38 protein-coding genes are annotated in these 43,646 nt (G+C 58.5%); 21 read left to right on the plus strand and 17 right to left on the minus strand.

What is annotated here, in order from left to right; all coding sequences use genetic code 11:
- Positions 1-78: 78 nt before the first annotated feature.
- Positions 79-717 carry a glutathione S-transferase family protein gene (locus AC07W4_RS25175; RefSeq protein WP_495034378.1) on the minus strand — a complete coding sequence of 213 codons (639 nt, stop codon included), beginning with the start codon at positions 715-717 and terminating at the stop codon, positions 79-81.
- A gap of 167 nt (positions 718-884) precedes the next feature.
- Positions 885-1,391 carry a hypothetical protein gene (locus tag AC07W4_RS25180; protein ID WP_495034379.1) on the minus strand — a complete coding sequence of 169 codons (507 nt, stop codon included), beginning with the start codon at positions 1,389-1,391 and terminating at the stop codon, positions 885-887.
- Positions 1,392-1,832: 441 nt separating this feature from the next.
- Between AC07W4_RS25180 and AC07W4_RS25185 the strand changes: the two genes are divergently transcribed.
- The gene (locus AC07W4_RS25185) at positions 1,833-2,081 is read left to right on the plus strand and encodes a DUF6124 family protein (protein ID WP_007974480.1); all 249 of its coding nucleotides are present in this window, start codon (positions 1,833-1,835) and stop codon (positions 2,079-2,081) included.
- A 192-nt stretch (positions 2,082-2,273) separates the two neighbouring features.
- Here AC07W4_RS25185 and gntR read toward each other — a convergent pair whose 3' ends face one another.
- A complete protein-coding gene (gene gntR / locus AC07W4_RS25190; protein WP_495034380.1) occupies positions 2,274-3,305 on the minus strand; it encodes an HTH-type transcriptional regulator GntR in 1,032 nt (343 codons plus the stop codon).
- Positions 3,306-3,520: 215 nt separating this feature from the next.
- Here gntR and AC07W4_RS25195 point away from each other — a divergent pair, with 215 nt between their 5' ends.
- Entirely contained in the window at positions 3,521-4,054 is a 534-nt protein-coding gene (locus AC07W4_RS25195) for a gluconokinase (RefSeq protein WP_007985173.1), read from the plus strand.
- An 81-nt stretch (positions 4,055-4,135) separates the two neighbouring features.
- Entirely contained in the window at positions 4,136-5,488 is a 1,353-nt protein-coding gene (locus AC07W4_RS25200) for a GntP family permease (protein ID WP_007985175.1), read from the plus strand.
- 197 nt (positions 5,489-5,685) lie between these two features.
- On the opposite strand, the gene alaC is transcribed toward AC07W4_RS25200, so the two are convergent.
- The gene (gene alaC / locus AC07W4_RS25205; protein WP_495034381.1) at positions 5,686-6,900 is read right to left on the minus strand and encodes an alanine transaminase; all 1,215 of its coding nucleotides are present in this window, start codon (positions 6,898-6,900) and stop codon (positions 5,686-5,688) included.
- A 137-nt stretch (positions 6,901-7,037) separates the two neighbouring features.
- Between alaC and AC07W4_RS25210 the strand changes: the two genes are divergently transcribed.
- The 3 genes from AC07W4_RS25210 to AC07W4_RS25220 all read left to right on the plus strand — a co-directional run bounded on the left by AC07W4_RS25210 (position 7,038) and on the right by AC07W4_RS25220 (position 8,840).
- Positions 7,038-7,700, plus strand: coding sequence for a LysE family translocator (locus AC07W4_RS25210; RefSeq protein WP_495034382.1), 663 nt, complete (start codon positions 7,038-7,040; stop codon positions 7,698-7,700).
- A gap of 67 nt (positions 7,701-7,767) precedes the next feature.
- Positions 7,768-8,253, plus strand: coding sequence for a GyrI-like domain-containing protein (locus tag AC07W4_RS25215; RefSeq protein ID WP_495034383.1), 486 nt, complete (start codon positions 7,768-7,770; stop codon positions 8,251-8,253).
- 98 nt (positions 8,254-8,351) lie between these two features.
- Positions 8,352-8,840, plus strand: coding sequence for a GNAT family N-acetyltransferase (locus AC07W4_RS25220; protein ID WP_495034384.1), 489 nt, complete (start codon positions 8,352-8,354; stop codon positions 8,838-8,840).
- A 136-nt stretch (positions 8,841-8,976) separates the two neighbouring features.
- On the opposite strand, the gene AC07W4_RS25225 is transcribed toward AC07W4_RS25220, so the two are convergent.
- A complete protein-coding gene (locus tag AC07W4_RS25225) occupies positions 8,977-9,462 on the minus strand; it encodes a GNAT family N-acetyltransferase (protein WP_495034385.1) in 486 nt (161 codons plus the stop codon).
- Positions 9,463-9,603: 141 nt separating this feature from the next.
- On the opposite strand from AC07W4_RS25225, the gene AC07W4_RS25230 reads away from it, so the two are divergent.
- The 3 genes from AC07W4_RS25230 (at position 9,604) to AC07W4_RS25240 (ending at position 11,677) form a co-directional block, all read left to right on the plus strand.
- A complete protein-coding gene (locus AC07W4_RS25230; RefSeq protein WP_111279936.1) occupies positions 9,604-10,029 on the plus strand; it encodes a YybH family protein in 426 nt (141 codons plus the stop codon).
- A 66-nt stretch (positions 10,030-10,095) separates the two neighbouring features.
- Entirely contained in the window at positions 10,096-10,440 is a 345-nt protein-coding gene (locus tag AC07W4_RS25235) for a YciI family protein (protein ID WP_007985194.1), read from the plus strand.
- A gap of 1 nt (position 10,441) precedes the next feature.
- The gene (locus AC07W4_RS25240; protein WP_495034386.1) at positions 10,442-11,677 is read left to right on the plus strand and encodes an RNA polymerase sigma factor; all 1,236 of its coding nucleotides are present in this window, start codon (positions 10,442-10,444) and stop codon (positions 11,675-11,677) included.
- A 101-nt stretch (positions 11,678-11,778) separates the two neighbouring features.
- On the opposite strand, the gene AC07W4_RS25245 is transcribed toward AC07W4_RS25240, so the two are convergent.
- Positions 11,779-12,633 (minus strand): LysR family transcriptional regulator, encoded by an 855-nt coding sequence (locus tag AC07W4_RS25245; RefSeq protein WP_008052674.1) that lies wholly within the window; start codon positions 12,631-12,633, stop codon positions 11,779-11,781.
- A gap of 92 nt (positions 12,634-12,725) precedes the next feature.
- On the opposite strand from AC07W4_RS25245, the gene AC07W4_RS25250 reads away from it, so the two are divergent.
- On the plus strand, positions 12,726-13,160 hold the full coding sequence (locus AC07W4_RS25250) for a multidrug/biocide efflux PACE transporter (RefSeq protein ID WP_008052673.1): 435 nt from the start codon (positions 12,726-12,728) through the stop codon (positions 13,158-13,160).
- 54 nt (positions 13,161-13,214) lie between these two features.
- Here the strand turns inward: AC07W4_RS25250 and AC07W4_RS25255 are convergent, their stop codons facing one another.
- Positions 13,215-14,237, minus strand: coding sequence for a transporter (locus AC07W4_RS25255; RefSeq protein ID WP_008052672.1), 1,023 nt, complete (start codon positions 14,235-14,237; stop codon positions 13,215-13,217).
- A 422-nt stretch (positions 14,238-14,659) separates the two neighbouring features.
- Between AC07W4_RS25255 and AC07W4_RS25260 the strand changes: the two genes are divergently transcribed.
- Positions 14,660-16,285: a methyl-accepting chemotaxis protein gene (locus AC07W4_RS25260; RefSeq protein WP_495034387.1), complete on the plus strand. Its 1,626-nt coding sequence runs from the start codon at positions 14,660-14,662 to the stop codon at positions 16,283-16,285.
- 53 nt (positions 16,286-16,338) lie between these two features.
- Here the strand turns inward: AC07W4_RS25260 and AC07W4_RS25265 are convergent, their stop codons facing one another.
- Together AC07W4_RS25265 and AC07W4_RS25270 are read right to left on the minus strand one after the other, a co-directional pair.
- Positions 16,339-16,644: a PepSY domain-containing protein gene (locus tag AC07W4_RS25265; RefSeq protein ID WP_495034388.1), complete on the minus strand. Its 306-nt coding sequence runs from the start codon at positions 16,642-16,644 to the stop codon at positions 16,339-16,341.
- A 119-nt stretch (positions 16,645-16,763) separates the two neighbouring features.
- Positions 16,764-17,891 (minus strand): glycerophosphodiester phosphodiesterase, encoded by a 1,128-nt coding sequence (locus AC07W4_RS25270; protein WP_495034389.1) that lies wholly within the window; start codon positions 17,889-17,891, stop codon positions 16,764-16,766.
- Between the two features lie 211 nt (positions 17,892-18,102).
- Between AC07W4_RS25270 and AC07W4_RS25275 the strand changes: the two genes are divergently transcribed.
- A complete protein-coding gene (locus AC07W4_RS25275; protein ID WP_495034390.1) occupies positions 18,103-18,429 on the plus strand; it encodes a DUF2025 family protein in 327 nt (108 codons plus the stop codon).
- Between the two features lie 115 nt (positions 18,430-18,544).
- On the opposite strand, the gene AC07W4_RS25280 is transcribed toward AC07W4_RS25275, so the two are convergent.
- The gene (locus AC07W4_RS25280; RefSeq protein ID WP_429386255.1) at positions 18,545-18,868 is read right to left on the minus strand and encodes an antibiotic biosynthesis monooxygenase family protein; all 324 of its coding nucleotides are present in this window, start codon (positions 18,866-18,868) and stop codon (positions 18,545-18,547) included.
- Entirely contained in the window at positions 18,865-19,572 is a 708-nt protein-coding gene (locus AC07W4_RS25285; RefSeq protein ID WP_495034391.1) for a CTP synthase C-terminal region-related (seleno)protein, read from the minus strand. The genes AC07W4_RS25280 and AC07W4_RS25285 overlap by 4 nt, the downstream gene beginning before the upstream one ends.
- Positions 19,573-19,587: 15 nt before the next feature.
- On the opposite strand from AC07W4_RS25285, the gene AC07W4_RS25290 reads away from it, so the two are divergent.
- On the plus strand, positions 19,588-20,529 hold the full coding sequence (locus tag AC07W4_RS25290) for a LysR family transcriptional regulator (RefSeq protein WP_495034405.1): 942 nt from the start codon (positions 19,588-19,590) through the stop codon (positions 20,527-20,529).
- A gap of 91 nt (positions 20,530-20,620) precedes the next feature.
- On the opposite strand, the gene AC07W4_RS25295 is transcribed toward AC07W4_RS25290, so the two are convergent.
- Positions 20,621-21,229, minus strand: a complete 609-nt coding sequence (locus tag AC07W4_RS25295) for a TetR/AcrR family transcriptional regulator (protein ID WP_495034392.1) — start codon at positions 21,227-21,229, stop codon at positions 20,621-20,623.
- 216 nt (positions 21,230-21,445) lie between these two features.
- Here AC07W4_RS25295 and AC07W4_RS25300 point away from each other — a divergent pair, with 216 nt between their 5' ends.
- Positions 21,446-22,507 carry an MBL fold metallo-hydrolase gene (locus tag AC07W4_RS25300; RefSeq protein WP_495034393.1) on the plus strand — a complete coding sequence of 354 codons (1,062 nt, stop codon included), beginning with the start codon at positions 21,446-21,448 and terminating at the stop codon, positions 22,505-22,507.
- A 68-nt stretch (positions 22,508-22,575) separates the two neighbouring features.
- Here AC07W4_RS25300 and AC07W4_RS25305 read toward each other — a convergent pair whose 3' ends face one another.
- Together AC07W4_RS25305 and AC07W4_RS25310 are read right to left on the minus strand one after the other, a co-directional pair.
- Positions 22,576-22,893, minus strand: a complete 318-nt coding sequence (locus AC07W4_RS25305) for a helix-turn-helix domain-containing protein (RefSeq protein ID WP_007998876.1) — start codon at positions 22,891-22,893, stop codon at positions 22,576-22,578.
- Between the two features lie 119 nt (positions 22,894-23,012).
- Entirely contained in the window at positions 23,013-23,978 is a 966-nt protein-coding gene (locus AC07W4_RS25310) for a hypothetical protein (protein WP_495034394.1), read from the minus strand.
- Between the two features lie 118 nt (positions 23,979-24,096).
- Here AC07W4_RS25310 and AC07W4_RS25315 point away from each other — a divergent pair, with 118 nt between their 5' ends.
- Both AC07W4_RS25315 and AC07W4_RS25320 read left to right on the plus strand, forming a co-directional pair.
- Complete coding sequence (locus AC07W4_RS25315) at positions 24,097-25,863, plus strand: SulP family inorganic anion transporter (protein WP_495034395.1); 1,767 nt, start codon at positions 24,097-24,099, stop codon at positions 25,861-25,863.
- A gap of 172 nt (positions 25,864-26,035) precedes the next feature.
- The gene (locus tag AC07W4_RS25320; protein WP_495034396.1) at positions 26,036-29,539 is read left to right on the plus strand and encodes an alkaline phosphatase family protein; all 3,504 of its coding nucleotides are present in this window, start codon (positions 26,036-26,038) and stop codon (positions 29,537-29,539) included.
- A gap of 308 nt (positions 29,540-29,847) precedes the next feature.
- Here AC07W4_RS25320 and AC07W4_RS25325 read toward each other — a convergent pair whose 3' ends face one another.
- Positions 29,848-30,357 carry a BRO-N domain-containing protein gene (locus tag AC07W4_RS25325; RefSeq protein WP_495034397.1) on the minus strand — a complete coding sequence of 170 codons (510 nt, stop codon included), beginning with the start codon at positions 30,355-30,357 and terminating at the stop codon, positions 29,848-29,850.
- A gap of 389 nt (positions 30,358-30,746) precedes the next feature.
- Entirely contained in the window at positions 30,747-31,166 is a 420-nt protein-coding gene (locus tag AC07W4_RS25330; RefSeq protein ID WP_495034398.1) for a very short patch repair endonuclease, read from the minus strand.
- A 516-nt stretch (positions 31,167-31,682) separates the two neighbouring features.
- Between AC07W4_RS25330 and AC07W4_RS25335 the strand changes: the two genes are divergently transcribed.
- From AC07W4_RS25335 to AC07W4_RS25355, 5 genes are read left to right on the plus strand one after another with little or no spacing between them, the layout of a single operon-like run.
- A complete protein-coding gene (locus AC07W4_RS25335) occupies positions 31,683-34,301 on the plus strand; it encodes a sigma-70 family RNA polymerase sigma factor (protein WP_495034399.1) in 2,619 nt (872 codons plus the stop codon).
- A 38-nt stretch (positions 34,302-34,339) separates the two neighbouring features.
- Positions 34,340-35,833, plus strand: a complete 1,494-nt coding sequence (locus AC07W4_RS25340; RefSeq protein WP_495034400.1) for an ATP-binding protein — start codon at positions 34,340-34,342, stop codon at positions 35,831-35,833.
- Complete coding sequence (locus tag AC07W4_RS25345) at positions 35,830-38,706, plus strand: Z1 domain-containing protein (RefSeq protein ID WP_495034401.1); 2,877 nt, start codon at positions 35,830-35,832, stop codon at positions 38,704-38,706. The genes AC07W4_RS25340 and AC07W4_RS25345 overlap by 4 nt, the downstream gene beginning before the upstream one ends.
- Complete coding sequence (locus AC07W4_RS25350; RefSeq protein WP_495034402.1) at positions 38,690-39,700, plus strand: PD-(D/E)XK motif protein; 1,011 nt, start codon at positions 38,690-38,692, stop codon at positions 39,698-39,700. The genes AC07W4_RS25345 and AC07W4_RS25350 overlap by 17 nt, the downstream gene beginning before the upstream one ends.
- Positions 39,697-41,469, plus strand: a complete 1,773-nt coding sequence (locus AC07W4_RS25355) for an AIPR family protein (RefSeq protein WP_495034403.1) — start codon at positions 39,697-39,699, stop codon at positions 41,467-41,469. Before AC07W4_RS25350 ends, AC07W4_RS25355 begins: the two co-directional genes overlap by 4 nt.
- Positions 41,470-41,632: 163 nt before the next feature.
- On the opposite strand, the gene AC07W4_RS25360 is transcribed toward AC07W4_RS25355, so the two are convergent.
- Entirely contained in the window at positions 41,633-43,219 is a 1,587-nt protein-coding gene (locus AC07W4_RS25360; RefSeq protein ID WP_495034404.1) for a DNA cytosine methyltransferase, read from the minus strand.
- Between the last annotated feature and the right edge of the window lie 427 nt (positions 43,220-43,646).

The raw sequence follows: 43,646 nt of genomic DNA on the forward strand, positions 1-43,646 counted from the left end.
TTCGCAGCCGAACGCAGCCTCGCGGGCTCGGCAGCTGCTACAAAGGGTGTCGCGGCTGAAATTGCTTAACTGACTGGTTCAAGGCAAGCCGTTGCAGCAATGCTTCAGGAAACCGGGGTGTTGCGCCAGGCGTTTGAAATACTCATCGACGGCGGGGTAGTCCGGACGCTCGATCGGGGTCATCAGCCAGCGATTGACCGACAGGCCGATGACGATGTCGGCCAGGGTAAACCGCGGTCCGGTGACATAGGCCTTGGTGGTTGCGAGTTGATGTTCGAGGATGGCCATCTTCTGGTTCCAGCCGCGAATGCCGACCTCGAGGCTATGCGGATCCTGGAATTCCGGGTCCTTGCGCACCAGTGCCATGAACGGATATCTCCAGGACGGATTGAGCTCGGTGGCTTGCCAATCCATCCACTGCTCCACCCGAGCGCGGGCGGCAGGTTCAGTAGGCAGCAGCTCGGTATGATGGTGATGGTGTTTGCCCACCAGGTAGCGGCAGATGGTATTGGACTCCCATAACACCCCGGCTTCATCGATGATCACCGGCACCTGCGCGTTGGGATTGAACCGGAGGAACTCCGGGCTGTGGGTGGAGGCAAAGCCGCTGCCCCAGTCCTCGCGTTCGTAGGTGATGCCCAGTTCCTCGCAGGTCCACAGAACCTTGCGGACGTTGATCGACGAGGCTTTACCCAGAATCTTCAGTGTGTGTTCCATTGAGCTACTCCGTTAGCGAGTTGGTACGCTACGGGAATCTAACAGTGTGCCCGCCAGAGGGCGACATACGTTGCTCTAAAAGGTTAGTTGAAATCCGCTCGCCTGGACGCCTTGATCGTTCCCATGCTCCGCGCGGTAATGCCTCGACGGAGGCTCTTGATTGGGCTTCAGGCACTTGGCCGAGACTGGTTGGCCGGCAACAGGTCAGTCCAGATCGGGGTCGAACAGGCACTGGGGATGTGTGGATGGAGAACAGGTTGCTTGAGGATCCAGCCCTGAAGCCGTTGGTCGATGTACACCGGAGTTGATTCAATGCACTCACCCTTGGGCGCCACTTTGGCTTGATCCACTGACACAAATAGCGGTCCGGGCAGATCAAACACCGTCCGGGACTCGCTTACAACACCCGTGTCCTTGCGGGCGAAACAGCTGTTTCTGCGTCCGCTCAGGTCGGTTGTCATGACCCCGGCTTCTTCCCGGTTCGCATGCCAAACGTTCATGACAACGGCTGGCCCCTCGGCTTTGGGGTGAGCGACCAGGCAACTTTTGATTGCCGGCATGAAACGAGGATCGTTCAAAAACTGCGTCCAGTCGTTCGGCTCCGAGGCTTGTGCCTGAATCGTTTGGCCGAGCAAGAGGGTCAGCACGCCGGTCAGGAAAATCGCATTGCGCATAGGAATATCCGCGAGAAAAAGTCTGCGGATTCTGCACTCGACACTCGGGTCGCGGAGGGTAAAAGATGTTTCGAAATGCGGATAAACAGTCCCGGAATGCTGTGTAGGAATGGTCTGAAGGTAATTGGCTTCGGATGAGCTCCACAGATTACGGTTTCTTGCACCCTTGCCTACAACTACGCCAGAATCCGCCGACTTGTGCGCCTGGTATCCGGACTCTATCGTTCCGTGTCGCTGCAAATTCAGCGATCGGGTTTCGCAGCCCGGGTATCTCTAGACGCATAGCGTCCACCGTTCGTGATCAATTCACGTTATGGCGGCTGTGCGTGGGAGACCTTCGGGTCTACCGGGTTCTAGAGTCCCGGTCTGCGACCCGCGTACAGCTGCCACCCTTCGTATCGCAGCGAGACTTGGCAGCTCCATCACTCTAGGAGCATCACCATGTTCAAACCCACGCCCAACCCCCCACGCAATCCCAGCCCGATGTTCTCCATCTCACCCGGCATCAATAACGAAACGCTGTTGGCGCACGCCTGCGAATCACTGGCCTCGGCGAGTGTGATGACCAATGACTTTGCTACGTTTCTGGAAGGCAGCCAGCGCAACACGGCATTGGCGATTGCACAGATCATCATGCTGGCGGAACTGGCGGTGAATCGGGTACTGGATAACCTCGATCCGCAGGATTAATCGCCGAACCTGTAAAGAAACGCGGTCTGTAGCAGCTGGCGAAGCCTGCGTTCGGCTGCGAAGCAGTCGTAAAACCCGAGCACTCGATCTTCCTGAATGACCGCGTCGGCTGATTTTACGACTGCTTCGCAGCCGGACGCAGGCTTCGCCAGCTGCTACACAACAGTGTGTTCAGCGAGCCTGCTCGCTACATCAGGTACTCTCGCGCACCTTCAACTCAAACCCCATGTCCTGCACCGGCCTGGCCACGGTGTTGCCGGCCATCAGCGTCAGCATTTGCTCCGCCGCGCGGCGGCCGATGGCTTCGCGCGGGGTGTTGATGCTGCTCAGGCGCGGGACCATGTGTGCGGACATGGGCAAGTCGTTGAAACCCAGGATCGCCACCTGTTCGGGAATCCTGATCCCATTGCGCATGGCTTCGAGCAGGGCGCCCTGGGCCAGGTCGTCGTTGCCGAAGAAGATCGCGTCGACATCCGGATGACTGGCCAGCAGTTGCAGAAACAACTCGCCGCCGAGGCCGACGGAGGAGGAGCGGGGTGTCAGCACTTCCAGGTCCGGGTCATACCGACCGGCCTTTTGCAGGGCTTTGCGGAAGCCTTCGCCGCGCAGCAAGGTGCGTTGGTCCAGTTGCGCGCCGATGTAGGCCAGGCGCTTGCGGCCGCGAGACAGCAAGTGTTCGGCAGCCGTTTCTCCGGCGGCCAGTTGCGAAAAGCCAACGCAATTGAGCCCGGCGGCGCTGTCCAGTTCCATCATGTACACACAGGGAATGTTGCTGGCTTCGATCATCCGTCGCGAACTTTCGGTACGGTCGAAACCCGTCAGCAGCAAGCCGCGGGGTTGATAGGCCATGTAATTGCGCAGCAGGTTTTCTTCCTCATCGCGCGAATAATGGAAGTTGCCGATCAGCACTTCGAAGCCCTTGGGCCGCAGGACCTGATGAATGGCTTCCAGGGTGTCGATGAACAGCAGGTTGGACAGCGACGGCACCAGCACCACGACTGACTGGCTCTGGGCCGAGGCCAGGGCACGGGCGGCGGGGTTGACCACATAGTTGAGTTCAAGCGCCGCTTTCTGCACCTTTTCCACCAGTTCGGTGGCCACGGTGCTGACGCCGCGCAGGGCGCGGGACGCGGTAATCGGACTGACGCCGGCCAGGCGGGCCACTTCGTTCAGGGTAGGGCGGCCAGTAGTGCGGGTATTTTTATCGTTCTTGGTTAGGGTCATCGACGGCTTGCCAAACAAAATTCAAGGCACTAAGGTAGCGCTGTCTCGATGCAGCTGCAAATGCGTGAGCGAGGGTTCGCCTGATCCTTGCTTTTTGGTGTCGGGACCTAACCTGCTGCAACCCATAAAATGACAAGAAAGGCGTCGGCAATATCTGCTTTTGATCTGGTGTCATAACTGGCAAAGGTAGCGCTGTCTGCGCGCTGAGGTGTTACATGAATCATCCCATCACCGCCCTGGTCATCATGGGCGTTGCCGGTTGCGGCAAAACGTGCGTCAGCGAGGCCCTGTGCCAACTGAGCGGCGCCACTGCCATTGAAGGCGACTCTTTTCACCCTGCCGCCAACATCGAAAAGATGAGCGCGGGTATTCCCCTGAACGATGAAGACCGCGCCGGCTGGCTCGACAGCCTGTGCGATGAATTGCGCCGTGTCGACGCCAAGGGCCAGCGCCCGGTGCTGACCTGTTCGGCTCTCAAACACATCTACCGCGAACGCTTGCGCAGTGCCTTGCCGGGCCTGGGCTTCGTGTTCCTTGAGTTGACCCCCGAAGTGGCCGCCGACCGTGTGTCCCATCGGCCGGGCCACTTCATGCCGTCGACCCTGATCGCCAGCCAGTTCGCCACCCTCGAATCGCCCGTGGGCGAGCCGTTGACCCTGGCGCTGGATGCTTCGACCCATAGCGTCGAGCAACTGGCTGCACAGGCCCATGTCTGGTGGCAGGCGCACGGCCTGAAGCAGGCGGTATGACTGTGTTTACAAAGACAGCGCTGTCCTCACGAATTCTGATCAACCCGCTTCAATAACAACAACAACCAGGAGACACCCCTAATGTTCGGCATGTCCCACGAGACGTTCCTGCTGCTCGATGCAGTGGTCACGGTGATCGGGCTTATTGTCCTGATCACCAAGTTCAAGTTCCACCCGTTCATTGCCCTGACCATTGCCGCCGCTTTCCTAGGGCTCACCTCCGGCATGCCGATCGGCACCATCATCAAGGCGTTCCAGGACGGCTTCGGTGGCGTACTCGGTTTTGTCGGCATCATCCTCGCGCTGGGCACGATGCTCGGCAAAATGATGGCCGAATCGGGCGGTGCGGATCAGATTGCGCAGACGTTGATCCGCGCCTTCGGCAAGGACAAGGTGCAGTGGGCGATGATGTTCGCCGCGTTCCTGGTCGGTATCCCGCTGTTCTTCGAAATCGGCTTCGTGTTGCTGATTCCGCTGGTGTTCATCGTGGCCCGCCGCACCGGCGTGTCGATCATCAAGATCGGTATCCCGTTGCTGGCTGGTCTGTCCGCGGTACACGGCCTGGTGCCGCCGCACCCGGGGCCGTTGCTGGCCATCGGCGTGTTCGGTGCCGACATCGGCAAGACCATTCTGTACGGCCTGATCGTGGCGCTGCCGACCGCTATCATTGCCGGTCCGATCTTCGGTACGTTCATTGCCAAGCACATCCCCGGTCATCCGAATCAGGAGCTGGTGGATCAACTGGCGCGCGAGTCGGATTCCGCCGATTTGCCGAGTTTTGGCATCACCCTGGTCACCGTGCTGTCGCCGGTGTTCCTGATGTTGCTCAAGACCTTTGCCGACGTAGTGCTGCCGGACGGCAACTTCTTCCGCACCTTCATGGACCTGATCGGTCACCCGATCTCGGCGCTGCTGCTGGCGTTGCTGCTGTCGCTGTACACCTTCGGCCACAAGCAGGGCATCGGTTCCCAACAGATCCTGAAATGGCTGGATGCGAGCCTGGCGCCGACCGCCGCGATCATCCTGATCATCGGTGCCGGTGGTGGCTTCAAGCAGATGCTGGTGACCAGCGGTGTGGGTAACGTGATCGGCAACATGGCGGTGGCCGCGCAGATCTCGCCGATCCTGCTGGCCTGGCTGGTGGCGGCGGTGATTCGTATCGCGACCGGTTCGGCAACCGTGGCGACCATCACTGGCGCCGGCATCGTGGTGCCGGTGGTGGGGATGATTCCGGGTGTGAACCGTGAGCTGCTGGTGCTGGCCACTGGTGCAGGCTCCCTGATCCTGTCCCACGTCAACGACGCCGGTTTCTGGCTGGTCAAGCAGTACTTCAACATGACCGTGGCCGAAACCTTCAAGACCTGGACCGCGATGGAAACCATCCTCTCCGTGGTTGGTCTGGGCTTTATCCTGTTGTTGTCGCTGTTCGTTTAAGCGATTCGGCAGGTACAAAAAAACCGCAGCGATGCGGTTTTTTTGTGGGTGATCGATTTCAAGACTGAACATAGAACAAATGTGGGAGCGGGCTTGCTCGCGAAAGCGTCGTGTCAGTCAACCAAGATGTTGTTTGATATACCGCATTCGTCGGATCGCCGCCCGGAGCAAGCCCGCTCCCACAAGGTCATGTGTTGTCAGTTGGTTTTCTGTACTAGCCCATCCGCCCGAAACATCCCGCGAATCCCGCGCACGGCCTGTCGAATCCGGTCCTGGTTTTCGATCAGGGCAAAGCGCACGTGATCATCGCCATACTCGCCAAACCCGACGCCCGGCGAGACACACACCTTGGCTTCGGCCAGCAGCTTCTTGGCAAACTCCAGCGAACCCAGGTGCGCGTAAGCCTCAGGGATTTTGGCCCAGACGTACATTGAGGCTTTCGGGTTTTCCACCATCCAGCCCAGTTCATGCAGGCCCTTGACCAGCACGTTGCGCCGCTGCCGATACTGATCGGCGATGTCGCGCACGCATTGCTGGTCGCCTTCAAGCGCAGCGATCGCCGCCACTTGCAGCGGGGTGAAGGTTCCGTAGTCGTGGTAGCTCTTGATCCGCGCCAGGGCATTGACCAGTTCCGGGTTACCGACCATGAAGCCAATGCGCCAGCCGGCCATGTTGTAGCTCTTGGACAGGGTGAAGAACTCCACCGCAATGTCCTTGGCCCCCGGCACCTGCATGATCGACGGGGCTTTCCAGCCGTCGTAGACGATGTCGGCGTAGGCCAGGTCGTGTACCACCAGTACGTCGTATTGCTTGGCGAGGGCGATGACGCGCTCGAAGAAATCCAGTTCCACGCACTGGGCGGTGGGGTTGGACGGGAAGCCGAGGATCATCATCTTCGGCTTGGGGATCGAACCGCGAATCGCCCGTTCAAGTTCAGCGAAGAAATCCACGCCCGGTACCAGCGGCACCGACCGCACCTGGGCGCCGGCAATCACGGCACCGTAGATGTGAATCGGGTAGCTCGGGTTCGGCACCAGCACGGTGTCGCCCTGATCCAGGGTGGCCAGCATGAGGTGCGCCAGGCCTTCCTTGGAACCGATGGTGACAATGGCTTCGCTTTCCGGGTCGATGTCGACCTCGTAGCGGTCCTTGTACCAGTTGGAAATCGCCCGGCGCAGGCGCGGAATGCCCTTGGAGGTGGAGTAGCCGTGGGTGTCTTCGCGCTGGGCCACCGTGACGAGTTTTTCGACGATGTGCGGCGGCGTGGCGCCGTCGGGGTTGCCCATGCTCAAGTCGATGATGTCTTCGCCACGACGACGGGCGGCCATCTTCAGCTCGGCGGTGATGTTGAAAACGTAAGGGGGGAGTCGATCTATGCGCGCAAAGCGGCGCGGCGAACCTTGTTCGGCCATTGTTGCCTCGGATAACGTAAGCGCCCGGAACCGTCCGAGCGACGCAGGTCAGCGGTGACCTGTGGCGGAATGTAAGGGCAGCTGTGGCAGACTGTCCAGCCTCAATGTAAACAAATTTGTCCGAAGGAAAGGGTTCGATGGAATTTACCAGCGGCTTCTTGCTGAGCCTCTCGCTGTGCCTGGATATCGGCGTGGCCAATATCGCGATGATCACCCTGGCGATGCAGCGCGGCTATTTCCAGGGTTTTGCCCTGGGCCTCGGGACCTGCGTCGGCGACCTGATCTACGCGGTACTGGCGCTGGCCGGCATGACCGTGTTGCTGCAATACGAAACCGTGCGCTGGGTGTTGTGGATCGGTGGCTCGGCGCTGTTGGTGTACTTCGCGGCGAAGATGATTTATTCGGCGATTCACCACGAGGCGGTGCTAGCGCAATCGGCCGAGGTGGGGCACAACTCCCATCGCAAAGAGTTCTTTCGCGGGATTTTCCTGGCCATGTCGTCGCCCAGTGCGATTCTCTGGTTCGCTGCGGTGGGCGGTACGCTGATCGCTCGTTCCGGTGGCGGTGGCGCCCTCAGTTCAGCACTGTTTCTCGGCGGTTTTCTCTGCGCGGGGATTCTCTGGTGCGTCGGGCTGTGCTTTGCCGCGAGCCACGGCGGCAAGTTGCTGGGGGACAAGTTGCTACGTTATTCCTACATGGCATCGGCGGCGATCTTCTGCTATTTCGCGGTCTACGTGATCCTATCGGGTTACAACGAGTTCGTTGGCGCCGCTGCCGTCGAGCAGTTGCACGCACTGTAATTGGGCGAATCGGGTTTGGCTTCTATACTCCCAGCCGAACCCATTTTTATGCGTCAGGAGTCGAGTCATGGATGAGTTAGCACGCGTCGAACTGACGCAACCGCGCTTCGAACACGGGCACTTCCTGCTGATTGCAGGGCTGGGCGGACAATTTACCCAGCAAACCACCCAGGGTATTCCAGCACTCTGGGAGACATTCATGCCCCACATCGGCAATGTTCCGGGGCAAAAAGGCGAAGTCACCTACGGCGTCTGCTGCAATTTCGACGGCAAGGGCGGCTTCGATTACATCGCCGGGGTCGAGATCAGCAAGCTCGACGACTTGCCGGAAACCTATCGCTGGGTGGAAGTTCAGCCGCAGCTATACGCGGTGTTCGAGCACAAGGGGCCGCTGGACACCCTGCCGCAAACCTTCCAGTACATCCATGGCACGTGGCTGCCGCAATCCGGCCACGAACTATTGGCAGCGCCGGAGTTCGAGCGTTACAGCGAAGACTTCAACCCCAAGCTCAACACTGGCACGCTGGAACTCTGGCTACCGATCAAGGCATGACACCTGCAGCGAGAGGCGAATCAGCCGATTCGTCTCTCGATGTCCCACGGCGGCTGATTTATCATTCCCGGCCTTTCCCACGCTGACCCCGAGCTGCCATGAACACCGTCATTCGCAACGTCACCCCCGCCGATCTGGACCGCTGCTTTGCCATCGAAACCCTTGCCTATGAAGGTGACGAAGCCGCGACCCGCGAAAAGATCGCCATCCGTATCGCCACTTGGCCCGAGGGTTTTATCGTTGCGGAAGTGGACGGGGTCGTCGCCGGTTTCATCAATTCCGGTGCGGCGTTCCAGGTGGAAATGTCGGACGAGGCGTTCAAGGAGTTGATCGGCCACGACCCGGCCGGGCCGCACGTAGTGATCATGTCGGTGGTGGTGCACCCGGATTATCAGGGGCAAGGCCTGGCCAAGCGCCTGATGGGCGAGTTCATCGAGCGCATGCGTGGGATGGGCAAGGTCAGCATCAACCTGATGTGCAAGGAACGGCACATTCCTTTGTATGCCGGGTTCGGCTTTGCCTACATCAAGCCTTCGGCGTCCGACCATGGCGGCATGGCTTGGCATGAGATGGTGCTCGAATTGTAAGTCACACTGAGGTCCCCTGTGGGAGCGGGCTTGCTCGCGAAGGTGGTGTGTCAGTCGAAATCATCGTTGGCTGACACTCCGCCTTCGCGAGCAAGCCCGCTCCCACAGTAGTTTTGTGTCGATTGCGGGTCCGTGCCTAGAACACCAACCCCATCCGCCGCTCATAGCCGATTCGGCCCTTGTACGCCTCGCCACTGTCGACAAAGCCAAACCTTTCGTACAGCGCGATGGCAGCCTCGTTGTCGGCATCCACCGACAACTCCAATCCTCTGATTTCCGGCCAGGCCAGGCGCGCCGCCTCGGGCAGCGCTTGCAGGCAGGCCTTGCCGTAGCCCTTGCCCTGGGCGCGTTGATCGACTTGCAGGGCATGCAGGGTCGCGCTGTGCTCATCCGCCCAGGCCGGCAACACCGGCGGGCGCTTGAGCAGCAGGAACGCGACGGGCACATCCTCAGCCAGCAGGGCAAATCCCTTGACGCCGGGGCCGGGCTTGGACAACAAAGTGTGCAATGCACCGTGGATATCACCGGAGAACCTGATCTGTTCCGAATGCACTTCAATGGCCTCGACCTGTTGGCGCTGCAGGGCATTCAGGCTTTCATAAGGCACGAGTCGGGCTGTCACTGGAGTGTCCTTTTTCCTACATGAATGAGTCTCGGATTCTAGCGAGTCTGGTCGTTTGGATTATTTTTATTTCACCTGTCGATTTGCCGGATCGCCGGACGACTAAGGGTGTCTTCACTATAAAAACCACGGAGAACCACCATGAACTCGCAAACCCAGATCCAGAACCTCATCGAGAACTATCGTCAGGCAGTCATGGCCAAGGACATTGAAAAAGTCATGGCCCTTTATGCCGATGACATCGTCTCCTTCGACGCAGTCAAGGCCCTGCAATTCAAAGGCAAGCCGGCGTATCGCGCGCATTGGCAGGCCTGCATGGAAATGTGCCCCGGCCCGCACATCTTCGAATTCCACGAAATCACCATCGAGCCGTCCCAGGAAATTGCGTTCGCTCACTGGCTGGCCCATTGCGGTGGCACCAACGACAAGGGCGAAACCCAGTCATGCTGGATGCGCGTCACCGCCTGCTATCGGCAAGAAGCCGGGCTGTGGCAGATCGTCCACGAACATTGGTCTGCACCGTTCGACATGACCAGCGGCGCGACGCTGTTCGATCTCAAACCCTGATCGTCGGGAAGCCGAGCCAGAATGCCAATCAGCGGCCATAGTTGATCGTTCGATAAGGAGAGCGTGATGAAGTATTTATGCCTGGTCTACAGCGATGAGCGATTGCTGCATTCGCTGCCGGAAAGCCCGAAGGACGAAGAGTGCATGGCCTATGCCGAGTCGATCCAGGGCAGCGGCCGGATGGTCGCCGCCGAAGCACTGGAGTCGGTACAGACCGCCACTACGGTGCGCATGCGCAACGGCAAGATGTCGATCACCGACGGGCCATTCGCTGAAACCAAGGAGCAATTGGCCGGCTTCTACCTGATCGATGCCAGGGACCTCAACGAAGCCATCCAGGTCGCCGGGAACATTCCGGCGGCCCGGGTCGGCAGTGTCGAAGTGCGCCCCGTTCGGCAGTTGAATCCTTAAGATGCCGGGGCTGCCGATTCAGGCGCAGGTCGAGCGGGTCTATCGCGAAGAGTCGCGGCGGATTCTTGCGACCCTGATTCGTTTGCTGGGGGATTTCGACCTCGCCGAAGAAGCCTTGCACGAGGCGTTTTTCATCGCGGTCGAACGTTGGCAGCGTGACGGCGTGCCGGACAATCCGCGGGCCTGGCTGGTGTCCACCGGGCGCTTCAAGGCCATCGATGCCTTGCGCCGGCGTGCGCGTTTTGCCGCGTCGCAGCCTTTGCTGATCGCACAACTGGAAGAGCTGGAGCAGGCAGATTGGAGTGATGAAGACGTGGAAGATGATCGCCTGCGGCTGATCTTCACTTGTTGCCACCCGGCCCTGGCGGCCGACGCGCAAGTGCCGCTGACGCTGCGGGAAGTCTGCGACCTGACCACGGAAGAAATCGCCCGGGCCTTTCTCTCGGCCCCGGCCACCATCGCCCAGCGCATCGTGCGCGCCAAAGCGAAGATCCGCGACGCGAAAATCCCCTATCAAGTGCCGACGCTCGCTGAGTTGCCCGAGCGTCTGGACAGCGTATTGCGGGTGATTTATCTGGTGTTCAACGAGGGTTACTCGGCGTCCATCGGGGCAGAACTGATCCGCGAGGATTTGACCCGCGAAGCGATCCGTCTCGGTCGGTTGCTGGTGGAACTGCTGCCGGAGCCGGAGGTGATGGGCTTGTTGGCATTGATGCTGCTGCACGAGTCGCGCCGCCCGGCCAGGACCTCGGCGAGCGGCGAACTGATTGTGCTGGACGAACAGGACCGTTCGCTGTGGGATGCCGGGTTGATCAGCGAAGGCTGCACGCTGGTCGAGCGGGCGCTGACCATGGGACGATTCGGACCCTATTGCCTGCAAGCGGCGATCGCGGCGGTGCACGCCGAAGCCCGGGCGGCGGGGGAAACCGATTGGCCGCAGATTGTCGGTCTGTATGACGTCCTGCTGAGGGTGGTGCCGTCACCGGTGATCGAGTTGAATCGTGCGGCGGCGATTTCGCAACGCGATGGTCCACTGGCGGGGCTGACGTTGGTCGACGCCATTCTGGCGCGGGGAGAACTGCTCGACTACCACCTGGCGCATTCGGCGCGGGCGCAATTCTGTTGGCAACTGGGCCGCAAGCAAGAGGCGCGGGCGGCTTGGGAACGAGCGCTGGCGTTGACCCGGCAAGAGCCGGAGCGGCGGTTTATCGAGGCTCGGTTGCAAGCGTTAGGTTGATGTGACCTTGCGGGCCTCTTCGCGAGCAAGCCCGCTCCCACAGGAATTGATGGCGTACTCGATACCTGTGGGAGCGGGCTTGCCCGCGAATAGCCGCGCCGCTATTCCAGCATTTTACCCAGCAACCAGCTCCCCGCCGGTCCCGGCGGATTCAGCCGCGACCACAGCGCGTCCACCGACACCGTTTTCGGCCAGCCACGCACCACCAATTCCTGCAAGGAGCCGGGCCCGAAGCGTTCCACCAGCCAGCGGGGCAATGGCGCCCAGCCGAATCCGCCCTGAGCCATTTCCAGCAGCATCAGATAACTCGGCGCCGACCAGACGCGGCCCTTGGCCCGACTTTCATAGGGATTGATGATGGTGGCCAGACGCAGCTCACGGTGCTGTTGCAGTACGTCCTGGTCGACGTAGTCCAGCATCGCCAACGGGTGTGTCGGGGACACGAACAAGGCGATTTCTGTGCGCTCGTCCACCGTCGAGCTGACCAGGTCCGGCGGGTAGCTGTCCTGCATTTCGGCGAAGGCAATCTGCGCCCGGCCGCTTTGCACCAGGGACATCAGGTCATCGCATTCGGCGATCAGACACTCGAGCTCCAGGTCCGGGTAACGCTGCTCGAAGGCACTGAGGGCGGCTTCGAAGCGGTCCGACTGATAGGTATCGGAAAGCGCCACCGTCAGTTTCGCTTCCACCCCTTGGGACAGTTGGCTGGCGGCTATTTCCAGGCGACTGGTGGCGGCCAGGATCTCTTCGGCCCGTTGCAGCATGACGTGCCCGGCCGGGGTCAGCCCGGGCTTGCGGCTGCTGCGGTCGAACAGCGTCAGGTTCAGGTCGATTTCCAGGCTGGCCACTGCGGCGCTGATGGTCGACTGACTGCGGCCCAGTTTGCGCGCCGCGGCGGAAAACGAGCCTTGAGTCGCGGCTTCGACAAACGCCAGCAACACTTCGTGAGAGGCCATGAACTATCGCCTTGATCGATGGTTATTGGTTATGAAGTATCGGCGTGATGACGGATCATGGCAACCACACAGTCACTCAAGGGAGTTCGGCCATGAGCGCCAACAAATCCATTACTGAACGTATTTTTCAAGCCATCGGCTTCGAACTGCTGGCCATCTTGATCTGTACCCCGTTGCTGGCCTGGATCATGAAGAAACCGATGCTGGAAATGGGCATGGTCACCGTCCTCATTGCCGGCCTGGCCCTGGCCTGGAACGTGGTCTTCAACGGTCTGTTCGATCGGCTGCTCAAGCGCTTTGCCATCGCACACAACGCCTGGGTCCGCGTGGTGCATGCGCTGTTGTTCGAAGGCGGACTGGTGGCCCTGGGCGTACCGCTGATCGCCTGGTGGCTGAATGTCAGCCTGTGGCAAGCGTTCGTGCTGGATATCGGCGTGTTGCTGTTCTTCCTGCCCTACACCTACGTCTACCACTGGGCGTATGACGTGGTTCGGGAGCGGATGCTGGTGACTCGCGAGGTTTGCTGAGTACCGTTTTTGTGGCGAGGGCGCTTGCTCCCTCGCCACAGGGGTTGGCAGACGTCAATAATCCTGCTGTTTGCGAAACGCCCAGCGCCCGGCGATCACGGTAAAGGTCGCGACCAGCGCCACCAGAATCCAGAAACCCTCCGGATCCTCGGCCAGCGGAATGCCGCCGACGTTCATGCCGAAGAAACCGGCGATGATGTTGATCGGCAGCGCCAGCACTGTCACCACCGTCAGGGTGAACAGCGTGCGGTTGGTCTGTTCGTTGATGTTGGCGGCGATCTCTTCCTGCAACAGCTTGATCCGCTCACCCAGCGCCGTGAGGTCGTTGATGATCAGCGCAAACTCCTCGGTGGATTTGCGCAACTCCTTCACGTCTTCCTTTTGCAGCCATTGCGGCGGCCGGTTGAGCAGGCGCAGCAACGAGCCCGGCTCCAGCGCCAGCAGCCGTTGCAATCGCACCAGCACCCGGCGATTGGCGCCCAGTTCAGCGCGGTTGGTCGACAGCCGCGAGGAGAGCAATTCGTCTTCGATCTGGTCCACGCTCTGGCTGGTCTTGCGCACGATCTGGGTCAGCACCTCACCCTGGTCGCGCAGCAGATGCACCAGCAACTCCAGCGGGGAGCGAAAGCACTCCCGGGCCTTCACCGACGAGCGCAATTTGTCCACCGAGTGCAGCGGTTGCAGGCGGGCGCTGATGATCAATTGACTGCGGGCGCACACCCACAGGGTCGAGACATCCGAGGAGACCATGTTGCTGAGGTTGAACACCACATCGTTGACCACCGCCAGCAACGCGGAGTCGACATGCTCGATGCGCGTCGAGCGCGAGCCTTCGTGCAGCGCTTCGAAAAATTCTTCGGGCAACTCCAGATGGCTCTTCATCCAGCGCTCGCACGCGGCGTGGGCCAGGTTCAGGTGCAGCCAGAGAAACTGCTCGTCGCTTTCCGGCTGTTGCAGGTACTGCAAGGCCTCGGCGGAATTGATTTCCCGACCGGCCTCACCGGGGCGAAAACTGAAACCGTAAAGCAGGCCGAACAGATCCGTATCGCGATGGCTTTGATCGATGCTGTGGTTCATGAGGACTCGCAAGGGGAGGGCTCTATCGCTCTTGTGTAGCAGCTGGCGAAGCCTGCGTTCGGCTGCGCAGCAGTCGTGATATCAGGCAATGCATTTCCATTGGAAGACCGCGTGTTCAAGTTGACGACTGCTGCGCAGCCGAACGCAGGCTTCGCCAGCTGCTACAGGACGGGTTATGGCTGGTTTACAGGTTCACTTGAGCCGCATCATCGCAAGGGCAGATGTCGGTTTTGTGACGATAAAGTTAGCGCAAACGATTGTTCTACCGGCGGTCGGGATTCTCTCAAGAACTGCTCTGACACGCCGATCACGCTTGGGTTGAGTTGCGCGCCGCCGGCATTGGCCGGGACCGCAGACAGGGATGTCCGGACAATTTTCACGCCTTAACGGGCGTGCCTCATTCCTGTCATGAGTACCCTGCGATGCTTTTGCAAAAGTCCCTGAGAGCACAAATTCTCGCCCTGCTGAGCGGCAGCCTGCTGGCGATGCTGTTGATCGCCCTGGCGTGCTTTCACTTCCTGTCCAGCGGCGTGCAGAGCTACGCCAATCTGATCGAAGGCCCGCTGCATACTTCGCAATTGATCGATGAAGCCAACCTGCAATTCAAGGTGCAGGTGCAGGAGTGGAAAAACGTCCTGCTGCGCGGCAAGCAACCGGCGGACCTGAGCAAGTACTGGGGGCAATTCGAGGCGCGTCAGCGCGATGTGCAAAACATCCTCGGCGAACTGGCCGCGCAGAAGGGCATCGAGCCGCAACTCAAGAGCCGCATCGAGCGCTTGCGTGATGAACATCGCCAGTTGGGCGCGGCCTATCAGAAGGGCCGGGACGCGTTCGTGGCCGCCGGTGGTGACCCGACGGCGGGCGACGCGGCGGTCAAGGGCGTGGACCGCGCGGCCAGCGATCAGATGAGCGAACTGGTCAGCGAGTTGCGCAAGCAGGGTGCCGAGCAATCGACACGGATCAGCGCCAGTGCCGATCGCACGGTGTTGCTGGGGCTGGTCGTGATGCTGGTTTCGGGGGGGCTGATCGGCCTGCTGAGCCTGTGGCTGGTCAACCGCAACCTGGTCGAGCCGATCCGCAAACTGATCGAATACGTGGCGCAACTCAGCCAGGGTCGTATTGCCGAACGCGTGGCCAGCACCCGTCAGGACGAGTTGGGTAAACTGGCGATGGCCGCCAACACCCTGCGCGATTTCCTCGCCGAAACCTTCAGTCGTTTGCAGCGCAGCGCGTCGGACCTGGACAGCGCCAGTGGTGAGTTGAACGCGATCGCCACCATAATGGCTGGCGGTACCAACGAGCAGTTCAACCGCACCGATCAGGTGGCCACGGCGATGAACGAAATGTCCGCTACGGCACAGGAAGTCGCCCGACATGCCGCCGAAGCGGCGCGGGCCGCCGACGATGCCGACCAGTCCGCCCAGCAGGGCGAAAAAGTCATGCAGGGCACCATCCACACCATCACCCGGATGCGCGGCGAAATCGCCAACACCGCCACGGTCATCCGCCAACTGGAAACCGACAGCGGGCGCATCGGCAAGGTCCTGGAAGTGATTCGCGGCATCGCCGAACAGACCAACCTGCTGGCACTCAACGCAGCCATCGAAGCGGCCCGCGCCGGTGAGGCCGGACGCGGATTCGCGGTGGTGGCCGATGAAGTGCGCAGCCTGGCCCAGCGTACGGCGGCGTCGATCATCGAGATCAACCAGATCATCCAGACCGTGCAGACCGGTGCAATTGAAGCGGCCCAGGCGATTGAAAGCGGTCAGTCACGCAGCGAACAAAGCGTGCAGCAAGTGACCGAGGCCGGCGCCATGCTCGAACGCATCACCCTGGCCGTGGAAGCCATCCGCGACATGAACCGCCAGATCGCCACTGCCGCCGAAGAGCAGACCTCGGTGGCCGAAGACATCTCGCGCAACCTCACCGAGATCACCAGCATCGCCAGCACCAACCTGGACAACGTGCAGCGCACTGAAGCAGCCAGTACCAACCTGCACGGCTTGTCGGGGCAGTTGAACGAGGTGACGGCGCGCCTGAGCGCTTAAACGCAAAAAAGCCGCACGATCGTCAGAGCGTGCGGCCTTTGTGGGTGTCGTGATTACGTGTCTTGCTTGTTTTTCAGGACCTTGCCGTTAGAGGCATCGATGTCCACATCCCACTCGACGTTCCTGGCGTCGCGCAGTTCGATCTCATACTCGTAACCATTGAAATGGTTATCCAGCTCGGTTTTGATGATCGTTGCGCCTGGATGCAGATCCAGAGCGATCTTGTTCAGATCTTCCAGGGGCTTGATCTTGCCGTCCTTGACCAGTTGCGGGATCTCATCCACGCGCACGTCGGCCTGGGCCAGACCGGCAGTGAGGGTCAGGGTTGCAGCGGTAAACAAAGCAGTCAGAGTCTTCATGGGCTTCTTTCCTTGGGTGATCTGTTCAAGTGAGATCAGGTTAGCTTTTGTAACTTAAGCCACCCTTAAAACCGCCGTCATGCCCTGCATCAACCCACAGGGTTTTGCGCGACTCTGGGTCAGTAGCCGTTGTTCTGTAGCACCTGCGCCACACTCGCCGACGCCGGGCGTTTGTAGAACTTCAACAACTCACTGGCGCGGTTGGTGAAGATGCCGTCGACACCGGCGTCCATGACTTTGCGGTAGTCCACCGCATCGTCGATGGTGTAGACGTGCACCAGCAGGCCCTGGTCGTGGGTGTACTGGTTCATCCAGGGTTGCACCAGGTCCGAGTAGCTCTGGTCGCCACCCTGGGTCAGTGCGGCGGACGGGCCGGTGCCGATGGCGCCCTGGGCCTTGGCGTAGTCGACCCAGTTCTGGAATTCGGCTTTGTCCTTCGGTTGCTGTTTGGCGTAGTAAGCGGCTTTATCCTTTTCGCCGGAATCGGCAAATGTCACCTTGGATTTGGGTTCGATACTGCCTTCACCGACCCACAGCAGCAGGATCTTCGGCACCTTCGGCATTTCCATTTGCAGCAGTTCGAGGCTGCTCTTCTCGAAGGTCTGCAGGACCACCTTGCCTTTGCCCTGGCCAACCGCAAGCTCGCTTTTTGCCGGTTTCGATGCGGTCGGGCTCAGCCAGCCCCGGTCCTGAAGTTTTTCCTTGAGGTCGCGTTCGATGCCGGGGAACTGCTTGGGCTCCTTGGTCTCGATGTACAGGCCGGGCTTGTGCAAGCTGTTGCCCTCGGCGATGTCGATGATTTCATCAAGGGTCAGAATCTTCAGGCCCGCGAAGGCCGGACGCGCGCGATCCGGGTACGCGGCATTGAACCAGCTGCCGGCGTCCAGGGTTTTCAGTTCGGCCATGGTGAACGCAGTGGCGGGGCTGTCCTTGCGCTCGGGGAATTTTGTAGCGACGTCGGTGGTGCGTTGCAGATTGTTGTCGTGCAGGGCAAACAGCACGCCATCCTTGCTGCGCTGCAGATCCAGTTCCAGGTAGTCGGCGCCCAGGTCGCGGGCCGTCTTGTAGGCGGCGGCGGTGGATTCCGGCGCGTCGAAAGATGCGCCACGGTGGGCGATCACCGCTGGATGCGCAATGCCCAAGCGGGTCGCCAGTGCCGAGGGGCTCGGTTCGCTGGCGGCCTGTGCGTGGCCGAGACCGAGCAACAGGCTCAGTAACAGGGCGCTTTTGGTAAAGGTTGCGGGCATGGTCGAGATCCTTTCGCAATAAGTGAGCGGTCCCTTTTAACAATTCATCTTTGCAGGCGCTATCGCCAGACCGACATAAACCTGTCTAAAGCTGATTTTCGTCAGCACTTTTGTGCGCCCGTTTGCAGTACGCTGGGGCCCTGCAATTTCCCCGGCAGAGGGAAACGCAGGCCCTGCGTGCAAACCAACGATCACCATTGCGGGGTTTACCATGCGCATCACTTCCCAGCTCATCTGCCAGGCGGCCGACCAACTCAAAGGTTTTGTCGGCCTGAACCGCAAGACCGGCCAATACATCGTGCGCTTCAGCGAAGACTCATTCGGCATGGATGTGGCGGATGACGGCATCATCCCGACCAGCGAATTCGTCTGGGGCGCGGGGCCCGGGCAGGCCATGACACTCAAGCGCGAGTTGATCCAGTTGTTGCTGGACCAGAACATCGATGAGCGGATCAACATCACCGAGCCATTGCGGGTGTACATGAACCGGCGGGAAGTGCCGGAGATATCGGCGGTTCGCAGTCTGGTTCAGGGTTGAGTTCTGGCGGTGACTGTTCGGGCCTCTTCGCGGGCAAGCCCGCTCCCACAGGTTGCCATCAATCCCTGTGGGAGCGGGCTTGCCCGCGAAGACGGCCTCAAGAACACCACATCATTTACAGACTGAACCCGTAGGCCCGCTCAACCCGACACACCCGCGTATGACACCGCGCATACCAGGTCGAACGCCCACGCTCGCGAATGGCCGTATGCTCTGGATGCTGCTTCCACGCCAGAATCGCCGCCTCACTGGCCCAATACGACACGGTTATTCCCAACCCATCCTCACCCCGAGCCGATTCCACTCCGAGAAACCCCGGCTGTTCACGGGCGAGTTCCAGCATCCTTGCGGCCGCTTCGGCATAACCCTGGTCACCCTCGGTGCGCAGCGAGGTGAAGATCACCGCGTAATAAGGCGCCGTTGGCGTATCGGCGATCATGATGAGCGCCCCGCACAGGCTTCGACAAAGGCGCCAACCAGCGGCGGCAAGACGCCCTTGAGCGCGGCCCGCTCGGGCTGGAACAAGGTCGCGACAAAGAACGGATGACCGTTGAGTTCGACCGCCCGCAGTCCCTGTTGCGAATCGTGGCCGACGGCGTGAAGTTCGCGCTTGAGCAGCTCCCTCTCGAATTGCGGATTCACACCATAACGACAGCGATAGCCTTCACGAATCTCGGCGCTTTCGTACGCCTGTGCGATCAACGAGCCTTCAGCCAAATGAATGGAGTCGACGGCCTCTACCAGCGCGCACGACAGTGGCGTCAGCAGCGCCCGTGCTGCATCGGGTGACGTCTCGCCGTGTTCGGCATCCGACCAGCCCAGCACATTGCGCGCATATTCCAGCACCGCGTGTTGAAAACCACCGCAGGTGCCGAGGAAAGGTCGCCGTTGTTCGCGGGCAAAGCGGATCGCTTTTAATGCGCCGTCCGCGCTGCGATAAGGGCTGGCCGGTACGCACCAGAAGCCATCGAATGTATGCAGCGGCGTTTCGGCGTGGATTTCATCGGTGGCCAACCATTGCCATTGCAGGTTCAGGCCACTGTGTTCAGCGATCATTTCGAGGGCTACGGGAATGGCCTGGTGGGCGGTGACTTGCGGGTCGTAGTCGCCGATCAGGGCGATGCGAATCGGGCTGGTTTCCATATGGGGCCTCTGCACTTGTTGATTGCTGGTGCCCACTATAGATTGGCGCTCATGCACTCAATATTGGCGTTTTCCCAAGTGATCAATGCAGCAACGCACTATCGACTGGATTACGCGGACCTGACCCTGATCCTCGCCCTGGTGCGCGGCGGCTCCCTGGCCCGGGCCGCGCAACTGCTGAAGGTGGATGTCTCGACGGTGTTTCGCGCGGTGCGCCGGCTGGAGGCTGCACTGGGCCAGCAACTGTTCGAAAAAAGCCGCGCCGGTTACCTGCCCACCACCCTGGCGCAGTCCTTGGCCGAGCAGGCCGAGCGCGCTGAGCAGGCGCTGGAGGCGGCGCGCATCGGTGTGGAGCTGGGCGGTGAAGTGATCAGCGGCATCGTGCGCCTGACCTGTACCGATTCGGTCCTGCAAGAATTGCTGTTGCCGGCGCTGGCGCAGTTCATGCCGAACTATCCGGCGCTGACGCTCGAACTCAGCACGTCCAATGATTTTGCCAACCTCAGCCGCCGGGATGCCGATATCGCCCTGCGCCTGACCCGCACGCCACCGGAGCATCTAGTGGGACGGCGACTGGCGGATATTGCCTACCGCGTGTGCGCCAGCGAGCGATACCTGCAATCGGTCAACACCACAGACCTGGCCTCATTGACCTGGATCGCCCCGGACGACTTCCTGCCGGATCACCCGACCGTTACCTGGCGTCGCCAGGCCTTGCCGGGCGTAACGCCGGGCTATCGCTGCAACAGCATGCTTTCGGTGACCGGGCTGGTGAGGGCGGGATTGGGTATAGCGGCGTTGCCGGACTTCTTGATCGGCGACGGATTACAGCCGCTGGGCGAGCCGTTGCACGGTTACGACACCGCGCTGTGGCTGCTGACTCGTCCCGACTACCGCGCCTTGCGCTCGGTGGTCACGTTGTTCGATGAGTTGGGGCGGGCGCTGAAACTGCCGTGAAGCCGTTCAGCGCCAGTTTCATTCTGAAACACATGGGGCGTTCAAATCAGAGCCATCAATCGTTCGACACCGCCGACGATGTTGTCATTTATTACACCTGATAGCAGGCCAGAAACATGTCCAGCGCGGATTCGGCCACCCGGTGTTGTTCATCGGGTGGCAAGCCCGGCTTGCCCATGGAAATCTGCGGCCAGAATGCAAAAGACTTGAGCAGGCCATGGATCTGTTGAGCAGCGAATTCGGGAGCCACGGCCTTCAATCGGCCATCCGCTTGAGCGGCCCGAATCCACACCGTCAGCCCCTCTTCGCGCTCGCCCATTCGGGCCACCATATTCTGCGCCCGCTCCGGGGAATGAATCGTCGCCGCTATCGCCACCCGTGCCAGGTCGAGAAAATTGTCATCGCCCAAATTTTGCAGCTTGGCCTTCAGCAACCCGCGCAATTGGTCGCGCAACGGCAAGTCGGGACGGTAGGACGTTTCCTGTTCTGCCGTCACCCGGATCCATAACTGATTGAGGATTTCGGTGAACAACTCTTCCTTGCTGGGGAAGTGGTTGTACACCGTGCGCTTCGACACGCCGGCAGTGGCAGCAATCTTGTCCATGCTGGTGATTTCGAAACCGTTGTCACGGAATTCGTTGATCGCGGCTTGAATGATCGCTTGGCGTTTTCGGTCGGTGAGGCGCTGTGGAGCTGTCATAAGTACGCTTCGGCAGGAAGAAGGAGGAAATTACACTCGGTAGTTTACTTGTCATCGACTTTGATGCAACCTAGAAACTACACTGTGCAGTGTAATGTTTTGTTAATCCTGCCCAGTAAAAAATAGAAAGTCCGGCTGATGCGTGCGTGCCTTGGCCATTTATCGTCCCAAAGCGGAGAATCGCGTCATGCGCGGTTTTTCTGGAGTCATTCAGTCATGGCCAATTCAACCTCCTCCCCGGCGGATAACGTCTCCACACCTGAAGCGTCCCGACAGGCTCAAGGGCAGTATCAGAACTTCACGCCGGTTCAACGTTTGAGCTTTGGCAAAACCATGGGCGTCCTTTGGAACGTGCTGTTCCACAAACCGCAAAACACCCGCCCGAGCGCGCCCGTCCCGGTGCAAGCCCTGACTCAAGCCGCGCTGATCGCAGCGCCCAACCACAGCGTCTATCGCCTGGGCCACTCCACGGTGTTGCTCAAGCTGCGTGACAAGTTCTGGATCACCGACCCGGTCTTCGCCGAGCGTGCCTCCCCGGTGCAATGGGCCGGCCCCAAGCGTTTCCACCAGCCGCCCATCAGCCTGGAAGCATTGCCACCGATTGAAGCGGTGATCCTGTCCCACGACCACTACGACCACCTGGATCATCAGGCCGTGCTCAAGCTCGCGGACAAGACCAAATACTTCCTGGCCCCGCTGGGCGTAGGCGATACCCTGATCAAGTGGGGCATCGACGCCAGCAAAGTCCGCCAACTGGATTGGTGGCAAGGCACGGAAGTCGATGGCATCCAGTTCATCGCCACCCCGTCACAGCACTTTTCCGGTCGCGGTCTGTTCGACAGCAACAGCACCCTATGGGCTTCGTGGGTGATGATCGACGGCGACACACGCATTTTCTTCAGCGGCGACAGTGGCTACTTCGACGGCTTCAAACGCATCGGCGAACAGTACGGCCCATTCGACCTGACCCTCATGGAAACCGGCGCCTACAACGTCGACTGGCCGCACGTGCACATGCAACCGGAACAAACCCTGCAAGCCCATATCGATCTCAAGGGCCGATGGCTGTTGCCAATCCACAACGGCACCTTCGACCTGTCGATGCACGCCTGGTACGAACCCTTCGACCGCATCCTGGCCCTGGCCTGGGAGCGCAACGTATCGATCACCACACCTCAGATGGGTGAGGCGTTCAACCTGATGCATCCACAGCGCGGTGGTGCGTGGTGGTTGGCGGTGGAAGGGGAGAGTGATCGGGTGGTAGCTCATAACGCGTAGAGTGATGGGCCCTGTGGGAGCGAGCTCGCTCCTACAGGAGGCCATTTATCGTCAATCGATGAGTTGGCTCACTCCACCATCGCAAAATCCGCCCGCCCTACCGGATTTGGCGTAGACCCTTTCACATTCATCCCTCGACCCGGCGCAAAACCGGGGAAGAACACCAACCCTTCCGATTCGAACCGATAGGCCAGCGCCAGGCGCGTGACATCCAGCACCTCCTGGCGTGCCTCGAAGCGTTGAATGGCATCTACCGAGACTCGGGACTCCCGCGACAGCTCTTCCACGCTCCAGCCCAGCATCGCTCGGGCCTGGGCGCAGTGGGCCGGGGTGAATTGGAAGAGGGCGATACGTTCCAGGGTGATTTTCATCGCTTGAGAGGCCATGGTGTTCTCCGGGCTCGAGAGTGTTGGTCAAAATATACTGTGTTTTTGTACAGTTGTTTTGAGCCCGGATCAAACGCATTTTTTGATTTGTCTTTTCAGACAGACGAACGGCGCAGCGTTTATTTGTCCGCCAACCCCGGTGCCTCCCGCACAATAAAGTGATCCAGATTTTCAATGTTGGCGCTGAACACCCCGAACGTCTGTTCGGGTTTTTTCTTGCTCGGCACCTGCTTCAACTCGGGCGTCACGCCATAAAAGAAGCAATACAGCTCCCGCCCGCTCTCGATGGCATGCTTGATTTCTTCCAGGAACGCCTTGCGCTTGCGGTAGCTGTCGATCAGCTTCTTGCTCAGGTAAACATTGACCGAGTACGGCTTCTTCTCGAACCAGACCTTTTTCTCGAAGTCGATGCGAAAGCTCTGGGTGTAGTCCTTGATCTCCTTGATCTTGCCCCAGTAGATCAGCCCCTTGTTGTCTTGCAGGTATTCGATCTTCTTGAAGAACGAGGCGTAAGGCGCGGTGTGCTCGCCAATCTTCAGCGGCACGCGCTTGAGCAAATCCTTGTCGTCGAAGTTTGATACAAAGCATTCCACCGGGTGGGCAAAGATGTTGGTCTTGTCCGGTGCCGACTCCCTGCCCGGTTGCTCGACATTGTCTGCCACCGACGGCGTTAGCGACTCATCACGCCCCCCATCCGCCGCGACCTTCGGAATGGACGGCTTACGCACATACTCACGTCGAACCAGTAACAATTCCGACGGGAAATTTTCCTCGCGACTGTCATCCGTTTCCGCCTCATCCACACCCGACGCCGGGGTCTTCAAGCTGACATAAGGGCAGCCCTCCACATGCCGCGTGCTCGGCAGGTTCTTGAAGTGCGGCGTACGCACGTAATTCACATTCCTGGCGTTGAACGTGCCCAGCTCATTGGCCGCATCGAACGCCAGGCGACAGACATCGTTGGGGCATTGGAAATGCTCCTTGGTGGAGTCGAAATCCATCGTCTCGTCGAAATTCAGATCCCGCACGTCGTAGATCGACAACTTGTCGTTGAGGCTGAGGCAGTAGGCGAGGTCGAATTTCATGTCGGGTTCCAAGTCCTTTAGATGAACAGCTTCCAGTGATGACGCATTCGAAGCAATAGCTACACTGAGATCACTTCGATATCGCCGAGTCTGCATCGTCCATCAAAGAGGGCGGTTTATGAACCATTCAGATACTTCGCCCCCCCTCCCGGAGCCGGGCCGGATAGCGCGTCGTGATGAACAGACCGGTTGGCGCCGCTGGCTACCGGGACTGGGCATGCTGCGCGAATACCAATTGGCATGGTTGCGTTACGACATCGTGGCCGGCCTGGTGCTGACCACGATGCTGGTGCCCGTCGGTATCGCCTATGCGGTGGCATCGGGGGTGCCGGGCATTTATGGCCTCTACGCGACTATCGTTCCGCTGCTGTTCTATGCCTTGTTCGGCCCCAGCCGAATTCTGGTGATGGGGCCGGATTCCTCCCTGGTGGCCGTCATCCTTGCTGTCATCATTCCACTCTCCGGCGGTGACCCGCAGCGCGCCGTCGCCCTGGCGGGGATGATGGCGATCGTCTCGGGAGCGGTGTGCATCCTGGCCGGTATGGCGCGCTTGGGTTTTATCACCGAGCTGCTGTCCAAACCGATCCGCTACGGCTACATGAACGGCATCGCACTGACCGTATTGATCAGCCAGTTGCCCAAGCTGTTTGGTTTTTCGATTGAGTCCGAGGGCCCATTGAGAAACATAGGGGCCATCGCCTCGGCGGTGATGGAGGGAAAGGTCAACTGGACCACCTTCACGGTGGGCGGGCTCACCCTGGCAGTGATCCTGCTACTCAAAAGATGGCCGCGACTGCCGGGCATCCTGATCGCTGTGGTAGGCGCGACGGTCGCCGTGGGTGTACTCGATCTTGCTGCACGCGCCGGTGTGTCGGTCCTCGGTTCGCTCCCCCAAGGCTTGCCCGGATTCGCCATCCCCTGGATCACCACCGCCGATATCGTCCCGGTTTTGATTGGTGGTTGCGCCGTCGCACTCGTTTCGTTCGCCGACACCAGCGTGCTGTCGCGGGTCTATGCGGCGCGGACCCGAACCTACGTCAACCCGAACCAGGAAATGGTGGGCCTCGGCATCGCCAACCTGGCGGCCGGTTTTTTCCAGGGCTTCCCGATCAGCAGCAGCTCGTCGCGGACGCCCGTGGCCGAAGCCGCCGGTGCCAAAACCCAAATAACCGGCGTCGTCGGCGCACTCGCGGTTGCCTTGCTGCTGGTGGTGGCACCGGACCTGCTGCAGCATCTACCGTCCAGCGCCCTGGCGGCAGTCGTGATCGCCTCGGCCATCGGCCTGATCGAAATCACCGACCTGCGGCGGATCTATCGCATCCAGCGCTGGGAATGCTGGCTATCGATTGTCTGCACGGTCGGCGTGGCCGTATTCGGCGCGATCGAGGGTATCGGCCTGGCCATCGTGATCGCGATTATTGAATTCCTCTGGGATGGCTGGCGCCCGTACTCCGCGGTATTGGGACGCGCCGATGGGGTCAAGGGCTACCACGACATCAAACGCTATCCCGACGCACGGCTGATACCCGGCCTGGTCTTGTTTCGCTGGGATGCGCCCTTGTTTTTCGCCAACGCCGAACTGTTCAGCGACCGCGTGCTGGACGCCGTGGCGGCATCGCCCACGCCCGTGCGCTGGCTGGTGGTTGCCGCAGAGCCGGTCACCAGCGTCGATGTGACCTCCGCCGACATGCTCGCCGAACTGGACGACACCCTGCACGCGGCGGGTATCGAGTTGTGCATTGCCGAGATGAAGGACCCGGTCAAAGACAAGCTAAAGCGGTTTGGGTTGTTTGCGCGGTTGGGGGAGACGGCGTTTTTTCCTACGATTGGGACGGCGGTGGATAGTTATGTTGCGATGTATTCGGTGGATTGGGTGAAAGGATAGGTGCGCCCGCCATTGGACAAGCCCCCATCGCCTGACTAGCGTTGTCTGGCAGATCGGATCGCCGCATGCCTCATGGGCAGTGCCGGGCCAGGCGGATTGTCCAGCCATCCAAGCCTTGATTGCGGTGAAACCCGAGAGGTCGAAATCGCGACTTCACAGCAAGGAGCGCACCATGCCGAACAACTGGCCCGACGGAATTGAGCACGTTGTCGTGTTGATGATGGAAAACCGGTCATTCGATCATTTGCTGGGGGATTACACCCGTATCAACCCTGCGTGTGACGGTATCAACCGCAACGCGCCCAGCACCAATCCGCTGAAGCTGGCCAATGGCAATTCGACGGTGATCACCCAGGCGTCGGAGTTCCCGGAAAACTACAACCTGTGGGCGCCGCCGCCCCCTATGCCTCCGGCGCTACCACCGAGCAACAGTGAGGGTTTCGACCTTGGCCATGAGTTCGTCAACGTAGAGACGCAGTTGGGCGTCTCCTTCAAGACCAGCCCGGCCAATCCCAAACTCGATGGTTTTGCCCAGGACGCCTACGACAAGGCCCGCAAGGACCTGAAGGTGTACAAAACCTGGTCGCAATCCATGGCCCAACGGGCGATGAACTACATTCCGTTCGGCGCTAAGCCGGCCGACGATACGCTGCCGGCCATCCACGGATTGGCGCGCAATTTCACCGTGTGTGATCGCTGGTTTTCCTCGGTGCCAGGTCCAACCTGGCCGAACCGCTTTTTTGCCATGCTCGGCAGTTGCAATGGCCACTTGCTGATGCCCTCGACCGGCACGGTACTGGCCGGCATCAAGAGCCTGATCGCACAGTTCGGAGGCGAGAGTATTTTCTCGCTGCTGCGCAACAACGGCCACGACGCGCGCATTTACTCCGACGGTGCGGTTCCACTGGCGGCGCTGGTCAAGGGTGGTTTGCAGCACCTGAGCATCGATGATTTCAAGTCGGACGTCGCCGGTAACAAACTCCCCGAACTGTCCTGGATCGAGCCGAGCTATGGCCTGCTCAACGGCAAACTCGGGCCAAACGTGTCCCATCATCCACCGGAGGACCTGCGCTTTGGCGATCAGTTTGTCGGTGAGGTGTTCAACGCCTTGTCGGGCAATGCCACTGTCTGGAATAAAACCCTGTTTGTGCTGCTGTACGACGAACATGGCGGTTTCCATGACCACGTGGTGCCACCGACTTGCGTGGCGACCGGTTCAACGGCCGATGTCCCATGGAAAAATCCCTTCACCCGTCTCGGCGTTCGTGTTCCGGCGATCCTCGCTTCGCCGTGGCTCAAGCCAGGCTTGATTCCCTGGACGGGCAACGTCCAGGCGCAGCATTACGATCACACCAGCCTGCTGGCGTTTCTTTGCGATCACTTCAAATTGCCACGCAGTGCCCTCGGCCCACGGGTGATCGCGGCGCAGCACTTCGGCAATGCGCCCATCTGGCGCGCGGCACCGGGCGTAACAGCTGCGCCGACATTGGCGGCCACCGTGGTGCCAAGTCGTGCCGGGTTGCCATTGATCGAATCCGAACTGGCGACCCAAAGTCGGCAGGTGGTGGACAGCGTCACCGGTTACCTCGACGGCCTTGATCCAGAGCAGATCTGGAAGAGCAGCGCCCAATGGGTCAGCGGTTTTCTCGGTAATCGCAGCCGTGCCTTGGCTGATCCGGCTCAGGCCGCGCTCACGCCCGCCGCACCCAGTGCGAACAGCCTTGAGGCGAAACTGCGGCGCCTGCAGGATTTGATGGTCACCGCCCAAGGGCAAGCGGTTCCGCCGGTTGCGGCGCCTGCCAGTAAAGCCTTGGCAGAACCAGGGTCGGAAGTCGCGCCAACGCGGCTGCGCGTCCTGTGCCTGCCCGGTGTCGGGTTCACGCCGGCCGACAAAGGGCAGGGCGGCATTGATACAAACTGGCAGGAGCAATGGCGCACATTGATCCGCAATCAACTGGCACAGAACGGTCGCCTCATTGACGACCAGGACATCGATTTTCTGTGCTTCGATGAGCAACTCAAGGAAGGGCCGGACTTCGCCCAGATCACCCGAGGCCTGGCGATGCTGAGGGCCGACGCAAGCGGCAAGGCCGACGAGAATTTCGGCAGTTGGGGCCTGCCGGTCAATCAGATGCTGCGCACCACGGTCGGCGCCGTCGTGCAATGGATCGAAGACGCCGATTTGCGCACTGAGTTGACTCAACATCTGCTGGCGAAGATCGAGGCATTCAATCCGCAGATCATCTTCGCCCAAGGGCTGGGCAGCCTGATCGGCTACGACGCCCTGCGCCGGTCGGTAGCGAAAAAAGGTTCGGCACTCAAGCGCATCGATGGCCGAGTGTTCGTCAGCTTCGGCTCACCGATTGCACTGCCACTGGTGATGCGCGAAGTGTGGGGCGGGCGGGTCCTGCGCCTGAGCGAAAACGGCCGAGGCATCCGCCGTTGGTTCCACCTCTACAACCCCAACGACGGCTTGCTGAGCCGGCCGATCACCTCGCCGGATTCGGCGCGGGTCGACCTGCAAACCGAATTCAGCGTGCCGCTGCGCGATGACCTGCTCGACCTCAATCACGCCGCCCAGGCCTACTTGTCGTCAGCCACCAGCCAGACCGGCCTCTGGCCACAACTGGCCCGCGATGTGGTGGCCGCGCGCGCACTGGAAGTGCCGGCGTTCCTGTCCCGCAGTGGTCAACGCAAACGCCGCGCCCTGGTGGTCGGCATCAACGATTACCCCGACCCGAGCGCACGCCTCGAAGGCTGCATCAACGACACCTACCTGATCAGCCGCATGCTCCAGGAAAGCGGCTACGACGCCGGCGACATCCGCTTGCTGCACGACGCCCGAGCGACCCGGGCCAACTTCGTCGAACGCCTCGAATGGCTGGTGGAAGGCGCCCGCGCCGGCGACGAGCGCGTGTTGTTCTACTCCGGCCACGGCACCCAGTTGCCGGTCTACAGCAGCAGCGGCGAAGCCGACTGCATGGACGAAACCCTGGTGCTTCACGATTTCGACTGGGACGACGAAAGCACCCACTTCACCGACAAACTGTTCCGCCAGTTCTACAGCCACCTGCCATTCGACCCGGACGGCCACGGCGCCAAACTCACCGTCATGTTCGACTGCTGCTACGCCGGCGGCATGACCCGCGGCAACGGCCGCGTGCGCGGCATCACCCCACCCAGCGACATCCGCCACCGCATGCTGCGCTGGGACCCCTACGCCGGCGACTGGGACCGCCGCGTCTACGCCGTCGACACCGACCGCCGCGACTTCAGCGAACAAGACAACAAAACCCGCGGCCTCACCCGCACCCGCACCACCCAAGGCGCCGCCACGGGCCTTCGCCCCGAGAAAAAAGCCCAACTGCTGCGCCAAGGCAAACTCTACGGCCACCACGGCCCCTACATGCCCCTAATGCTCTACGCCGCGAGGGAGAACGAAAAAGCCAACGAATATGAGGTGGGCTCCAACAGCTACGGCGCCTTCACTTATGCCCTGGTCGAACAACTGCGCAAATTGCATCAGGAGGATGCGACGTTGGGGTTTGATCAGTTGATTGAACGGGTGGGGAGTGTGCTGAGCGCCAGGTCGCTTGGGCAGACGCCGGAGATTGTCGGGCCGAGCGGGGTGAGGGCGGCGGTGTGTCCGTGGCGGATTAGTGGGTTGGGGAAATGATGCTTTAGCGGTATCGCGGGCAAAGAAAAGGGCCGCAGGAAAATCCAGCAGCCCTGATAACACCAACGTTCCCAAGTCAGCCGCCGAACCCCTGTGCGAGCTTGCTCGCGATTCGCAAGATCAACACAGCAACCAAACCAGCCACCAACCTTGTGGCGAGGGGGCTTGCCCCCGTTGGGCTGCGAAGCGGCCCCAAATACTGCAACTCGGGAGCCCCAGACAAACTGAATTGTGCCGATTGACGATTTGCATTCAGAAAAAATCCGCTGCCTGTAATTCAGGCAGCGGATTTTTGTGGGGTCGAACAATCAGTACCCACGCATTACCCGTGATGCCTTCCGCCACCAGGACTCATGTCTATTGAAAGGATCATCTGCCAACACACACGGCATATCCCGCAACCGAATCCACGGCTCGTCCTGCCAATGCAACATACAGAGCGACATCTTCGGCCAATCAAGCACACTCAACGTAGGACGCTCCACCATTCGCGACGGCCGCGCATCCCGCAGCGCAGGCACCACCTGATGCGTCAGCCACTCTCGCAGCAATCGATTCTCAGGGCAGTAGTGATAAATCAACAACGCATACACACCTGACTCGCTCACCATCAAACGCTCTTTAGCGGCACCATAGAGGTCTACGAGCATCATTTGCCTCTGGTCCGCATCAAGCTTGCGCGTCACGCGCTCATCAAGGTGTTTACCCATAAGTCGCCCGAGATCATGCGCGCAGAACCACGCCTGATTCTCCAAAAGAAGGGCATGCAGGTGGACGTTGTGACGAGTGAAAAGGGTAGGGGTGAGTGATTCAGGCATGGCCGGCCTCCTGGAGCGGAAGCGCGTGGCTGAATCTGTGGGTACGGCGATTCACCTTCATCGTGAAGGTCGGATGGTCAGGCATTTCCTTTACCTCTGGCTGCTTTCTTAGGGCATTCGTTAAGGGTGTCGGGAGCTAAGAAACCCACCAGAGACGGGCCGGACATATTCCCCTTTCGGGTCTTGTATTCGCCCACTCCCGACATAACGGGGATTTTCTCGCAGGCGTAGAGAAACCGCAGACGAAAAAAAGCCGCATGACTGTCGGGTGCGGAGGGCCGCTCTGGTTGAGGCGTTTCTTAGGCGCCGAATTGAAAGCCTAGAGGTTCAATGCCGCGTGGTCAACAGATCAAAATCGGTCATGATTTTTCAACCGCAAGCTTGAGGGCTCAAGCACTCAGTCCGAATATCTTTCGGATTTCAGTGCGTAGGAACTCTCTGTTTTTGGTGTGGCATTCCCAAATGATCGCTACTCTCCATCCCTGCTTGACTAGCGCCTGCTGTACATCAACATCTCTCTCTACGTTCTTCGCCAGTTTTGGCAGCCAAAAGTCCAGCCTACTCTTGGGCGTATACGCATATTTGCAGCTAGGATGTCTGTGCCAAAAGCAGCCGTGGACGAATATGCACAATCGGTATTTGGGGAACACCAAGTCAGGTTTTCCGGGCAGGTCCTTCCTATGCAGACGATAGCGAAGCCCCATTTCATGACACACCGATCGCACGACCATTTCAGGCTGCGTGTTCTTGCCTTTGATCATCGACATGATCTTGGAGCGGTGTTCTGGGGAAACTATGTCTGCACTCAATGCATACGTCCTAGCTTGTCAATCAACTCGACTTTTTTCGGTAATGCCTCACTCGATTTTAGCTTTTTCTTTGCCGAAGCTCGCTCACACCACTAGCTCACGAGGATCCCCTACAACGTCTGGATTCATGTGCACCCTGCAGCAATCTCTCTGTCGCGACGATACCGACACGCGTTGCCCTCACTCAGGATTTTCTTGAACCACGGCCAGTCTTTTACCTTGGGCTCCGCTGTTCCTTTACGTACTTCTGACAAGTAGATATTGTGAATGGCATTGCGCCACTGCAAGTTTATTAATGACATATCAAGATAAGTGATTTCTCAAAAGCTCACATTCAATCACTTGTCATTAAGGTCACGCCAGCTATGAGGTTGGCCATGGGTTCGCAAGTCTTAGAGGAGTGAAACATGGACAAGGAGTCGCCCCTGAAAATAGATGTATGCAGTCAACTCATTTCTCGAGTCGTTGTTACCGAACCGACTTATGAGGTTTACGCATGGATATGTGGGTCGCTCCGTGGCTAAGCTGAACCCTCTGCTACGCATGGCAACCATTGCTGGTGTCGAGGTCGCAGTCAAACTCCACATCGCGCGGGGCGACGACCTCGACGCCCGCGACGGGGGAGGTGCTACTCCTCTGATGCTGGCTTCTGCCCGAAGGAAAAAGGGCATTGTGCAGTTGCTTCTGGCTGCTGGCGCAAAGCCGGAGCTTCTCGACCCCGAAGGCAGGAGCGCTCTCCAATACGCGGAGAAGGGTGAGTGTGCCCAATGCATCGCTCTGTTGAGAGAGGCTCTTGGTTTTTCTGGGCAAGTAAATGAAAACGACGTAAGCGATGACGATTCGCCTCAGACCGATGTGGAGACGATGGAGTCTTTTCATCCACCCTTCTCGAGCGAAGCGTCGTATCACGACGTAGAGGATGAAAGGGCTGAGGTGGCATCTCAGTTCGATGAAAAAGTAGCTGTGTCCGACACCCACCCGGCTCTTGAACCCACTATCTGTGAGGAGAAGCCTTGCACCCGAACTGGCGAGCATATCGTTGTGGTCGCCAAGGCGGAGGCTCACTCAAATCTCATAGACCTTGACAACGAACCACTCGATTTTGGATTCGAATGTCACTGGGTGGCGGAGTCCGAAGCGGTTGCCCCGGAGGGGGACATAACCGTAGCTGATGAAATCAGCGCACTTCAAGGAACGATAGGTCGGCACAAGGCGATCGACACCGATGTGGAATGGGACGATGTCGATCTGTTTCTTCCAGAAAGGGCGCTTCCCTTAGTGAGTGATGATGGCGGGGGCATCCGTGGCCTGCTCTTCCGGGGACTGCGCGAGGGTACAGTATCCGAGACAGCTCTTATCGAAGTATGTCTAGACGCTGACATCACCCGTAATGAAGACGCTGAACGTCTTCTGACTTTCGTTATAGGCGATCTCGGCGTTGTGATCGATGAGTGGACGGGGTTGGCCGAGCAGTCGGATCTTCTCGAGCCGACAACTGATGAAGAGTTGAGGTTATCAGAGGCCTTGGAGTTCGTAGAAGACCTGGCATCAGGTCGCAACGAGCCGCTGAGATTTTACGCTAAGGGGTTGAAAAAAGACCTACTCCTGGCAGCAGAGGAAATAGCTTTAGGTCGGGAGATGGAGGACGCAAGGGGGCAGGCGCTGGATGCGCTCTCTTGTTGGCCCTTGGGCCTTGGTGTCGTTTTTGAAGCTGCCGACAAGGTGGCTCGCGGGGAAGCAAGTCATGAGGCGTTCACCTCTCGAGATGATCTTGTTGGCGAAGGTGAAGGTAACGAGAGCACTAGTGAGACATCTTCCCGTGAGGAGGTTGAGTACGAGGACGATGAATTCGGACTCGATTCGGTCGCAGCAACCTTTGTCTCTGCAGTTTCAGCTGCACGTTCTGCCAGCAATGACTCCTTGAAAGTCCGTGATGCGCTTGCCGCCGCCAATCTTTCCCGAGTTTTTCTCATCGAGCTTTCGAGAAAGGCAGACTGTGATTTGGCAGATGCAGGCTTCTCTACTGCGATTCGACGCCAGGAGTCGGCGCGGGAAAGGATGATTCTTTCCAACCTTCGCTTGGTGCTTTCTATAGCCAATAAGTATCGATGGTCTGAGCTTCCTTTTGATGATCTTGTGCAGGAAGGCAATATAGGTCTGATGAGGGCGGTCGAACGCTTCGATTGGCGCAAAGGGTTCAGATTTTCCACTTATGCAACATGGTGGATTCGCCAGCAAATTTCGCGTGCAATTGCTAATCAGGAGCGAGCGGTCCGTGTTCCCGTTCACATGCAAGACTTGGCAAGGAATATTCTACGTGAGCGGGAAAAGTTTAAATTTCAGATGGGGGGGGCTGAAAGCGAACTCGAGACATCCCACCGAACGGGGATAGCCCTCGATAAGCTCAAGCTTCTTTTGACCGTATTCGAGAAGGTCAGCAGTTTGGACGAACGCTTTGGAGACTCCACAACCTCCTTGCTCGATTTCCTCTTGGAGGAGGAGCCATCAGACCCGGCGATTGCAGCAGAAAACGCTTCCTTACGGGCAATTTTGTTAGACATGATTGGAGAACTTGACGAACGTTCGGCCAAGGTTATCACTCTCCGTTTTGGCTTGGGCCACGATGACGCCATGACCTTGGAAGAGATTGGGTCTCTATTTGATGTTACTCGTGAACGTATTCGACAAATCGAGTCGAAGGCACTTAAAAAACTATGCCATCCGATAAGAATGGAAAAGTTAGTCTTGTATGTGGGCGACTATTTCGAGGTAAAACAGTCCCTATCTTCAGGGGGCCGGCCAGGTGCGGTCACAACTGAACGTGCCAAGCACCACGGTGCAGATGAGCCTTATCAATCGGTAGCTGAGGGTTTGGAGATCGTTCATCAGGTCTTAGATGAGTCTGCTTTGTCTGAGCCTCCGGCGGAGACAAGTGTCATTCCTCACGACCGACGATTATTCGATCTTCTAGAAGAGGCTAAGGCTCTTGGCCTTAGCGTTGAAGAGCAACCTTCTGGTGATGGCCGAATTCACGTATTGCTGCCAGCACAGCCGGATGCTCGGGTTAGTAAAGTAGCTCGCCGGATGGTTGAAATCGGTTTCACGCTTCTTTCTGGAACTACTTACGTCAAATGAGCGAATGCACTAGGTATGCCCCGCCGCGAGCCAGCGCGATGCTGGAAGCCCTACGAGGCCTCGGATATTCGACCGCCGCAGCTTTAGCTGATGTGATTGACAATGGTGTTTCCGCCGGAGCATCAGAAATTCATGTGACGTTCGCTTGGGATGGTGAGAGAAGTCGGATTTCCATCTTGGACAACGGGCGAGGCATGGACGACTCTGAGTTAGAGGTAGCAATGACTCTTGGGGCTAAGAGTCCCCTCGATGACCGTGCGCCTAGTGATCTTGGTCGATTTGGGATGGGCTTAAAAACCGCTTCCTTCTCTCAATGCCGCTGTCTCACTGTTGCGTCTAGACGGACGAATGGTTCAGTTTCCTGCCTGCGTTGGGATCTCGATGCCATTGAGGCATCGACGGATGTTGGCTGGAGGATGTTTGAAGGGGCGGCCCGAGGCTCTGAAGCTTTCATTAAACCAGTCGATGCACTTCACTCCGGAACAATAGTCCTCTGGGAGCGGTTGGATCGAATTGTCACGCCTGGCTATACCCTCGACCACTTTGCCGACTTGGTAGACGATGTGGAGCTACGTCTGGCAATGGTGTTCCATCGCCTGTTAGAAGGGACGAGCCCGACTTTCCGGCTCTTCCTCAACGACAAGTTGGTTAGTCCGTGGGATCCCTTTATGACAGGGCACCCTGCGAAGCCTTGGCATTCTCCAGTCGCCCGAATCATCACGCCATCAGGCCTCGTGGAGGCCCAATGTCATGTTCTACCACACAAAGATCGCCTTTCCGAAGAGGAATTCCGTAGGGCGGGGGGAGCAGAAGGGTGGACCTCTCAACAAGGATTTTACGTATATCGAAACCATCGTTTGCTTCTGGCAGGTGGGTGGCTTGGGATTGGGCAGGGACGCGCATGGAACCGAGAGGAGCCTCACCGGCTTGCCAGGATCAGGTTGGACATCCCTAATACTGCGGACTCCGCTTGGAAGATCGACGTCAAGAAGTCCACCGCTCGACCTCCCGTAACCGTGCGCCCTTGGCTTACGAAGTTGGCCGAGGATACGAGAGAAAGAGCCAGAAGAGTCTTTGCTTATCGTGGTACGCCAATACCCGGGCCGGGAGGGCTCAAGATTGAGCACCAGGCATGGCGTGTCGATAGACTAAAGGATGGTGTTCGGTACCGCATTGACGAGAGGCATCCAGCGGTGGCTGCGGTAATTGAGGCGGTTGGCGGTAATGCTGACCTTGTTCGGGCCATGTTACGCGTGGTCGAGGAGACAGTACCTGTCCAGCGGATATGGCTCGACACAGCTGAAAACAAGGATACCCCAAAGACCGGCTTTTCAGGAGAGCCCGAAACGGCTCCCGATGGCGTCAGAACCGTCCTCCTGACGCTCTTTCGAGATATGGTCGGGCGGCGAGGAATGAGCTCCGAGATGGCTGTCACTTCCCTGTCCTTGACGGAACCTTTTCAGAACTACCCCAATCTCGTCGCGTCCCTTCCGAGTCTCGCGGCGATACCCGACGAAGGGAAAGCAGGATGACGGAAGAGCAGAACAAGGTATTTCAGCGAGTCGTCAGCGTCACTCAGACCTTCTTGGTTGAGGCTATGGAGAAGGGCTCAGTTACGCCTACGCTCATCGCTGAGAAAGTCGACTTTGTCGCGACTCATATGGCCCCGGGCGAAAACGTTGACCGAAAAAAGGCCGTCGCAGAACTCATTCGTCGATTCAGCCTATGGATCGGCGGAGCGTCCACGCTATCAGATAAGACCGGTCATAAGGACTGGCTTATCGCCGCCCGCAGAAAAGACTGGCGCTACTGGCAGCGCTACCGCGATTTCCTTGAGAGCCAGATCTCCGTCAAGGCAGTGGACGCCCTGGACGATGCGACCAACAAAATCCTCGAACTGCTTGAGGACCCTCTTCGCGAGGAGGGCTGGGATAGGCGCGGGCTTGTCGTCGGACATGTCCAGTCCGGTAAGACGGGAAACTACACGGGGCTGATTTGCAAAGCGGCCGACGCAGGCTACAAGATCATCATTGTGCTTGCCGGCCTCCATAACAATCTGCGTTCCCAGACCCAGATTCGCCTAGAGGAGGGCTTCCTCGGCTACGAGACCTCGGCGAAGAACGATGTCGTACGCTACATCGGGGTCGGCGAGAACGGGCGCGACTCCGAGATCCGCCCCAACTGCGCGACGAACCGCTCGGATAATGGCGACTTCAACACCAAGGTCGCGAAACACCTAGCCATCTCCCCGGAGCAGAGGCCTTGGCTATTCGTCGTCAAAAAGAACAAGACGGTGCTAGATCGCCTCCTCAAATGGATTCGCAATCATGTCGCGGACACTAAGGACGCGGACGGCCGTCCGCTAGTATCAGGCTTTCCTCTGCTTTTGATCGACGACGAGGCCGATCACGCCTCGGTCGATACCGGGGACCAAGTGGTGAGCAAGGACGGCTCCGTGGACGACGAATACCAGCCGAAGGCCATCAATAGCCGCATCCGAAAAATCCTCCACTCCTTCTCCCGAAAAGCCTATGTGGGATACACCGCTACGCCGTTCGCTAACATCTTCATTGATCGGCGCAAGGCGACCAAGGAGGAGGGGGCCGACTTGTTCCCGCAGTCTTTCATCATCAACATCTCTGCACCATCGAATTACGTCGGCCCTGCCCGTGTCTTCGGACTGCGCGCGACAGAGGGCAGAGCTGGAGGCCTACCCTTGACTCGCGAGGTTGACGATCAGGCGAGCGAGACAGGAGAGGGCGGCTGGATGCCTCCTCGGCACGACAAGAACCACGTTCCCCTGTTCAAAGGGCGCGACGAAGTGCCCCCATCCCTCAGGGAGGCAATCTCGGCCTTCGTTCTGGTCTGCGCCGTCCGGGTCCTACGTGGACAGGGTCGCAGACACTGCTCGATGTTGATTCACGTAACTCGCTACACCGCCGTTCAGGAGGAGGTTCGTCGCCAGGTCGAGAATCTAGTGAGGAGCTATCGCCAGCAGATAGAACGCGGCTTCGATAAAGACAAATTAGTGGCGGAGTGGCGGGAGCTCTGGGACTCCGACTTCGCTCCGACGTCGGCCGCCGTAGCAACGGCCATGGGTGAGACGGGCGGTGAGTTCGACCTCCCGGAATGGGAAGACGTAGAAGCTGTTCTGGCAGATGTTTTGGGAGACTTGGCGAGCAGCGTCAGGGCAATCAATGGTTCGGCGGGGGACGTCCTCGATTATGCGGAACGCGAAGAGACCGGGCTGAAGGTCATCGCCGTCGGCGGCGACAAACTCGCGCGAGGCCTGACCCTCGAGGGGCTCTGCGTCAGTTACTTCGTGAGAACCACGAAGATGTACGACACCCTGATGCAGATGGGCCGTTGGTTCGGCTACCGTCCCGGATACCTCGATATCTGCCGCCTCTATACGACTTCTGACCTCGTGGAGTGGTTCGGGCACATCACCGATGCAGCGGAGGAGCTTCGCCAAGAGTTCGACACCATGGCTAAGGTACATGCCACCCCCGAGAATTACGGTATGAAGGTTCAGTCGCACCCCGTTCTTATGGTTACCTCGCCTATCAAGATGCGCAGCGCCAAGAGTCTGCAAGTCTCCTTCTGCGGATCGGTCCTTGAGACCGTCGCCTTTCATCGTGACTCCTCTGTCATCGAGAAGAATCTAGCAGTCATGGAGAGGCTCCTCGACGCTGCCGGAACTCCTGCGGAGAGCGGCTCAATCGTCCGGAAGCGAGGCGAGAACACTCAAGAGTGGAAGGGGTTTCTCTGGAGTAACGTTCCGGCCGAGCATGTGATCGAGTTCTTCTCCGGGTATCTGACTCACCCTGCCGCGCGGAAGGTAAACAGCGCCGTGCTGGCCGACTTCGTGAAGGTGATGGCAGGAAGGGGGGAGCTCACGTCTTGGACCATTGCACTTGTAGGCGGTAGCGAAGGAGCGGATTGCGTAATCTGCGGAAAATATGTGCTAGGAAACATGATTGTTCGAAACCAAAATCCAAGTTCGAAAGGGGAGCATTACTCCATCGGGCGCCTTCTGTCGCCCAGAGACGAGTCGATCGATCTCGACGAGGACGCTTGGATGGCCGCTCTGAGTCTCACAGTCGAAGATAGGATGATGGACCCTGCACGAAGGACGGAAGAGACAGGCAAGGAGCCGCCTAAAACCCCGAGCGGGGGCTTCGTTCGACAGGTTCGAGGGTTAGGTGCGAAAGGAGTCCTTGGCCATCCCGAGCGAGGCCTTCTACTTGTATACCCTATTGACCCTTGCGGTGCAGGACTCCCGGTGGACGCTCATCCCGTCATTGGCTTCGGAGTGAGTTTCCCCGCGAGTCGCTCGACGACAACCGTCAAGTACGAAGTGGATCACCTGCTCTGGGAGACTGAGTATGCGCCGGCCGATTGACGAGTTCGTCGCAGCTTGGGACGCACTCTCCGGGAGTCGAGGGGAGGAGGGCGGCTGGCTTGGCATCGCAGTGACTTCCGTCGGTAGGTGCGAACTCATGGCGGCCCGGCGCTGCCCGGGCAACGAAGAATCTCTTCTTGTTCGCTTCCCGACGGCTCGCCTAGGATCGTCCGAACGACTGCCCGAGGGCAGGGGGTTCGAGGTCGTCCGGGCGGATCCTCGTGGCGACGGCAAGACTTGGATAGCCCTGTCGCGCAAGGAGTCCGGCAGCCCCGAGCTGTTCTCAGAGATGGTCGGTGATGTCGCTGGAGCCATGGACGCTTCCACTGGAGAGGGCGAGGATGCCGTATTGCGAACAATGTTGCGCAGGGTTCGCATGTGGCAGCAGTTCATGTCCCGTGGGGCGGTTCCTCTCAGTCCCGAGGCGGAGCTTGGTCTGGTGGGCGAACTCGTCTTTATGGTCGCTCTAATGGATTCGGGAGTTTCGACTGAGGAGGCGCTCAGAGGCTGGGTTGGGCCCGACGACGCTCTGCAGGATTTTCTGTTGGGTGATGGCGCGATTGAGGTAAAGGCGACGATGTCCTCGTCTGGCTTCCCAGTGAAGATAGCCTCCCTTGAGCAGCTGGACGACTCGGTGGCATCGCCACTCTTTCTCGCTGCCGTCCGGTTCGCTCGTGAGGATGATGGGCTCACCCTCCCTGAAATTGTTGCGGAGGCCGAGCAACGCCTTGACGGCGAGCCAGGAGCGGTCGATTTCCTCAAAGATAGATTGATGGTTGCCGGTTACACCGAAATCCACTCGAGGCATTACACCCGAAGGTTCGAGCGGAAGGAAATGCGAGTTTTCTCCGTGTCTGAGGGCTTCCCTCGGTTGACTACAGGAACTGTCCCTGTCGGTGTAACTCGAGCCCTATACGAAATCAATTTGGACCACGCTGGGGACTTCCTGTTGGATCTCGAGGCGGCTCTCAAACTATTAGGAGTAAATGGATGACACTTGATGACTTTTTCACTGAGACCCGGGGCGAGATAGCGACGCTGATGTCTGACGGCACCCCCTTTGGCGAACTCGTTTTTTCCGAAGTGGTGATGCAGCACCTCGTTGATGCTGGAATGACTTTCGACCCAGTTGTCTGCCACTTTCAGGGGAAGGTCGGAAATGCGAATTTGCGCTTGAGCGGTTATGCCATGTCCGAAGACGCAGACCAGCTTGACCTGTTCGTAAGTCTGTACGAAGGCTTCGAAAGCCTGAGCCCGATCCCCGATCAAGACGTCAAGACAGCGGCGGCCCAATGTGTTCGCTTCTTGGAGCTCTGTGCAGCTGGCCGTATTGCCGAAAAGCTTGATCCGTCAAGTGACGTCCATTCCCTGGCGCTGACGATTCGAGAAATTTACGACGGGCTTGAACAGGTACGTGTTTACGTACTTACGGACGGTATAGCCAAGTCGAAGAGCTTCAAAGCCCGAGACGTTGGCGGAAAGCACGTGAAGCTTGAAGTCATGGATATTGAGCGGCTTTTTCGCCATCGTTCTGAAGGTAAGCCACGTGATGAGCTTGTTGTTGACTTCAATGAGGTGTCAGGTTCTCCACTGCCGTGCGTTTTCGTACCAGGCGAAACAGGGGACTATGACTATGCACTTACCGCAATCCCAGGTGAGGCGCTTCGGTTCGTTTATGAAAAATTTGGACCTCGCCTGCTTGAGGCCAATGTGCGCTCATTCTTAAGCGTGAAGGCCAAGGGCGTGAATGCGGGACTCCAGAATACTTTGCGGAGTGCCCCGGAAAGATTCATGGCCTATAACAATGGGATAGTATTAGTCGCTGATGAGATGCGACTGGATCGTACCGCAGATGGATCACCAGGCATCGCTTGGTTGCGTGGTATGCAAATCGTTAATGGTGGCCAAACTACAGCTTCAATTTTCTTCGCCAAGAAAAAATATGCAGAAACGGATTTGAGCAAAGTTCGCGTTCCAGCCAAAATCATCGTTATGAAAGAGCAGGATCCTGCAAAAGAGGAGGCTCTTGTCTCCGATATCTCGCGCTATGCCAACAGTCAAAATGCTGTTCGGCAATCAGATCTATCAGCCAATAAACCATTCCATGTTGATATTGAGCGGTTATCGCTTTCGGTCTATTGCCCTGATGGCATGGGCCGATGGTTCTACGAGAGGGCTGCGGGCAGTTACAACACTCTACTCTCACGTGAAGGTGTCACTCCAGCTAAGCTTCGCGCCCTGAGGGAGTCTGTACCAACCTCGAGGAAAATAACAAAAACTGAGTTGGCGAAGTACTCCACTGCGTGGGATGGCCACGCTGATGTTGTCAGTCTTGGCGCACAGAAGTGCTTTGATCGGTTCATGTCTGGTATGACTGACGTTGAGGCTAAAGGTACGGCTTTTACTCCGGATGTTTCTTATTTTAAGGCTATTGTCTCGAAAGCGTTGCTGTTCAAGGCGGTCCACAAGACTGCGCGACCATTGGTGCCTGCCTTTCTCGCGAACGTTGCGGCTTACACTGTTGCATTAATTTCTCAAGCTTACGGCAAGTCCTTTAACCACGAGCGTGTTTGGAGCAGGCAAGGTATTTCTCCTCAGCTTGTTAAGCAGATCGAAGTTTGGGCTAAAGAAGTCAATGATCGTCTTCATGAGACAGCTAATGGCAGGATGATCTCTGAATGGGCAAAGCGTCCAGAGTGTCGAGAGGCTATGTTCTCTCGACCGTTCTCTCCTCCCTTGGCAGATATTCCTGAGACGCTTTGATATCCCATGACCCAGAGAGAAAGCTCAAAACTATGGGTGCAGGGTTAGTAAGTCGCGAATTTTCATTGGCAGTGGCTGGCTGGAAATTCCCCGTAGTTACGGGGGACTGCCCCCCGTAACTATCCGGCGCTGATTGCATTGCTCGATAGTCTGTCCGGTTCGATCAAATGCCAAGTGACGCTTGGCGGTTTTTCCCTGATCGATAGGAGTCGATGATCTCAGCGACAACAGCTGCGATTTTTCTAGCAAGCAGCGGCGGGACTGCGTTGCCGATTTGTGTGTACTGCTGTGTTCTATTTCCCGCGAAGAAGTAATTGTCAGGAAAAGTCTGAAGTCGCGCGGCTTCGCGAACAGTCAAGCTCCGGCACTGACTTGGATCCGGGTGAATATAGTAATGGCCATCTTTAGCTATGTGGGCGACGACTGTGGTAGACGGACCATCTTCCATTTGAACTCTGAAACGGTCACTAAAGGGGACGGAATCGGAAGACACGTTTTCATGAGCTGGCAGAAGTTGCTCAGGGAACTGGTGTATTTTTGGCGAAGTGCCTTTCAACCTTGCGTAGCTTGCTGCAAAAATATACCTATGCAGGTCAGAGCGCATGTGGCTTCTAGCCTCATGCTGCAGCACCCCTTTTAGTCTTGGGTCGAGGAACCACTCACGTTGCTTGGCATTCATTTTTGGAACGACATTCCAAGGTATGAATACACTGCCACTAGATTTCAGCCTCCGTGCATCTTCAGCAGCACTTTTCATGGCATCTATTAAATCTCCCCGGCCAGCTTCGTAGGATTGGTAAAGCATAGAACTGGCCTCCTCCAAAGCGGAGAGCCAGGCTTCGAGGGAGTCTCCTCCCCTTGAAATTTTGCTCCGTACTGGAGGGAGTCCTGATAAAGCCTGCCCGACCGTGAAAACCGTTTTGCTGGGTTCCATTACTAGCTTGTGCGGACGCTCCAATAGAGCAGGACAGTTCGAGGCAACGTCAGAGCGAACCCCAAGCAGGATAACCCTGTGTCGAGCCTGCGGAAGACCGTGACGTTCTGCTTGAATGACAAAATCATGTGGATCTGGTTTCTCCACATCTTTAGGGACGACTAAGGAACGGATGTTGTACGAAAGATCGCCGCCAGGATTCGAGAGGTCCTCGAGAATTTGCTGGAAAATGTTCGAGCCGCTGTGCTTCGAGGACAGTATGCCTTTCACATTCTCCATGACGAAGATGGTAGGTTTGAACTCGCGAATAATCCGCAGATATTCTTTGTAGAGGAAGTGTTTCTCGTCGCTTTCAAACTTCTCTTGGCTTTCGCGTGTCCGACGGGCACGGCCTGCTACAGAGTATGCTTGGCACGGCGGGCCACCTATGAGAATCCATTCATCTGCGCCAATCAGTGCCTCCCTGATCCAATTGTCAACCTCGTCTGGCGAAATTTTACCAAGCTCTGCGAGCTTAGCTTCTTCCGAGGCCTCCACAGCTTCTGCAGGGATGTCCGGATGTTTGAAAAGCTCGTCCCGAGTAATTTCGCCTCGGATGTATTGGTAGTAAGCGTCTGGCACTTCGCCTTTCGGAAAAGCGCGGAACAATGCGCGGAGAGATAAAGTCGCGTGAGCGACAGGGTCTTTCTCGATCGAGACACGTAGCTGAAACTTACGTACACCCTTCTCAGGGCCACCGATTGAAGAGAATCCCTCCCCGAGTCCGCCCGGGCCGGCAAAGAGGTCGATGACCGGGATAGAATCCTTATATTTCATTGATTTAGTCGATGCGCCTAAGACGAAAATAAAAAAAGCGCACTGTAGCGCTCAGGTGAGTTGCGTCCCAGAACGGACACGCCCTATTTGCGATAAATGGTAACGGTTCACTAGGTACCGGGCAAGAAATGAACTTTAGGTAGAAGTGCCGAATTCCATCAATGTAGGTCCGCGACAAGGCTTCCGATTTATTTCATTTTGTAGCAGAGGCCTCAACGGTCGGGCTGCCAAAGCGGTTATGAGTTTTGAATGGCCATTGAGGCGGAAACTGCTGTAAGTATTGTAAGAATTTTCTAAACGTGAGGATGAAGTGAGTGTCCATGGCAGAACAAAAAAGCCCCGATCAGGACGGGGGTGTCAGAAATTTTGTGTTCGGGCATAACATGAGTAAGAGGTGCATGTATGCCAACCAAGAAGAAACCCGCGT

The organism is Pseudomonas sp. GW821-FHT02A08 (assembly GCF_059422045.1).

Excerpts from the sequence above, each read along its gene's own strand:
- AC07W4_RS25180 (WP_495034379.1), bottom strand. The coding sequence starts at position 1,391 with ATGCGCAATGCGATTTTCCTGACCGGCGTGCTGACCCTCTTGCTCGGC.
- AC07W4_RS25295 (WP_495034392.1), bottom strand. The coding sequence starts at position 21,229 with ATGACAGCTCCACAGCGCCTCACCGACCGAAAACGCCAAGCGATCATT.
- AC07W4_RS25300 (WP_495034393.1), top strand. The coding sequence starts at position 21,446 with ATGGCCAATTCAACCTCCTCCCCGGCGGATAACGTCTCCACACCTGAA.
- AC07W4_RS25305 (WP_007998876.1), bottom strand. The coding sequence starts at position 22,893 with ATGGCCTCTCAAGCGATGAAAATCACCCTGGAACGTATCGCCCTCTTC.
- AC07W4_RS25230 (WP_111279936.1), top strand. The coding sequence starts at position 9,604 with ATGAACTCGCAAACCCAGATCCAGAACCTCATCGAGAACTATCGTCAG.
- AC07W4_RS25270 (WP_495034389.1), bottom strand. The coding sequence starts at position 17,891 with ATGCCCGCAACCTTTACCAAAAGCGCCCTGTTACTGAGCCTGTTGCTC.
- AC07W4_RS25235 (WP_007985194.1), top strand. The coding sequence starts at position 10,096 with ATGAAGTATTTATGCCTGGTCTACAGCGATGAGCGATTGCTGCATTCG.
- AC07W4_RS25265 (WP_495034388.1), bottom strand. The coding sequence starts at position 16,644 with ATGAAGACTCTGACTGCTTTGTTTACCGCTGCAACCCTGACCCTCACT.
- gntR (WP_495034380.1), bottom strand. The coding sequence starts at position 3,305 with ATGACCCTAACCAAGAACGATAAAAATACCCGCACTACTGGCCGCCCT.
- AC07W4_RS25185 (WP_007974480.1), top strand. The coding sequence starts at position 1,833 with ATGTTCAAACCCACGCCCAACCCCCCACGCAATCCCAGCCCGATGTTC.
- AC07W4_RS25360 (WP_495034404.1), bottom strand. The coding sequence starts at position 43,219 with ATGAAATATAAGGATTCTATCCCGGTCATCGACCTCTTTGCCGGCCCG.
- AC07W4_RS25240 (WP_495034386.1), top strand. The coding sequence starts at position 10,442 with ATGCCGGGGCTGCCGATTCAGGCGCAGGTCGAGCGGGTCTATCGCGAA.
- AC07W4_RS25310 (WP_495034394.1), bottom strand. The coding sequence starts at position 23,978 with ATGAAATTCGACCTCGCCTACTGCCTCAGCCTCAACGACAAGTTGTCG.
- AC07W4_RS25320 (WP_495034396.1), top strand. The coding sequence starts at position 26,036 with ATGCCGAACAACTGGCCCGACGGAATTGAGCACGTTGTCGTGTTGATG.
- AC07W4_RS25340 (WP_495034400.1), top strand. The coding sequence starts at position 34,340 with ATGCTGGAAGCCCTACGAGGCCTCGGATATTCGACCGCCGCAGCTTTA.
- AC07W4_RS25200 (WP_007985175.1), top strand. The coding sequence starts at position 4,136 with ATGTTCGGCATGTCCCACGAGACGTTCCTGCTGCTCGATGCAGTGGTC.
- AC07W4_RS25245 (WP_008052674.1), bottom strand. The coding sequence starts at position 12,633 with ATGGCCTCTCACGAAGTGTTGCTGGCGTTTGTCGAAGCCGCGACTCAA.
- AC07W4_RS25280 (WP_429386255.1), bottom strand. The coding sequence starts at position 18,868 with ATGATCGCCGATACGCCAACGGCGCCTTATTACGCGGTGATCTTCACC.
- AC07W4_RS25325 (WP_495034397.1), bottom strand. The coding sequence starts at position 30,357 with ATGCCTGAATCACTCACCCCTACCCTTTTCACTCGTCACAACGTCCAC.
- AC07W4_RS25220 (WP_495034384.1), top strand. The coding sequence starts at position 8,352 with ATGAACACCGTCATTCGCAACGTCACCCCCGCCGATCTGGACCGCTGC.
- AC07W4_RS25355 (WP_495034403.1), top strand. The coding sequence starts at position 39,697 with ATGACACTTGATGACTTTTTCACTGAGACCCGGGGCGAGATAGCGACG.
- AC07W4_RS25350 (WP_495034402.1), top strand. The coding sequence starts at position 38,690 with ATGCGCCGGCCGATTGACGAGTTCGTCGCAGCTTGGGACGCACTCTCC.
- AC07W4_RS25215 (WP_495034383.1), top strand. The coding sequence starts at position 7,768 with ATGGATGAGTTAGCACGCGTCGAACTGACGCAACCGCGCTTCGAACAC.
- alaC (WP_495034381.1), bottom strand. The coding sequence starts at position 6,900 with ATGGCCGAACAAGGTTCGCCGCGCCGCTTTGCGCGCATAGATCGACTC.
- AC07W4_RS25255 (WP_008052672.1), bottom strand. The coding sequence starts at position 14,237 with ATGAACCACAGCATCGATCAAAGCCATCGCGATACGGATCTGTTCGGC.
- AC07W4_RS25285 (WP_495034391.1), bottom strand. The coding sequence starts at position 19,572 with ATGGAAACCAGCCCGATTCGCATCGCCCTGATCGGCGACTACGACCCG.
- AC07W4_RS25315 (WP_495034395.1), top strand. The coding sequence starts at position 24,097 with ATGAACCATTCAGATACTTCGCCCCCCCTCCCGGAGCCGGGCCGGATA.
- AC07W4_RS25345 (WP_495034401.1), top strand. The coding sequence starts at position 35,830 with ATGACGGAAGAGCAGAACAAGGTATTTCAGCGAGTCGTCAGCGTCACT.
- AC07W4_RS25175 (WP_495034378.1), bottom strand. The coding sequence starts at position 717 with ATGGAACACACACTGAAGATTCTGGGTAAAGCCTCGTCGATCAACGTC.
- AC07W4_RS25210 (WP_495034382.1), top strand. The coding sequence starts at position 7,038 with ATGGAATTTACCAGCGGCTTCTTGCTGAGCCTCTCGCTGTGCCTGGAT.
- AC07W4_RS25275 (WP_495034390.1), top strand. The coding sequence starts at position 18,103 with ATGCGCATCACTTCCCAGCTCATCTGCCAGGCGGCCGACCAACTCAAA.
- AC07W4_RS25250 (WP_008052673.1), top strand. The coding sequence starts at position 12,726 with ATGAGCGCCAACAAATCCATTACTGAACGTATTTTTCAAGCCATCGGC.
- AC07W4_RS25260 (WP_495034387.1), top strand. The coding sequence starts at position 14,660 with ATGCTTTTGCAAAAGTCCCTGAGAGCACAAATTCTCGCCCTGCTGAGC.
- AC07W4_RS25195 (WP_007985173.1), top strand. The coding sequence starts at position 3,521 with ATGAATCATCCCATCACCGCCCTGGTCATCATGGGCGTTGCCGGTTGC.